The sequence below is a fragment of the Leptothoe sp. LEGE 181152 genome, from assembly GCF_032906605.1.
GTDB classification, from domain to species: domain Bacteria; phylum Cyanobacteriota; class Cyanobacteriia; order Phormidesmidales; family Phormidesmidaceae; genus Leptothoe; species Leptothoe turfae.
The window spans coordinates 173,015-230,685 of record NZ_JASATU010000003.1 but is presented as its reverse complement, the minus strand read 5'-3'; the positions used below and the strand labels follow the sequence as shown (position 1 = coordinate 230,685).

Sequence of the window (57,671 nt, the reverse complement as noted above, 5' to 3'; positions counted from 1 at the left end):
ACGGATTTCAATCGGATCGCCCAGGGGTGTCCCCGTCCCATGGGCCTCTAAATAACTAACCTGATGCGCCTCAACACCGCTATTCGTAAGAGCCTGCCGCAGTAGTTTCTCCTGGGCAAGACGGTTGGGAACAGTAAGACCACTACTGGCACCATCGTGGTTAACGGCGGAACCACGAATAATTCCTAAAATCGGATCGCCTGCTGCTTGAGCCTGGGACAGAGACTTGAGGACAACTATGCCACAGCCTTCCCCTCGACCATAACCATCCGCAGTGGCATCAAAGGTTTTGCAACGACCATCGGGGGAGAGGGCTTTGATGCGAGACAGAGCAGTGGTAGTAAAGGGGGCCAGAATCAGCTGCACTCCGCCAGCCAAAGCTAGGTCACATTCTCCCTGGCGCAGGCTTTGACAGGCAAGATGAATGGCTACGAGAGAAGACGAACAGGCCGTATCCACTGCTAATGTTGGGCCTTGCAACCCCAGCACATAGGACAAGCGACCAGCAGCACAACTAAAGCTATTGCCTATGCCATCATAGGCCGTGATCTGGTCTAAATCTTGCATACCCAGCTGACTGTAGTCATTCTGGCCAATGCCGATAAAGACGCCCGTCTGACTATCTTGCAGCTGGTCAGAGGCTTGTCCCGCCCGCTCCAGGGCTTCCCAGCTTACTTCCAATAACAAGCGGTGTTGAGGATCCAGATGCTTGGCCTCGCGGGGAGAAATGCCAAAAAATTCAGGTTCAAACTGATCCACCTGGGACAACAAACTAGCACTACGGATATACATTTTGCCAGCTGCATCAGGATCAGAATCGTAGAGTGAATCAATGTTCCAGCGTTCAGTTGGAATCTCTGCAACCGTATCCACACCTTGACTCAAGAGACTCCAGAATTTCTCAGGGCTATCAGCACCACCAGGGAAGCGACATCCCATGCCCACAATGGCAATGGCATCTTCGTCAGTCTGTTTAGGAGATTCCGATGTCCCCGGAGACGGCTCTATAGCCTGTGATGCTGACGCAGAGAACTGCAAAACCTCCTGCAGCAAATGATCCGTTAGCTTATTGATAGTTGAATATTCTAATGCTAGGGTAGTAGACAGGGGCTGATTCAACTGTTGGCGCAGACGATTGATCAATTCCACCACCATAAGAGAATCCATGCCCAGTTCGGTAAATCCCCGATCATGGGAAATAGAAGCGATCTCTTCGTAGCCTAAGACTTGTGCAATGTGCCTCTGTAAGTAGTTTTGGAGAATTTCTCTGCGTTCTTGTTCTAAAGCTGCGTCCAAATGTGTCAGTAAAGAAGATTTAACAGGTTTAGAAGAATCTGCAGAAGGATCTGGATATTGGGTGAGCCAGTCGGCTAGTAGGGAACCAGGCTTGGTGCGATCGCAGCGCCAACGCTGCGTCAACTGGGGCCAATCCACCAACATCACCGCTGTTTGACCCCTGGCATCTGCATCGCTTAGAAGATCTGCTAAAGCCTGTAAACCCTGCTCAGGGCTTAGGGTATCAATCCCGGCGGTATGGGTGGAAGTAGCCACCATACCGCTTTGTTTCCATCCGCTCCAGTTAATACTCAACCCTGGTAAGCCCATACCACGGCGATGATGCACCAGAGCATCCATAAAGGCATTGGCCGCAGCATAATTACCCTGCCCCGGTGAACCGAGCAGTGCAGCCACCGACGAGAAGCAAACAAAGTAATCTAGATCTATCGCCTGGGTCAGTTGATGCAGATTCCAAGCGCCTTGAACCTTAGGGGCCATCACTGCCGTGAAGCGCTCCCAGGTGAGCTGCTGCAACACCCCGTCATCTAAAACACCAGCGCCATGGATAATGCCTCGCAGGGGCGACAAACTGGCAACAATCTGTTCCAGGATGTGAGCGACAAATGCCTCACTGGCAACATCCCCCAACAACATTAGAACGTTAACACCGGCTGCCTCTAGAGCATCAATCTGTCGCTGTTTTTCAGAGGAAGGAGGCCGACGACTGACTAACACTAAGGATGTAGCCCCAGCTGCCACTAGCCACTGAGCGACCTGCAATCCCAAAGCGCCCAATCCACCTGTAATCAGATAGGTGGCATCTTCTCGTATCACTAAGGGGCGAGACTCTGACCGGGACTGTCGCACTAGACGAGCCCCGTACGCTTGTCTCTGTCGCAGGGCGATATGATCTTCCCTATCTTCCTGCCAGATCTGTTTTAGGAGACTTTCTATTGTTGCTGAATCCCTGAATTCATTAGGCTCTAAGTCAATCAGCCCGCCCCATAGGTGGGGGTGTTCAAAGGCAATCACCCGACCCAAGCCCCACAGGGAAGATTGCCCCACAGCTAGGGTCTCTACTCTCTTATCTGATGAGGCTGGAGTCATTACAGGCTGACTGCCCTCCGTCACCAGCCACAGTTTGGGAACTGCATTTGTTGTCGCCAGAGCCTGCACCAAATTCAGCACCGTACCACAGGTATCTCTTTGGGCCTGCATCACATTAGATGACGTGAGTTCTGCTGTGGCTGGAACATCTAAACTCCAGCAATGTACCACTCGATCAATTGGCTGCTCAGCATCTGAGAGAATGGTTTGATAAAGCTGTTCAAACACCTGGGCATCTGTCGGATTCAGCTGATACTGACCGTCACCCATGGATTGAGTCGTCTCACCCTGATAAACCAACGTGTAACCATGCCCCTGTTTCTGAAGTTTCTGACCCAGCGCTTCTCCAACACCCAAACGATCGGCGAAAATTAACCAGTGACCAGGTTCAAGGGCAATCTGGGACGGAGCCTGAGGAAGCTGTTGCCACTGTACCTGGTAAAAATCAGGCTGAAACGATTCTTTTGATGCATTAGATAAGGTGGCATTTGCGGGAATTGCATCTACCCAATAGCGCTGTCTTTGGAATGGATAGGTGGGCAACGTTACCTTCTGCTGACTGTGCTCACCTGTCTGATGCAAGCCCTGCCAATCCACTGAAACCCCATGGACATAAAGATGACCCAGACTATGCAAAATCTGTTGCCAATCGTTCTGCTGAGGATGGAGCGACGGAAGCCAAATATTGTCTTCCATCAATGTCTCTGCAGGGAGACAATGTTGTCCCATCCCCAACAAAATGGGATTGGGTCCTACCTCCAAAAAGACAGAATATTTCTGGGCGAACAAACAGTCCATTCCCTGGGCAAACCGCACTGGTTGACGCACATGATCAATCCAGTACTGGGGAGTGGCGATGGTGTCATCCACCCACTGACCAGTTACGGTGGAAACCATGGTTATTTCGGGCAGGTGATAGGTGATTTGGTTTGCGATCTCACCAAATTCTTCTACCATTGGCTCCATCAACGGGGAATGAAACGCATGGGACACCGTTAACCGCTTTGTCTTAAAGCCCTCAGTGTCTAGATCTTGTTGAATCGCCTGAATCGCGCTATCCGGCCCAGAAATCACCACACTTTTTGGTCCATTGATGGCAGCAAACGTTACCTGTCCGCCATAGGGTGCCAATCGAGGCTCTATCTCTGCCTCTGATGCCAGAATGGACACCATGGCCCCACCCCCAGGCAACTGCTGCATTAACCGGCCCCGGTGGGCCACTAGCTTCAATCCATCTTCCAGGCTAAACACACCTGCAATACAGGCAGCAGCATACTCCCCAATGCTATGCCCCAGGACCATGTTGGGCTGAATCCCCCAGGACTGCCAGAGCTTGGTGAGAGCATATTCGAGGACAAAGAGGGCAGGTTGGGTGTAGGCGGTTTGGTCAATCTGTAGGGACTGGCCTTGTGCCTGCCCTGCCTCCAAGATATCCGGGTAGAGAATGTCAAGGATATCCTGATCCAGATATGCCCGCAAAATCCCATTACAGCGATCCAGAATCTCCCGAAACAGCGGCTGAATCTCATAGAGCTGTCGCCCCATATTCACATATTGAGACCCTTGCCCTGTAAATAAGAAAGCAATTTTAGATCCCTTGCTGACAACATGATTTCGGTAATAACCAACAGGAATATCTGCCTGGGTATCTAATTGTCTGAGATGATTGGCAAGGTCATGGGACGTGGAGGCTGCGATCGCCACCCGATAATTAAAGTGCGATCGCCCCGTATTCGACGTAAAACAAATATCTGCTAATGTTAACGCTGGATATTTCTCTAAATGCTGCTGATACGCTCTAATCAAATCATCTAACGCCGCTTCACTCTTCGCTGACAACGTCAACAAATGCTCCGAACAGCTTGGTCGTACATTCTGACTTCCATCTTCCGTCTTCCATCTTCCGTCTTCCTCCAATATCACATGGGCATTCGTTCCCCCAATCCCAAAGGAACTTACCCCAGCTCGCCGCTTCTCTGTGCCCTTCCAGGGACTAAGTTCTGTGTTAACAACAAAGGGCGTTTGATCAAACTGAATGCGATGATTGGCTTGTTCAAAGTGTAGGCTAGGGGGCAATTGTTGATGCTGTAGCGATAGCACTACCTTCATCACACCTGCAATTCCTGCCGCAGCCTCCAGATGACCAATATTGGTTTTAACAGAACCAATATGGCAAAACTGGTTGTTCTCAGTATCTCGTCGAAAAGCTTTGGTTAACCCTGCAATTTCAATGGGATCCCCTAGAGACGTACCTGTACCATGGGCTTCAACATAAGAAATCTCCTCAGCAGACAGTCCAGCATTATTTAAAGCCTGAGCCACCAGATTCGCTTGGGCATTGGGGTCTGGAACGGTAATGCCATTGGTTAAGCCCCCATGATTTACAGCCGATCCTTTAATCACGGCACGAATGGGATCGCCAGCGGCAATGGCGGCATGGAGGGGTTTTAGTAATATCACCCCCACCCCTTCCCCCACAGCAATACCATCAGCTCGATGATCGAACGCCTTACAACGACCATCAGGAGAATGGAGTTTCATGCGACTGCCCGCCACATAATAATCCCCTTCTAATAGGGTATTCACACCAGCGGCAAAGGCCAAATGACATTCTCCACTGCGCAGACTCTGGCAGGCCTGGTGTATTGCCACCAGCGAAGAGGAGCAGGCAGTATCAATCACCAAGGAGGGTCCCTGAAGGTTGAGAAAGAACGAAAGACGATTGGCCAGCACCGCATTATGATTGCCCACCCCCGCTGCATGATCTTCAGCCGTTAAGGTGGGAACAATGCGGGAATAATAGCCATTGCTACTGCAACCAACAAAAACACCCACAGAATTGAGAGACAGGGTTTCGGCCTGGCATCCCGCATCTTCCAAAGCTTCCCAAGCGGTCTCTAGCAATACCCGTTGCTGGGGATCCATTAAACGCGCTTCTCGGGGAGCAATGTTAAAAAACTCAGCGTCAAAGTCTTCTAAATGAGACATAAACCCACCCCAACGGGAGTAGGTTTTATCCGGGGCAGGCACAGGGTCATAAAAATCCTGCCAGTTCCAGCGGCTAGGAGGGACTTCCGTAATTGCATCCTGACCAGATTGTAACAGATGCCAAAAAGACTCTAGATCATCAGCCTGGGGAAAATGACAAGCCATGCCGATAATGGCAATATCCTCCACGGCTCTATCTATAGAAGTTTTCTTGGAAAGATTACCTTGGTTGAAGGTCCCCCTAGCCCTCTTCAATGCTGGGGAGTTAGACTCAAAGCCCCCAAAATTCGGGGTTTGGGGGCCTGAATAGCTGGCAACTTCTTTGCCAGAAATATCAATGTATTCAGGAGGATTATCTTGATTCTGATCAGGCACTTGCCCCAAGCGAATACACTCCAGTTGTTCTCGGTACTCCTGGGCCAGATGTGTAACCAGCTGAGCTAAGGTGGGATACTCAAATAGCAGGGTGGGAGGTAATGAAAGCCGAAATTTAGCATCAATCTTTTCCAACAGCTCTACTGCTTTCAGGGAATCCAGCCCCAAACTCAGCAAGCTGCGATCAAGATTGATGGCATCAGGGGCCAGGGATAGAAACTGAGCAATTTCATCCCTGACTTGAGCTTGGAACCAGCCCAATACTTCTTGGGCATCGGCTGGGGAACGCCATGGGATCGTCGATTGTTTGTGAGAGTGTTGGCTGGAGACCACGGGCATCGCAACCGCTATATTTTGCAACTCCCCTGCTAAAAACTGAGTTCGACAGGCCCGACGCTGAATCTTTCCACTGGAGGTTTTGGGAATACGCCCCGGTTTCAGTAACACCACATCGTAGAGTTGTACCTCATGGTGCAGAGGAACCGAAGATCGAATAGCCTCAACCACATCTGCGCTGTTCAGATGACGCAGATGTGTGCGCTTAACTTCTTGCACCACCACCAGGCGTTCTTGCTGATCAACTTCGATAGAGAACGCTGCTCCGCTATTAGACCGTAGTGCAGGGTGACTTTCCTCCACTGTCCGTTCAATATCCTGGGGATAGTGGTTCCGTCCACGAATAATGATCACATCCTTCAGGCGACCGGTGATAAACAGATCGCCATTATGCAAAAAACCTAAATCTCCTGTCCGGAAGAAGATGGTTTCTGTGTTGTCAGCAAGATGGGCATGAAATGCAAATTCTGAGGACTCGGAGCGACGCCAATATCCCTGGGCAACGCTACCCCCTGTGACCCAGATTTCGCCTACCTGATTATCGACACACTGCTTACAAGTTTCAGAATTGACAATCGCAACAGTTGTATCTAGCCAGGTTTGACCACATCCCACCAACTGTTTAGCATTAGGGTGAATGGGCTCTACATGAATGACCTGGTTATTGCCTAGAGCAACAGCATCGACAATACAGTGGCCAGGTTCAGAGGTTACCTCACCCCCCGAAACCATCAAGGTGGTTTCGGCCATGCCATAACATGGATAAAACGCTTTAGCCTGAAAACCAACTGAGCTAAATTTAGAGGTAAATCGTTCTAATGTTGAAAATCTCAGGGGTTCAGCACCATTGTAGGCACTTTGCCAACAACTTAAATCTAGACCATCCCGTTGTTCTGCTGTGATTCTTTGGGAACATAAATCGTAGGCAAAGTTGGGACCACCGCTGTGGGTGGCTCGATATTTGGAAATCGCCTGCAGCCAGCGCTGGGGACGTTGTAGAAAGGCTGCAGGGGGCATAATATACCCTGGAAACCCCGTGTAGAGTGGTTGTAAAATCCCGTCAATCAGACCCATATCATGGAAACTAGGCAACCAGGTAACAGAAACATCGTCTGGTGTCAGTTCAAAGGATCGTTTGATAGTCTCGCAATTATGCATCAGGTTGCCATGGGAAACCATGACGCCTTTGGGAATGCCTGTGGACCCGGAGGTGTATTGTAAAAATGCGAGGTCGGATGGATCGATTGGAATCCTCCAATTCTCATCCTGCTCAGTCTCTGCCACAAGACTATCCGTAGCCAACCAATGGAGCTGATTTAGTTCAGATGCATCTTGACACTGCCCCTGCAGACGCGGCAACAATTCAGCCGTCGTCAACGCGACCGTTGCCTGGGCATCCTTAGCAATCGCCTGTAATCTCCCCAGTTTCCGCTGATTGCGTCGGGGGGGATACGCGGGTACAGCAATCACCCCGGCATCGAGACAGCCTAAGAACCCAACAATATACGCTAGCCCTTGGGGATAGAGGAGCAGCGCTCGATCACCTACCGCACAAACCGATTGCAGCCCCAGCGCAACGACCCTAACCTGTTGCGCCAATTCTTGGTAGGTCAGGCGTCCTGACTCAATCTCTCCATCCTGCAAAAACACGTAGGCTAATTTAGTTGGTTGACTCACCGCCCTGTGGTGGAGTAACTCAACTAAATTTGAGGATTTTGACGTAACAGATTCCCTGAGTTGCATAGATTTTCAACTACAGCCCTCCATTACGGATACCAAAGATGTTTTGTGGATCTGTGGCCTCCTTTACTCCTCTCATTAACTTCATACCGGCAGGAGACAACACATCTTTCATGAAATCTTGACGAATTTTACCAATGCCATGGTGGTGAGAAATGGAACCACCGTTGTCAAGAATCACCTGACGTAAGGAATGTTCAATCTGCCAACAAACGTCCTCGGGGTGTTCCACACCCTTAGTATAAATTCCAAAAATGAAATAAAGACAAACACCTGTGTGATAAACCTGAGTAACCCGATGGGCTAAATAGGGCTTACCGGGTAAATTAAAGGCCTGGTGCTGCTCATCTAGCTTGGTTTGGACGCGATCGCAAATCAGTTGAATCTTATCCCAGGCAACCGTAGTTTCAAAGGTTTCACCAATAATGTGATACGAGGATAGAAAATCTCTTACATAGGCAATGGCAAAGGTAAACATATATCCCTGTTCACCATACTTAGACCCCGTCGCCAATCCCTTCAATTGCTTTGCCGTAGCATAAATATTGCGTTCCTGGTGATCTACCTCCTGGGCCGAGCCCTCCATCACCACGGTGGCCACAACCATTTGGGTAGGGTTAAACTTAAGCACCTTAAATAAATACAGCTGCTTTAGCCAAGTCATCCAAGTTTCAACAACACCAGAGTTTTGAGGTTTTAAAGAAAAGCCTAGCCGAAACTGTTTATTATCCATAAGGCGTAAACTAGCTGGCACTAAGCCGCTATGGGCAATGCGCTTCATAAACTCCACCCCTAAGGTGAAATTTGGAAACATGAAAGAGGCATATTTTGTGACCTCAGGCAGTGGATGAATTTTGATAACAGCCTTGGTAATCAGACCTAGATTCCCCTCACTACCAAATGGTAACTGTTGCACTGGTACCCCCATGGAAGCACGGGAAACAGACTCCATCTGTTCCACCACACCTGCTGGGGTTACCAGGGTAACCTTCTCCACAATCTGTTCGATATTGCCATAGCGGTTTTTCTTCATCCCGCTAGCATTGGTGGCAATCCAACCACCTAAAGTGGAAAGTTCTAAGCTATCGGGAGCATGGCCACATATAAAGCCAGACGCCCTCAGCTGATTCTCCAAATCTTTGCCCGTGATACCCGCCTGCACACAGGCCTTTAAATTCGCCGGGTCAATCCATTCGATCCGGCTCATCCGCTTCATATCGACAGAAACAATCATCCGAGTTTCTGATGGAGGAAGCTGCAGGGCACAGGTCACATTGGTCCCCCCACCAAACGGCACCAAACAGACGTCATGCTCCACTGCCAGCTGTACCAGGGTTTGGGCATCTTCCTCTGACTCGCAGTAGAAGACCATATCAACAGTGCGCCTTAATTGGCCATACAGAACTTTGTAAACTTCTGTTGTTGTCGTTTGACCGTGGCTGTGGAGCAAGCGGTCATGGTCTTCAAAGGCATATTGACTTGAGGGAAATGAAGCCTCTATTGCTGCACAAAAAGCTTTGTTACGATGGACGGTCCCAACAACCTTTTTAGAGACTTCGGTTAACGGTGTTTTTTCATCGATAGTGATTCCCAGTTCAGCTTCTAGAAAGGGAATAAAACCAGGCATTTTAACCCCAGTGAGACCATAGCGCTCACCAGTCATCATCACCGATCGATCATCATTGACAACTAAGGTCGTATCTTTAAAGCCCCACTGATGGCCCCATAGCTGAGAATCGCCCTTGTACTCTAATGGACTTTGGTGATGATCTGCCATGATAATTTCTGATGCTTTTTATTACTGAGCGCTTTCAATGTCAGGCAATGAATATTGCGTTACTTTTTGGGATTGATCAGCCTTTTTATAATTGTTGCACCTGATCAACAAGGTAGAAGTATATTTGACGCTTTTTTTAAGTTTATTTTGACGAATGGAGGTTCCATTGAGCATTTCTACAGACAATTACTAAAGATTCTTATCGAATCATCAAATATCGTCCACGATTGAAGAAACGGTAGTAGGGTTCATTGGCGGCCTCTAACAGCTCGCGATCGCCTTGGCCATCACCATAGGCATAGATGTAATATTGCTGTAAATCCCCTAGCAACCGCTCTAAGCGTTTAACTTTCTCAGGGCCATAGCAATTTTCTCCTGATAATTTGCCTGTCACACTGCCATCCTGATGTTCTAATCGAGTAGCCAACAGATGATCAATGGGCAGTGTTTTCATCCAGGGTTGTAAATAAATCTCCAGGGTAGCGCTGACTAAAATGATCTGATGTCCCTGGCGTTGATGCCAATGTAACCGTTCTAACGCATCAGGATCGACCAGCTTAGGTAAGTAATGGTGAGCATAGTCAGCCGCTGCTGTTTTTAAACGTTCAATGGACCAACCTTTGTAAAATTCGGTCAAAAGTATTTCTTTGATAGTTTGATTAGAACAACGCTTCATTCCATAACTGAGTACTACTGAACTATGGCGCATCAGGCCAATCACCAGTCGTCTCCAGCCATGGGTCCAGCGCAAAAAGGGCACAAAACTATCTTGAGTTGTCAGAGTCCCATCAAAATCGAAAACAGCAATCTTAGGCTTATCCCCCATCATTGTCTCCCATGTTATAAAGTCATTTGGTGCTCCAGGTCTTCTATCGATTTTTTTACCTGATTGACAATAGCCTGGTAAAGCTGACGTTTTGTTAAGGTGCCAACCTTATCTCGATAAGAGATAAGGTCAATAGGAGGGCCAAAACAGACTTGAATGGGATATTGCTGAGGAAATAATTGCCCTTTGGGCAAAGCTTTATAAGAGCCCTGAATATAGACTGGGACAATAGGAACGCCTAATTTCAATGCCATCATCCCGAACCCCAACTTTAAATCCTGTAATTGGCCTGTTAAAGAGCGTCCTCCTTCTGGAAAGATTAAGAGAATTTTCCCATGGTAGATTGCCCGTTCACACTCTCGAAAACTTTGGAGTGAGCCGCTGCAGCGATCCACTGGAATCATATTCAAGACATGCCGACAGAACCAACCTTTCAAGGGATGATCAAAGAAATAATCCTTAGCGGCCAGGCTATGTACCTTATACATATGACAACCATGGGCCGCAATAATGGCAGGTCCATCAAGGTGACTAGCATGGTTTGCAACTAATAAATATGGAGAATCTTTCGGTAAGTGTTCTGCACCTTCACAGGTAAGTTTAAAGTAATTGAAATAAATTAAACAGCCCCAAATCCAAATTTGATCTTGGAGCATTCTTTTTAGAATGTGCATGCTTATAATTAAAAATTAAGCGGTTTTGTTTGTCCATTGTGTCCAATTATTCGTGAAGTGACCCAGTATTAAACAAAAGCCTTCCTCCCTAGGTTAAGCTGAGCAAAATACGAGATATGAGTCACTAATTATCTTGAACTACCTCACAAGCCCATGTGTTTTTCTGCTACTGCTAGTTTCACTGCTGCTACTCTTCTAATACCCGCTGGTTTATATGCCTGTAAGCTGGCCATAGATATAGATCTCAGGTATCTGCCTGGAGCCCTTATCCCTTGCATATTTGGTATTCAGCAAGGGTTTGAAGGCATTGAGTGGTTAGCCATCCACGGAAACCAAGCAGACACTGTTCATCTAGCCGCTCTTGGCTATCTCGTTTTTTCCCATGGATTCTGGCCAATTTGGTTCCCGTTGACAGTGTTTGCAATAGTGCAACGACCTTGGGCTAAAAAACTACTATTAGTTGTAACACTGTTGGGTGCTTTATTTGGTATGTCTCTGTATGTCCCTTTGCTGTTATCTCCTGATATGTTTTCAGTAACAGTCATTCAAGGCTCTATCCATTATCAGACCACACTAATCTATGATCAGTTTTTTCCTCGCAATGTGTCGCGGCTAATATACTTGCTCATTGTTGCAGGGCCATTTTGGTTCTGTGATCTTACCGAAATTAGAGGTTCAAGTGGGGTCATTGCTCTAGCACTATTAGTCACCTACTGGTTTTACAACTACGCATTCATATCGGTATGGTGCTTTTTTGCTGCAATTTTATCCATTAATATTATCTTTATGCTACGTTCCATCGCTTCCAAAAAATTGCTTAAAGAAAAGTATTAACTTAACTGTTTGAGATGTTTACTTTTCCACTCGATCCACAAACCTCTGAATTATCCTGTGGTTTTCTCAAAGGCACCTCCACTGTGACAGCTAAGTATTTGGCAAGTTTGTGAATTGAGGAGTGGCGGGATGCCAAAGTCTCAGAAAGCGAAATTCCTAGCGCGGTTTGAATATGGTTCTTGACCTCCATAGCTGTTAAGGAATCCATCCCCAGTTCAATAAAATCAAGGTGGGGATTGGGGATATTAGAAGGGGCTAACCGGAGAATATACGCTACAACTTCTTGGAGGTAGGTTTCTAGAACTTTAGATCGATCACCGATTTCAACTTGCATTAACTGTTGCCAAATCTTTGCTTGCAATAGTGTCAGAGGATCTTGACTAATGATAGGCCTAAAGGGAGTTTCCACCTGATCCACAGAGTCAGTATCAATCCAGTATCGTTCTCGCTGGAAAGGATAGGTTGGTAACCTTAATTTTTTACAGAGTTGGCCATTATGGAACTGAAACCAGTCAATGGAGACTCCTTGAGCATAAAGTTGAGCGAGATTTTCCTGTAGCTGTCGCCAATCTTGATACTGTGCCTTAGAGATTCCATGCCTACCACTGCGTAAACTCGACAACCAAAGATAGTCCTCCGATAAACATTGCTGGCCCAGTCGGGTTAATAACGGCTTGGCTCCCATTTCTAGAAAAATGGTACAGCCCTGCTTGCATAGCGCTTGCATTCCTGCCATAAACTGAACTGGCTGACAGAGATGATTGGCCCAATAAGCAGGCGTTGTGATCTCGTCGCCAGCAATTTTCCCACTAATACCAGAAATCATCGGAATACTGGGTGAAGCATAGTTGATCTCTGCTGTAACCGACTCTAATTCTTGTTGCAACGGTGCCATCACCTGAGAATATAGGGCATATTTTGTCGATGACAGCTGGGTCAAGAGCCCATTATCTTCCAATGTTTGGCAGACGGTCTGAAGTGCTTGCTTGTCACCAGCAATAACCCACTGGCTCGGCGCATTATGGGCCGCAATACTTACATTTGAGGCATGGGTTGAGATTGCAGCTTCAACCTGTTCCTGGTTTCCTATCACCACCGCCATTCCACCGTCAGACTCGACTGACTGCAATAGCATTTGTCGAGCCACCAACAGACGCAGCCCCTCTTCCAAACTAAATACCCCAGCTACACAGGCCGCAACGTATTCCCCTAGCCCATGCCCGATTAAAAAGTCTGGCTGCACTCCCCAGGAGACCCAAAGTTGAGCCAGGCTATATTCTAGAGCAAACACCGCCATATCAGACAGCGAAGCGAACTGATCTTGAGCAGATTGAGGATAAAGAATATCGATCAAGGATACACCTAAATCAGCTTGCAAAAATTCATGGCACCGACTCACTGTTTGTCGAAACAGCGGCTGGCTTTCATACAACTGCTGCCCCACCCCCAGGTAAGCAGACTGTTCCCCCGGAAACAGAAAGGCAACGCTAGGGGGAATATCATCATCCCCTAACGTTGCTCTGGCATATCCGTTTGTAGATTTTTCGGAAGGTATTTCAACGGAAGCATCATTCAGCTTCTCAGCTATGTCCTCCAGGGTATCCCCAACAACTGCCAAACGATGATGAAAATGACTCCGCCCAGTATTGGCTGTAAAACAAAGATCTGCCAAGTCTACATCTGGGTTCTGCTGAATATAGACCTGGTATCGTTGCCGTAACTGATCAAGTGCCCCATCACTTTTCGCCGATAAAGCCAGCAGATACGTGGAGTTATGCTGTCCGGCAACCTGTCTTCCGCCTTCCGCCTTCCGCCTTCCGCCTTCCTCTAACACCACATGGGCATTTGTCCCCCCAAATCCAAACCCACTTACTCCGGCTAGGGCTGGATAGTCACTTTCTGGCCAGGGAGACAGTGTTTGCTGCACGTTGAGGGGAATCCGCTCAAAGCGAATATAAGGATTCGGCTTTTGAAAGTGCAAACTTGCTGGGATTTTTTGATGTTTAAGGGCTAACGCCACCTTGATCAAACTAGCCATGCCAGCAGCAGCTTCCAAGTGACCCAAATTGGTCTTGACTGAACCAAGGGCACAGTCTTTCCCTGCTTCGCGATCCTGGGAAAGAACCTTGGCCAATGCTTTTGCTTCAATCACATCTCCCAACTGAGTGCCAATGCCATGGGTTTCCACATACTGTACCCTCCCTGGAGAGACCTTCGCATCCTGGTAAGCGGCTTGTAATACGGCCTCCTGGGCCGCAGGATTTGGAGCCATCAGACCGTTACTCTGGCCATCTTGATTGATGGCACTGCCTCGGATGACGGCATAAATGGAATCGTTATTTGCGATCGCACTCGACAAGGGCTTTAAAACCACCACCCCCACTCCCTCACCGCGCACATAGCCATCAGCTCGCGCATCAAAGGCCTTACAACGACCATCGGCAGCCATAACCTTAGATTGACTAAAGGCCAGGGTCATCTCCGGGCGCAAAATCAAATTAACCCCAGCAGCCAGAGCCAGATCACAGTCTCCATACTGCAAACTCCGACAGGCTTGATGGACTGCCACCAACGAGGAAGAACAGGCCGTATCTAAGGCTAAACTAGGGCCATGCCAATCGAGATAGTAGGAAAGACGATTGGCGGCAATAGAAAAGGCAATCCCTGTGTTGTAGTAGGCATCAACCTGGCGATACTGGCAGATTAAGTATGAGTAATCTCCACTACTGATCCCGACAAACACTCCCCCCTGGCTACCCATGGTCTGCTCAGGCGAGATTCCCGCATCTTCTAAGGCTTCCCAACTGACTTCAAGCAATAGCCGCTGTTGGGGGTCCATAGTAATGGCTTCGCGAGGAGAAATTTCAAAAAACTGGCAGTCAAAGTCTTCCACATGGTCTAAAAAACCGCCTAAACAGGAAACCTCTGTACTGGATGAGTCGGAATCTAGCGCATGGAGTGACGGCATATACCAGGCTCGCTTGGAGGGAATGGGTGAAATCGCATCCTCTCCATCACATAGCAACTTCCAGTAAGCATCAGCATCATTAACGCCTGGAAAACGACAACCAATACCAATAATTGCAATAGGTTCTTTCATAAAAGACTAGAAGAAAAGGCTCCCTCAATACCTAATGCTAATCTTGTTCCTCCAACAACTTATGTAAATGTTGAGCCAGACTACTGATAGTCTTATGCTCCCAAAATATTGTGGGATCCAATTCTAGATGAAGCCTGGCTTCCAAATTCGCTGTCACATTAACCGCCGTAACAGAATCTAAACCATAGCGAAGTATCTTGTGACGAGGATTAATTTTTTCTGGGTTAATCGCTAGCGCTTGAGCCAGGTTATTGATCAAATACTCTGCAATTCCTGCCTCACTCAAATCAGCCTTAGCGGTTTGTTCAGTAACTATCTGAGCTGCTTTGTCCTCTGCATCAGCCGAACGGCTATCTATCGTGGCAAACCATTGCCCCACAACATTCAGGCTTTCCTCCAGATATTGCCTGCGGCAAGCAGAACGCTTGAGTTTTCCACTTGCTGTCTTGGGAATACTGCCTGTCTTCAGGAACAAAATGCCATGGACTTCAAGTTCATGCTGCTCTACAAAAGTGTCAAGGATAGAATCCACCAGCATATTCGCATCAAAATCCTTTAAGTGGTGACGTTCTATCTCCTGGGCCAGGATCAATCGCTCTACCCCTTCAACATCAACCGAAAAAGCAATCCCACTGTGGGGACGCAAAACAGGTGATATCCGCTCCAGTGTCAATTCCAGATCCTCCGGATGATAGTTACGACCACGCAGGATAATTAAGTCCTTGAGTCGCCCCGTGACAAAAAGTTCACCCTCCGCAATAAACCCTAAATCACCAGTACGCATAAATGGCCCTTCACCGGTATCTGCAAGATATGTCTGAAACGTTTTACTAGTTTGCTGAAAACGTTGCCAATACCCCTGAGCCACACTAGCCCCGGAGAGCCAAATTTCACCTACAGTATTTTCTGGCTGAGTTCTAGATGAATCAGGATCAACAATAACAATATTTTGACTCTGGTCACTGTAGCCACAGCTCACTAGCCAGGACGCTTTCGGGTGATCGGGCTTAGCATCTACAGCCTGCCCCTGAACTAAAGCCTCGCGTTCAAACCACTTAGTTTTCAAAGGAGCCCCATCAAAGCGCCCCGAAGCCAGCAGGGTTCCTTCTGCTAACCCATAACAGGGAGAAAACGCATCTTGACGGAACCCAAAGGGTGAAAACTTAGCCGTGAAATGCTGTATGGTTTCAGCTCGAATGGGTTCAGCTGCACTAACGGCCATTGACCAATGGGACAGATCCAAATTTTCAGCCGCTAACTGTTCTGGTCGAATCTTCTGTGCGCAAAGCTTATAGGCAAAATCTGGGCCACCGCTGATGGTGGCCTTATAGTGCGAAATCGCCTTCAACCAGCGAATTGGCTTTTGTAAAAAGCTGACTGGCGGCATCAGCACTGCCGAACAGCCTGTATAAAGGGGCTGGAGTAGGCCGCCAATTAAACCCATATCATGGTATGGGGGTAACCAGCTCACAACACAAGTATCAGAGGTAAAGTGAAAACACCTTTGAATCAGCTCTGAATTATGGATGAGATTCCCATGGGAAATCATTACCCCCTTGGGCTTACTCGTAGACCCAGAGGTATATTGTAAAAATGCAAGGCTATCAGGAGTTAAATCAGGATCCTGCCAGTTTAAGTTGTCTGCATTTTGCAGAGCGTCAGTAGCAATGCATGTTAGTGGCGATGAATATACCTCCTGTTCTAACTGTTTGCGGCTATTGCTCAGCAACGCTGTTGTTGTGAGTGCAAATTTAGCCTCAGCATCAGCAGCAATCGATTGGAATGAAGACGACCGCTGATTGGATTTAGGGGGATAGACTGGAACTGCAACAATACCTGCATAAAGACAACCTAAAAAACTCGCAATCAAGTCCAATCCAGGCGGATAAATTAAGAGGGCACGCTCTCCAACAGCTGAGATTTTATGCAGGTGAGTAGCAATGCCTCTGGCTCGTTGCTCCAATTCTTGATAGGACCAGGAAGTGGCTACTTCGCACTCGCCATCAACAAGAAAGGTATAGGCAATCTGATGAGATTGATGATGGGCTCTCCAAGTCAACAAATCCAAAAGAGTACACTGATCATCTAACGTAGGCGTTTTGGGAACTGACGTGCGTGGTCTAACAGACAGGCTCATGATTCTCCTAAATCGGCTTAATTTCTTTAAATGGGGCCTTGCAAGTCTGTTGCTCTAGCTTAGCAGCAGCCACTAGTCTTAACTTTGACTGGAACTGATTCCTGAGTAGGTTGATAATCTGACAAACCCGAGACCAGAGAATTAACAATTTTTTGGTCAAAACCAATTCTCTCTAAGGCTTCAATATAACGACGAACAATTTCTTTCGCTGCCAGACCACTTTCAAATCCCATATCTCCAGCATTAAATGTGCCACAAACCACACCCAGCTCTCCACACAAGGAGGTACATCCTTCACGAACAACAGTTAAGATTTCAGGCATGACTCTGTGATGAGCCCAAATCAATGCATCGTGAGCTTCATCTGAATCTTGTTGAAGTAATTGCTTCAATCGAGATATACCAATTTCAAAATGTTCTAGCTCATCGTTGAGAATACTTTCTGATACTCTAGCAGTCTCTCCGTCAACCGTCGTTGTTTTACCAATTCCAGCTAGCCCCAGATACGTAGTGATAGCTAAAATCTCAATCATAACGTCTTGAATGATGTAGCATACAGCTAGATTTTTTTTCGCTAGCGCTGCGTCAAAGTGCTTTCGAATGGTAAACCATTCTGGTTCTACAATTTTTTCAACCACTGGTAAATTCAAACGTTTTGCCAGTTTCACTAAGTTCCTGACATGCTTAGATTCAGCATAAGCTTGATGAACAGCCTCCATCTTCTCATCTGTATCGTCCAGTAGAGCAACCAAACGACAATAGTTCTCAGTGGCCGTAATCTCCCCAGCGATTAAAGTTGATATTAGAAATGCCAATAAATCTTGATATTGTTTATTGTATTCCTTCAAAGTAGAAGATTTAACCGACTTCGTCTGAACTTCAGCAACCATAATTCTTTCCTCCTAGTTTTATCTAACTTGTCAGCAACAATATTCGTAATTTAAGCAGAGCTAATCGTAAATAACATCTAATCGTTCATAAAATGTGACCCTTAGTAAAGGTGTGAAAATGTGAAAAGATTAACTTGCATTGAAAATTAGTGTTTGAATGAATTTCAATCAGATAATGGCAAATAACATTTTTGCTCAGGACAATAGAGATTTAGCTTTCCCATTTGCCAGAATAAATGCCAGCTAAATTCTGATTCTCGCATATACTCTCCCCAATTTCTCTTGAGACTTGTATGAGCCATTCTCAAATGATAGTGAGGAATTGCAGTGGAAATATGGTGAGGGATGTGAATGTTGATGTCATGACAAAGAAACTCAACCCAACGGGGATATCGACAATGTACTGTTCCATATAGCTGAGCTTCTGCATTATTCCATTCTTCTCCTACTCGCCATGGAATATCTACCGCACTATGATGCACACGAGTGAATGTGGAAAGCCAGAAGTGGAAAACTAACCAAGGTAACAACCAAAACTTGCCCATAGCCCAAATCCCACCCAAATAGTAGAGCCAAGCCAAGGCAACTACAGCAAAGAGATAAACGAGCACTGAGGAGAGTCGCACTTTCGAACACTCTTCCGTAGACAAGGTAGAGCGCTTGAGATTCAACTCATACCACCAGTTTTGAATTGAGGCTAACCACCAGAACCATTCCCGCCAAAATTGGTAAGTCAATCGCCCTTTAAGGGACATTGACTTCCAAACCTCAGGTCGGAGAGGATACCAAGCTATATCAGCTCGTCGATGGATAACATCTTGAAGTTGTCGCCAGCGCTCCCCCCCCAATTTATTAGTAAAACGATGGTGGGTATTGTGTTGAATGCGCCAGTTATGAAAGGGATAGAGCAGAGGTAGCATTAACAAGTGTCCTAAACACTCATTCACCCATTTTCTTTTAGCAAAAGAGTAGTGGCCACACTCATGTCCTAAAATAAAGAAACCCGTCAAAGCAGTCCCGGTAAATATCCATAATGGAGGACAGAGGTACCAGGGGGCAAAAAATAATCCCACAGTGCCTAAGGCAACAGCCAATACACTAACAAAAACAGAAGTCCAGGCTTTGAGTGGTTGCTGGAGAAAACAGTCTTGAGGCAAACTTTTAAGTAACTCTTTAGTCGTAAAAGCTCGTTGTTGGACAGGGAGGGAAAAAGCTGAGTTTGGCACCGTCATTTCAATTTACCTCTCTTATACCTTCTGAGGCATCTTCTTTTGGCTTAACATTGCCTTTGTTGGCATCTTAACATCCCACGCCAGCCCTAGTTTCTCTAGCACACGGATGAAATATCCACCCAAATCAACTTGCCACCATTCCAAACCAAAAATTGCTGAACTTGGAAAGGCATGGTGATTATTGTGCCAGGTTTCCCCTCCAGTGGGGATTGCTAACCAAAATATATTGTGACTATGGTCATCTGTCTCAAAGGATCGTTGACCATAAACGTGGGAGAGGGAATTTACACTACCCGTTAAGTGTTGGGTAATAAATATTCGAAAAACTCCCCCCCAGAGAAATCCTTGTACAGCACCCTGCCAGGTTAAATTCAACACCCCTCCTAAAATAGCGGGAAGCAATAGTCCCAGGGACACCCAAACATGGTAATAACGACTTAGTTTAGCCAGTGTTTGGTCCTTCATCAGTTCAGGTGCATAATAGGCTGGATTAGCATATTCATAATCCATAAGCCATTGCACTTGGGCATGCCATAAGCCCTTTACCCGGTTAATCAGCCCCTTTCCATGGTGGTTGGGTGAATGAGGGTCTTCCGGTGCATCACTGCACTCATGGTGACGGCGATGCATCACCACCCAAGACACAACAGGACCTTGAGCCACCATCGAGCCAATAATAATAAAGAGAACCTGTATCACTCGATTCGTCTTGAAGGAGCGATGGGTAAAGTAACGATGAAATCCAACCGTGATCCCCATACTAGTTACACCACACATCAATAGCGTAATGCCTAACTCTATGGGACCAAACGTTAACCAACTGAGAGAGATAAACGCTAAGATAGTCCCTACAAATGGACCGATTGTGTACAACAAAAAATGATTTCGCTGAATCCGGTTTATGTAGGCACTCGATATTGTCTTGCGTTTTTGATAAGGTCTGACCTTAGCTTGAGGTGAGACTTGAGGATGGAATGAATCCATTCGTATTTCGCCTGCTTCTAATGAGATGAAATGAGATCTATATCTAAATTACTGTGTGATTAATACCACATGATTAGGATTATAAGATTGAAATACTCTTAGAAATACTGAGAAACAAAAATTTTCTCAAATATTAATTGCCAATTCCAAAGTTTTTTAAGCGGAAGAGTCAGATACAGACCCCTCTTATTATTGGCATAGCTACATAAGCCATAGATATCATTAGGCAACGCAACAGAAGCTAAAAGCTAGTCACCTTAGCGATTCTGTTCCTTTCCTTATATTCGGATTTTTGTTATCTAACAACCTGATACGGGAATCTAAGGCCCAGTTACATTGCACTCGATAACCATGATTGGTGTGACGTTTTAGCAAATCATTAATCAGCCTAGCTTCACACCACAAAATCTGGCACTCCAAACTTTGCCTACAATTTTCTTTAAAATATAGTCAATGCCTTGCTTAGAAACATTTTTGGCAGTCAACGTTTGCTCAAAATCTAGCACAGCTCCTATCATATTTCGATCATAAACCATTCGATCGTCCACTCGAACGTCTCCAAATCCAGCCTGTTCCAGCCCCTTGATATAGTCATTCTCAGTAATTGCTCCGGCCACACAAGCAAAATACATGTCGAGATCTGCTCGCATCCACTGAGGCAGCTGTTCAACAATCATGTCAGAGACTGAAAATTGCCCACCCGGTTTCAGCACCCGCACCATTTCCTGGAATACCTTATTTTTTTCAGGAGACAGATTGATGACACAATTAGACACAATCCAATCCACTGAATTATTTTTTAAGGGTAGGTCCTCGATATATCCCTGTAAAACCTGGATATTTTTATAAGGGCTGTTGTCAATGTTGGTTTGAGCTAGACGCAGCATTGCATCAGTCATATCAACCCCAATCACCTGCCCCTCGTGACCAACTTTTTCCGCTAACAACAGTAAGTCCAACCCAGCTCCTGAACCTAAATCCAGCACTGTCTGTCCAGGCTTTATAGCGCTAAAAGCCACTGGGTTGCCGCAACCAAAAGAACTTCCGGCAGCTTCTTGATGACTTTCTGTTGATTGCTCATCCCTATATCCAGACACTTTTGTCAGCGCTTCATGATTGACAGAAAATGATAGCTGTTCTGATGACGCGTCAGAATCTGACGTATCAGAATTAGCAGTCTCCTTATTTAGGGCTTGCGTATACGCTTCCGCAACTTTCTGACGAATATCATCTACCATTGTTGTCTACTTGTAGGATAGTCACTATTGCACTGGACAAATTCTATATGTTCGGTGTGACATTGCACCGAGCCAGCTATAGCAGATTCTGACGAGATAAACCCATTTTAGCAACGCACAGGAATTGGGAGTAGGGCGTATTGAATGGAATGCATTCAAACTGAGCTGTCAGATTTTCTGGATTTGAGTTTTTTCTGGATTTCGGTGCGTAGGGCTATGGCTTGGACATGGTTGCGTTCTAAGTTTAGAGCATGGTTAATGTACTTGAGGGCTGTTTTGGTTTGGTGCAATTGATCGTAACACTGAGCTAATTTGAGAAAGATGTCTAGGTCCGGGCCAATCTGCTCCAAAGCCTGTTGGAAATACTCTAGAGCTTTATCGTAATAGTTTATCTCATAGAGGAGACTGCCAAGATAATTGGCCAAATTACGAGACTCGCCGATGGGATAATGGGTAGCCTTTATCTGTCGGGCAGCGTCATAAAATTCAGCACGGAGATCGTCCGCAATAGAATCTAGTTTTGGTTGGAGGGTTGGGTAACTATCGAGGAAAATTTTGCTATCCCAACCACTTAAGCGAAGATAGGACAGCCATTGTTTTAAAGTAAAGTCATCAAAGTGATGTTCGACAGCTTTTTTGAGGGTAAAGAAGTCGTCGGGACCATGGTTGGCGATGGCTTCGTCATAGGCTAGGCGGGTGCTATCGTAGCTGTTGGGGGGATGACCAAAAAGAAACCCAAGAATATTGAGACTATTGTGACGCTGGGGCGTTTGTAAAACCTGACCTCCTTGATTGCTGACGTACTGGCCTATGGCATGGTAGTTGACGGTGAGGGAAAAACAGTTACCGTGGGGGACGAGGCTAGGGCGACTGCAGTTTTGTAGCTCGTCTTCTCGACTATGGCCTTTATCGCCCGAGAGAAAAAGTAGGCGATCGTTAGATAATCGGCGCAGGTTACGAAGACAGTGGAGGGCGATAATGGGAAACAAGATTGAGGTGTTATCGAGAGTGTTTTGGTAATTGTCTAGGATAGTATTGAAGGCTAGGTCTTTATAATAGTTGGTGGGGGTAATGGGCTGGTCATCGTAGACAATATCGAGATGCTCAAGCACGTGAGGGACTACAGGATTATTGATATTCAGAGCATCTGAGGGTGAGGCAACAGTAACTAAGGTCTCGTGGAGTTGGCCCTGTTTTATAGAAAAGAGATCTTGAGGAATGCTATCGAAGACATAGTTAGCAAAGACGATCAGGGGAGTTTCTAGCGTACCAGTGGTAATCACCTCACCACTGTATTCCAGGGTAAGCTGCTGATCCTGTGTGAGATCAAAATGGGCAATGTCGAGAATACCCTGGTCAAAGTAGGATTGAAGCAATGGATGCTTGCGCCAGAAGTCTAGGTTGCGATCGCTAAAGTCAGTTAGTACATATTTGATGGGAATAGTCTTTAGCGGCGATCGCCTAAAGAAGTCAAAGAATTTTTTTAGAAAATGATAGGCAAAGCGACCCGAGCCTGCTCCGAGCTCAATGATGTAAACAGGCTGGGCAGGTATCCCAGACGTTTTGTTGTTACTCAGGTTTGAACCGTACCAATCTTGTAGGAAACCATAAACGACTTTTCCATAGGCATTGGCAATGAAGGGATTACTGGTAATGTAATGGGGGACAGTGCCTTTATTCCACGCGTTAACTCCCTGTTGTTCAAAGAACTGACGCTGGATTTTCCAAAGACTTGATTGGGAAAGGCGATGGCTCTGGTTGGAAGGAATTGCAGGGTAAGGGTGGGGAGATCTTAAAATATCATCAGATGATGTCTCATCAGATGAGCCAATAGGATTAGGCTGATGGGGTGGATGGCGATCTTGCTTGCCATTAGCCATTAGCTGAATTGGCGAGATAGGAACAACTTTATCAAAAAGGATCCTCATACCGTTTAAGCGTGTGGGGCCCTGGACATTACTGGTAGATGCAGCAATGTCCAGGGTATAGTCATTGGATAGGTCAGGTCTAAAAGACATAATAATAGCTGATTAGAAAAGCACCCATTAAGCTCGACTTACAACAAGTACTTCTACAGGAATCATATTCGCGACTTCCGTATCGACATTTGCATCCTTAAGATTATGCTTTCCTCCCCAGGTCCAAACGGTATCTGCATCAGGCATAAATACCCAGTGCATTAGCAAGTTGTCATCCAGAAATCTTTGGATTTTGTCACGATCAAAAATCTTCTGATTGCGCTGATTAGGATCTTCTTTTTGAAAAGAATCTTTGTCATAGATGCCAACTATACGTGGCCATGCAGGCTGATTCCAAGAGATTTTCTGATCTTGGAAACCACTTAATTTACCTAATGTAGGGTTTTGAGAAAGCGCACGTAGAGTAAAGCTATTGTGCTCATTATTTATTTTTTGTTCCACCAGATCTATGACTTTCTTTACAGATTCGCTCATCAATTGCTGTAAAGGAAGTTTGTCTTTCTTGCGTTTATAAAGTATATCCAAATCACTGTAAGGTGTGACTCTGATTCCTAGCCTTTCACACAGTACAGAGAGGGCTCTAGGCGTTAATGCTAGATCTCCTTTCTTGTATCCTGAATCTGATACTTCTTGAGGTTGCAGGCTATGGAGTTTTTTATTCTTCTGGTCTATTTTAATGCCTTCAAACAAATTGTTAAAGTCTTTTACTTTTTCCCATAGTTGCGATTTATGTTGTCGAAGATGATCCTTAAAGAAAATCATCAAACCGACAATCAGCGTGTAGTCAGTTGGATACCCAGGCACTGTCTCTTTTGAATCATCATCGTAATAATGGGCCATTCGTTTTTCTATTCGATTTTGTACAATGCCCTTACCTCCTCGATCTTTATTTAAGTTGGCTTTGACTGACATCCCTTTATAATCAGTGCCATGGTAAATTGCGTCGAGTAACTCGATCAATATCTGCTCCTTACCTTGTGTTCCATTCTGCCGATTAGCAAAATAAAGCATGCCCATCAAGGCAGAGGCCATGCCACAGTTCCCCTCTTGATTCTGATTCAGTAGCCATGGCTTATCTCTAAGATTTTCTAACCTTTCATAGCTATTTAATTTTATTTCTACACTAAGGCCTAGCTTAAGAGCATCCTGCCAATCATTTACATTTTGAGCAATGCTGTAGTTAGACAAGGAGCCTGACCAGCCTGCGTAATCATCCCCTTGTTGTTGCTGTAATTTTTGTTGTTGAAGTGCTGTTTGAAGTTCTAGTAGGCGGTTCATAGTTGGTCCTCTAGAGGGCTATTGTTTATCAATTAAGATCTAGAAGTATGTCTTTGAGTCAATTATCTGTTTTGTCCAACCATCACATGACGTTAAATTATAATTTCACTAGCTGTTTAAAAAACTGAATAAGCTTATGTATTTCCTAGGCAGGTGAGCTACTACAATGACTGAAGCATCTGCTATGGAAAGAATAGGATGCGGCCATTTATATTTTCTCTATCTCTTTTGAGAACTTATATCTTCAAAAGTTATCTTGTACCACTCAAGCTAAACTCTAACACAGATTTTTTGGGGTTCTGTTACTAGCTCCCTTGTATTTATATGAAAATCTTATCTTTTAGCTTGATCTTGGATGCTGCATTGGCCTGATGGGTGCAGAAGAAACTTATGCCATGCTACATTTATGAAAACACAAGTCTTTCCGTCTCAGGATTACTTGAGATTGTTACAAGGTATCAAAAGATAGGCAATATTTCGAAGAAATTGAAATATCTCTTGATACCTTGAAGTAACGACTGCTAGTCAGTTCTCATCGGATCTTTTCACTGTTCCAGTATTTGGCTGCTGATATCGTGCAGTCACATTATTCTGTCAATTATTACTCGGAGTTATCCATGAAAACTAACCTATCACAGGTAACATCAGCACCAATCTCCAATACGGACTTGGTGATTCAACCTAAACTAACAATTGGTGCCATCAATGACAAGTATGAGCAAGAAGCGGATCAAATTGCTGCCCATGTGATTCAACAACTTAGCTCTTCTGACCCTGGGATAGCTGTGGTTCCTAGACCTACCCTGATCCCAGAGAGTGACAGAAACATTGGCTTATCTACCAATCTAGAATTTCAAACATTGGTTCATCAAGCCTGTGCAACGGATGGAGAGACTTTAGAAGGTTCATTGCGACAACAGCTAGAAACCATCATGGGAGCGAATTTTTGCAGGGTGCAACTACACCATGATTCACTATCTGATAGTTTGAATCGTGCCCTGGGATCAATCGCATTTACGGTTGGAAATCATATCTTTTTTAGGCAGGATGCTTACCAGCCAGAGACCCAAGCAGGGCAAGAATTACTTGTCCATGAGCTAACTCACGTTATTCAACAAGGTGGCGGAACCCATGACCAAGGTATCGGCTCGTCCTGGTATATACAACGGCATGTTACCTATGGCTTGGGAGCTGAGGCTGTTGGAGTAGAGATCACAGTTAACAAGAAATATACAGAAGCTAAACTAGTTGGCAAAAGTGGTGTGATCACCGATAAAGGCCCCAAATCAGATAAACGCTGGTTTGTCCGTCTCCATGGAGATGACAAAAACTACAGATTTAAATCAGAGGAATTGGATTATGCCAAGGTTGATGGTAAACAAGTAGACGGTTTAGATGAAGCTCAATTTCCGTCAAAAAGATATCCAGGTTCAGTTGATTGGTTTCGGGGGCGTCTGACCATCAACGATGAGGAGCTATATATGGAGCGTGAATATTCAGATGGCCGAACGCCTCGCAATATAGTGTGGATTTATAAGAATGATGATAAGGATGAATATCCCCATATTCTATGTGAGGATTGGGCAGGTTGGATGGGTAAGGCACACTACTCCAGTGCAGAAGTTGTCATGAACGATACGGGTACTAAGGTCGATCATGTGAATATACGGCGAGTGTGGTTTATATGGGACCAAAATGAAAAAAAATTTATGCCGTTTCAAGTATATGATGGCACTGGAGATGATAATAACGTCAACAGTGAAGACAGTACCTCTATCTTGCCAAATTTAGAGGCCGATAGTACAGATGTGAGGTTCCTGTACGACGGTGGATGGAGAAACCATAAGGTCGCTAGATCGGCAACACATCCAGCCATTCCAACTGCAGATGATTTAAATGCGGGATGGGGACATGTTTAAGAAAGAAACTATCAGTTGTCCATACTCCTAACCTTTTAATTTTGGAGACTTTGAGCATTGTCTCCTCCAGAATTAGAAAGCTAAGGGATTTTTGCCTGGTATAGCCCTTCCGAGAAAATACCTGGGATCTGTAAAGTTATAAGTTTCTAGAGACGATAAGACCACAGGAGTGAAGAGATATCATCTTCCTAACTCCTGTGGTCTCGCGATATGGAAATAAACTCAAGCTGAGGGACTATCAGGAGGGTGCTAACGGCCTGAAACCGTCAGCGCCTGGGGAACATGACATTCCCCAGGCGCTCGTGCAATTGATAGGCTACTTCGAAACTTAGCAATGCTCCAAAACTGTGGCGGAAAGAGGCAAATTGTTGGTGACAATGGAGCTAGAGTGTCTGCAATAAGGGTTTAATCAGGTCTGGTCACTGGGTTAATAGCGGCTCTTTGAAACGTGTTTTACGTCCGATGCCTTTACCGGCGACGATGGAGTAGCTGGGCTTTGGGAATTAAACTAATGGGAGACACAGGGACAGTTCTCTCAAAGAGAATGGTCATGCCATTGAGCAATACCGGAGTGTTGGAATCATCTTGTGAGTCTAGCCTGGGCTCACTGGCATATTCATCGTCTAAATTATCGGTATCTAGAGCATAACCGTAGGTATAGGGGTCGTAAGCCATGGTGAATGACCTGATAAAGGGGATAAAGAACTAAAATGGAGGTTGGCAATGGCCAGGATAGTGGTAGAAGCCGAGTCGTTACAGTTTAATTGTCGCTGTTATATTTTGTGTCGAGACCTTATCCCAGGGCAATAACTTCCATGGGGACAGAATTCAGGATATCGGCCTGTGTGGAGCCAATTTCGTAGGTTTTATTAAAATCTACGCCATAGCCCCAGGACCAGGCTTGGTTTTGACTGGGCATGTAGAGCCAGTGTCGCAATAGGTTGTAGGGAATACACTGCTTAAATTGTTCTTTATTGAATTTTCCCTGGGTTTTATTAGTTTCAGTCTCTTGCTTGGTGTAAAAATCGGACTCTTCATAAACGCCGACAATGCAGGGCCATGGGAGGTTTGACCAACTAACTGGAGCACTAGAATCTGCTTTGTCAGCTCGGACGAACTTATCTATATTGTTTTTGTAGCAGTTGAACAAAGTTATGCCGTTGCCACCACGACTAGATTCCTGCATAAACTTTTGGTGCATCGTATTGTACACCTTTTCCTTAAGAGGTGTTTTTTGTCGATCAGTCGCACTAACGGTATTGTCGGTATAGTGTACTGCATCTATGGACAAATATTGGCACAATGCTAACATTCCCTCTAGGGTTAAACCAAAATCGCCCTTCTTTAGACCGTCCTTTGTTAAATCAAGGATACCCATGTCCTTTAAATGAAGCTTAGGCCATTCATTTTTAAGGATCTGATTAAATTTCTCTAGCTGTTGCCACAGATTAGTATTTCTCTTTTTGACATGATCTTTGTAGAACAGCATTAAGCCGACAAGCAGCACATAGTCACCAGCAAAGGAGGCCACTTCTCCAATAGATGGGTGATGAAGAAGACGTTTTTCAATCCGATTTTGGATAATTGCCTTACCATTTCGCTCCTGGTTGGTATATCGGCTGGTGGCAATTAGGCTTTTATACTTGCTTTCAGACTTGAAGTCTTGTGACTGCGCTGCTGATAGCTCAGTTGATGTATAAATGGCATCAATTAATTCAAGCAGTATTGCCTGTAGATCTGCGTCTACTGAGTTTAAACTGTTTTGGTCTATCGCCTTGAGGTGGAGCATGGCCATAATCACGGCGGCAAAGCCACAATTGCCTTCCTGATTTTGGTCCAATGCCCAGGGTGCCTTTGCTATCCGGGTAAGTCGTCTTTTGATGGATAGAGGTATATTGATGGTGATTTTATCCAGGTCTTCCCAGTTTTCGATGGTTTTGGCAAGGCTGTAGGTTGAGAATGCGCTGGGTGCGGGTGGCGGTAGAATCCTGGGTGGTTCTGGTCTAGGTGTGGGAGTAAGGGGTTTGAGTCCTGGTGTGGGTGGTCTTCGCTTTGCTGGTTTTCTGGTTAGGGCGTTTTGTAGTTTGAAGAGGCGATTCATGGGGTGAGATCCTTGTAATACTTAAGGGCTAAAAAGGAAGAGAGATAAGTATCATTTATTAATTGTTATTCTTTAAAGGTTTGAGTGTGGCGAACAAGATTGTTGATTGAGACTGGACAAGTGGCTTGGTTTTAGAGAGTGAATCACTTACATTAGAATATGGGTACGTTAGACAAGATCGTAACGCACCCTGGCTAGCTATAGCTTTCTCGCTATCCTTAACATTCTTTCAAATTTTCTTGCTAAATCACTTGCCAAGCGCAAATATTTCCATTGGCACAAGTTCTTTGATGTCGTCTATAGTGTCAGCGAACGAACTGTCAGTGACTGGTGATTTCATTACATCTACTTCCTCTCCCCATGTCCATGCGGTATTGGAATCTGGCATATAAATCCAATGCATCAACAAATTATATGGGACGGATTTTTCAAATTTTGTTTGATTAAAAGCCTGGTATCGTTTAGTAAAACTATCTGCCTTATCGTACACGCCAACAATGCAAGGCCACTTTATCTGTGACCACTTTATTGGAGATTTATGGTGTTCCATAGTAAATCTAGCAATGTTCTTAGTGGCCAGTGTATGGAGAGAGATGCCAAGGTTACCTTTTTGGCTCTCTTTCAAATACTGTTGTTTTACTATTTTGTTTTGTTCTGAAGATTTTAGCGTGCTTTTTTCCTCGTCAGTAAGATACTGATAGCTGTAATACGTATGTTTCATTTCTAGTCTGCGAAGTAACTCGCGCATGCCTCCAACGGTCAATGCATAATCACCCTTCTTTGGTCCTTCCTTCGTCATTTCATATATACCTAAGTCCTTTATCTTCGGATGCTTGAAGGACGTGTCCATTGCTTCATTGAATTTTTCGAGTTCTTGCTGGAGGCTACTCATCTCACGTTTGACGGTATCTTTGTAGAAGAGCATAAGGCCGACAATCAGAATATAGTCCGCTAAATATTTCTTCACTTCTTTGAGGGCAGGGTGGTGTTGCAGGCGTTTCTCGATGCGGTTCTGAATAATGGAAATGTTATTACGAGCAGAATCGGCCGATTTACTCTTTGCCGATAATTTTTTATATTTGCTGGAACTCACAAGCTGCTCGGAACTTACTTGAGCTGATGATGGGATTGGCTTGGATACATAGATAGCGTTAAGCAATTCGCGTAAATCATTCTGACGGATCTGTTCTTTTGACTTAAGAGACTTTTGTTCCCGCCCTGCATTATCAAGTAAAGCCATCAGAGCTGACGCAAATCCACAATTTCCTTCATCATTCTGGTTTAGAATGCTAGGATTTTTTATGATTTTCTCCAACCTTGGAGCATATGGCAATGATATAGCGATCTTTGCTTTAGCCATCACGTCTTTCCAACTCTGAAAATTACTGGCAAGACTATAATGCGTAACTGACGTGGGCAAGTTTGAATCCAGTGCTTGTTTCAATTGTTGCTTATGCCATCGAGGTAAATCAGTTGTAATAACCTTGAGTCCCTGCATTTCTCTTTGGAGTTGTATTAGTCGATTCATTGGTTGTCCTCTTAGTAGAATTTACGTATCGTGCCATTTTGAGCATGTGCATGTAGACGCATCAAGCAAACAGCAGTTCGATATTGCAAAAAAATCGGCAAGATATTAGTTTTTAAGACATGAGATGAGTTTCATCTGGGTAGCCTTTTTCCTCTGCATTTTCTATTATTTCATTTGATCTCCTATTTTCAGTTGGCTGAGACATCTCAGCCTGGCCCCTTGGTTGTTCTTGTTTATTTATTTCCGTTTGCTCTCTTACCTCACTTAATACTTGCATTTGATTTAGGTCCGCTGCTAACGCTGTCTCATCTAATGTCAATGACGCACTGTGATCCGGGGATGTTGGGCGGTTTCCAGATCGTGCCTTATGGGGCTGATTTGGTTTCTCTGTTGTCTGTTGTAACTCCTGATCAAACTCATCAAACCGCTGTTCTAGGGAAATGGTGCCTAAGTTAAACGAGGTTGCATGGCTCATATTATGTCCCATGCGGTCAAACACATCATGGGCTCGTGACCCAGTCATATCTTCTTTAACCTCAACCGGTTGACTACGCACCGGTATTACCGGCGTATCATCCATTTGATTGTGGGGCATATGGGACGACATTTGATCAAACACATCGTGGGGATCAGCCACCGCTTCTCGGATGTCATCGGGTAATGCTGGGGTTGTCTCTGTTGATGCAGCTGTCGATAACTGGTGAGCATCTTTGTTGGCCTTAACCCTGTCACTGCGACCTTGGTCATAGGTTTTCTTGCCACTGAGAATCGCCTGAAGGTCTGCAGCAAAGGCACGATCGCTCATCGCCTGGTCACTCTGAGCCTTTTCTGATGCCGTATCGAGATCGCTAAAGTCCAAATCCTCCGCCAACGTATCCTCGTCAAGATCAGCGACTGAAAATGACTGCCCAAATGACTGTCCAATAGTCCCTTGCTGATAACCTTGCTCGCCATCCTCTAAGTCAAAGGACTCGACTTCAAAGGCTGCAGTCCTTCTATTATCCTTCCACTTAAAGGTGGTGGCTGCATGGTCATCCTCGTCATAGTCGTCGTCTATGCCAAAGGTGCTAACACTGTAGGCACCCTCATCGTCCTTATCCTCACGCCACTCAAAGGTGGTGGCCACATGGTCATCCTCGTCATAACCGTCGTCCATGCTGAAGGCATTGGCTGCATGGTCATCCTCGCCATAATCTTCGTCCCCATAGGCAGCTGCATAGGCTGTGTTAGCTATGTAGGAATTACTCTCGCTGTTATAGGTCAGCTCAATGGGCTCATCCCAGTCAAAGGATTGTGCCTGAGTGTAAACCTGGTGCGACTGTTGTTTAGGTGGGCCATGGTATCGTTTTCTTCGATATTTTTTTGGTTTGTCAGAAGAGCTACAGAGGTTATGTTCTAACGTGAGGAGTCGATTTTTCATAGGAGGCAGAGGAAAGAAAAAAGTAACGAATTACAAGTAAAAAGTAGAGATTGACTATGAAGTCATGATGCTTTTGGAGAGGACTGAGTTGTGTTTTGTGCGCTTGGCGTAGACTGTTTATTGGACTGTTTTCGTCTATGGCGTTTGCGTTGTAGCTGTGCCATATGGTTTACCAATTGGGGCGGACAGGCTAGCTGATAGGTCAACAGCAATACGTTGTTACGTAGTCCTTCTATATCAAAGGTTGATGGGAGTGTACTATCACCACTGGTATCGTCAGTGTCAACTATTGGCACTACATCAATCGTAGCTGCCGAAGCTGGGATATCTTTGGTCGGAGTCTCTTTAGAGAATATAGCCTTCTCTGGTGACTGTATTTGACTATTAGAGAAGGCTTTGACGACTTGGCTCTCAAGCGACAGAACATTTGATTGTGTTTCCCGCTCGTAGTTAGGGTTAACCTTGGGATATGTCTCTAATTGCAAATCTCCGTCAGCGATTTGCAAATTATCTGTTAATCTTATCTGCTCCCGTGCAATAGGTGGCTGTGCAATCTCCACTTCTGTAACATCTTGTTGTATAACGCTGGTTGACTCAACTGATGAAGCATCAACCTCTGTCGTAAAAAACTCGTCAACGGCTCCATTGGTTGCAGGCGAATGGATTCTAGTGGCAACAGTTGCTGGCTCTGGAAGATCGGAAGAGAGACCAAGTCTGGTCTGGCGAATGGTTGTGGCCAGGGATTTATAGCTGGTTAGGGGGGCAGTTGGTTGTGGGTTAGAGGTTTGGGTAGAGCGAGATGCAGGAGGAGCAGATGGGGTAGGCTTTGACGGATGCTTAGCCCAAGGAGGTGCAGAAGAAGATTCTAGGAGGGAATTAAGGGTTTGTCGGCGTTGTTTTTTGGCAATGGTGTCTGGTGTGGGAGTGACCGAAAATGTTTCGACAATATTGGGATTAATGGGGGTGGGAACGGTGGGAAGATCGACATTAGGTGTACGAGTTTTTGGGAAGCTATGATATCGTTGGCCCAGCTGGGCAGCCAGCTGACGATAGGCTCCGGCAGACTGCTGAGTTGGCTGTGGTTGCGGGTTTTGTAGGGCTGGATTAGGGGCGACTGACGCTGGAGCATGTTGGGGCTGTTTTAATCGGGGAGTAGGAGGCTCACCTAGCCGTTGCATCAGTGCCTTATAGTCCATGGATGGGGGCGCTTCCTGTTTTTTCATGGATGCCTGCTGTGTTTCTTTTGCCCGTCGTCTTCGTCGCACTGGTTGCTGCAACGGTTGCTGGCGTACAGACCTGACCCGAGGCTGATGCCCTCGGATATGGTGCTCCAGGGCTAATAGACGATTGTGGCTAAGTGGCGTGTAAGCAGACATGGTGAGTTCAAAGGTGAAAATTCAAAGTTCAAAGTTTAAGTAACAAGATTCTCGTAAGGTGACTAATTTAATTCCCTTAAATCCCCTCTCGGGAGGGGCACCTGAAAGGCGAGGTGGGTTAACCACTAACGCTACTAACCGATCCCCCAATTCGCTCCCTATGGCGGCTTCGTCTAAGATTCCAAATTCATCGTAAATACGGCATAGGGATCCAACGCTACCTTAAGCTGATTGTCGTGGCCTGTTAGGTGAGTTTGATTAACCTTGATCTTGAGCTGTTTGTTATTTGCGGAAAGAATCTCCACTGGCTGATCGTTGATCACCGCTGCCGGAAACTGATCCAACGACTGGGCACTGGCTAAGTTGTTACCTTCCAAGGTTAAAACCGTATCGCCCTGGGCTTTAGAAAGGCTGGCCTTGGCCACACTGGGTGGATGCTCCTGACGGCGGGCCTGGTTAATAAGATTAGCCAGGCTGCTATAGCTCACTTTCTTTTTGGTCACCTTACCCAGGTCCACATTGCGATCTTCGACGGTGCGACGTAAATCTTCGGTGGATTGAATACCAAGTTTTTTTAGCTCCTTACGTTCGTGGTCAGGTATGTCCACCTCATCAATGGACGTTTCCCCATGTTGAATTGGCGGGCGAGTCACTTCTCGAATTTGGCTGTCGCTAATGGACCCGAGCTGGAAGGAGATTTTGGACGCACCCTTTTCCCCTGGCTTGGCCGTGGTAAAGCGTACGTTGTCGCCATCAAACTCTGGAAACAACTGGAGTTCTAGATTCATATCCTGCACCATGTAGGTCAATCGGCGGTTTAAACCTTTGACCGACAATGTGTCTTGGGCCTTGTCTAACTCAAGGATCAAGGAGTCAAGAAAGGATTCTAAATTCCAAGATTTGTTTCCTTTAGTCGCCATAGCGAGCCTCCACAATGCGCATCTGCATTTGATGGAACATTGGCAATACGGTGGTGGCCGTCCGCTGGGTGGGCGGGGCTCCCTTGAGGGTCACCTGACCCGCTTCATCCACTATTACCCGCAGTTCAACGGGCATATCCAGCTTGATTTCTTCCACCGTTAAGACCTGCCCTGTGTCCGGATCCACTCGCTGTTTTTCGTAGTCCGCCAGGGTAGGTATCAGGTCCGCTAGGGGGAGCAGCGGATCTAGCTCTTCAAACTGTTCACTGCTGGTGGCAGCTGTGACAATAGGGTCTGGAGAGGTAACTTCTAACTCGATTATCTCTGACGGTGTGACGTCACTCCTGCCAGGCAGCGGTGGGACTGGCTGGCTGGGATTAGGAGAATTTGTAGGAGGTTCTGTATGGTTATTCATCGCTAACGCCTATAAAGTGGGCTTTCGTGGGCATGGGGAAATATACTGGCGCTTCGCTTAGCTCTGTCACATGGCCGTTTTCATCAATGTCTGAGACTCGCTTGAGCAGGATACGCTGCAGTTTGAACTCTGGATATACCCATAGGGCCACCGTGCTACCTCTGCGGCCCCTAAATTTGACTGAACTGCGGGCCAGGGCATTAAACAAATCAATATTGTCGCGATTAAATAGGGCGTTTAACTGTTCATCGTTGAGGGGGGCATGGTGAGAGATTTGTCCCAGCAGCTCATTGAGCCGCTCGGGATTAAGCATCATGCCGGCCTTGAGTTTGCCTTCCTGGCGACTATGGCTGGTTTGCTCAATCCGGGTAAGGGTTTCCATGCGCGCCAGAGTGGTGCGATCGCGTTCCAATGAGTAGTAGTACTTGCAGTCCAGGGTCAGCTGACGTCGCTGCTTCGACAGTTGCCCCTGCCACACCTTATGCCAGTAAGACCGGTAGCGATCCACATCGTTAAGCGCCACCGTCTCCCCCTGACCTTCAATGCGGTCAAAGCAATAGTCCCGCACCAGGGTAATCATCTGGGTCATACTGGTGCCCATGCGCTTTTTCCCCATGGTCCGTTGGGAGCGACCGCCCCAGGCCAGCACCGCCATCACCAAATAATCCTCGTTGGGTTCGAGCATAGCCAACTGCTCTTGGGACAGCGTTGGCACGACAGTCAAAGGACCATGGGTGAGATCCTCCACCCGATATGTCTTCTCAATTAAAACTTCCAAGGTTTCCGGATTTTTTACCAGGATCTGGAGAATCCCCCTGGCAATCGGTCGCGGAGTATCTAACTTAAGAGGAAAGGCAATATCATGCCCCTGATGGTAGAGCACCCGAGTACGACCGTGGAGCATTAGGGGAGTGACCTGCATAAAGTCCAGCCGTACCCGAGCCACCCGTCGATAGTCAATTTCCTGAGGCGACCAGGTCAGAGCATTGACCATCGCCGAGCTATAGGCCCACTTCTCCATAGCCGTATCATCTACATTCTCTATCAGTTTCTCAATGTGCTGCTGATCTTGTTTTTTATCCTCCATACTGACCTTAGCCACCTGGGTAACACTGTCGGTAACCGCCCCCAACAGTTTGGTGGGGGATATATTTTGCAGCATCATCTGTACAGTTTCTGGGGTCAGCACCTGCTGTAGCAACGGCATCAGGGAGGTCATCAACCCGCTAAGATTGGCCGCCCCGCCAGCCGACCCTAACAAGGACGACGCCCCGCCAGCCGCTCCGGCAGCCGCCCCACCCTCTCCCAGCAAGGCTGCCAGGGCTGGCAGAAACAGTGTTTGGGAATAGCCGCTAGCAGATGCGGCGGTTGAAAAGCCGTTTGTACTGCCATGGGAGCGGCCAGCGGCCACCGCCATAACAGGCTGAGTCGCAGCCAGTTTAGCGCCAGTTGCCGATGCTCCCGCCACCATGCCACTTTGAGCAAGAAAATTCATCAACAGTTGCATCAAGGCCTGGTTATTCAAAGCCTGTTGGCCTTGTTCGCCCTTAGGGGACAGCAGAGCCGTGCCTGCATTCATCAGCAGTTGCTGATTCTGAGGATTTTGCAGAAAGGTACCCGCCTGTTTAAGGGCAGTCTGGGCCTGGGGATTGGTAACAACAGCCGTGGCCACTTTCTTGGCAGCCGGAATCAGCTTGCTAATAAAGGAGGAGAATCCTCCCATAGCCAGCGCCATATCCAGCGGGGGTGTTTCTTTATACGCAAAGGCAACCACCTCAACCGGCGGCTGGGCGATTGGTTGTGATGGCATAGGGACCTCCAAACTTAGGGAAACGGAAGAACGCGGGTTAGGGTGAACACCCCCTTGGGAAGAATGATGCTCACGGGGCAACCCGATAATGGGAAGCTCAACAATCTCAGAGAGGGCGAGGCCTTCTTGTTGAGCTGAACGAAAACTAAAGAGTTGAATATGACGATGGTTGCGACCAAACTGTTCTTTGGGAATAGCTAGGGTCTTACGACCTAAACTTTCCGGCGGCAACGGTCCCATCAAGGGTGACACAACGTTTGGACCCTCTAGCTGTTTGAGACCGTTAACCCGATAGATGTCCCCATCGCCGATGTGATAGCGGTAGTACCGATTGGTAATGCCAATATCAATATCAAAATGGGCATAATTATCATCAGTGTCTTGCCATCTTAAAATTGCCAGGGCCATGGTGTTTGCTCGATGTTGTCAAAAACCAAACGAGAGTCTGGACGCTAACCATTGATTATCCCCCTGGCAACTGTCCTGGCTGTTGCGGTTGAGCCCCTGCCTGGTTTTGTGGTACTTCGCCACCATACATGGAAGCAAAGTTGTCTAGCTTAAAGTAATCTGACTTAAATACTAGCTCCACCGATCCCGTGATCTGGGCTGCTAAATCTGTTGTCGCCGTACTCTTAGCAGAAGACACACTAATTTTGCTGCGCTTTCTAGCACGGGAACTGCGTCGACCAATAAAGCCAAAGAGTCCCCCTCCATGGGTACCACCGGTCTTCGTAGTCGTTGTTTGAGCCGCCTTGTCAGTCTTGTTAATCTTTTCAGTAGCCTTGACATCAAAAACAACGGCTGCTTTTACCGTACCTCGTTCGACCACCAGTCGAGAGATACCCATTAAAATAGTCTCTCGCAATAAGGCCCGTTGTTCCTTTGCCAATGCCAGTTTGGCATCCATGATTTTAGCTTTCACTTGGTTGTCACCAAGATCCAGCTGTTGCCCACTGGCATTCCCTAGAGTGGGTTCACCCTGTTCATCTTCCATAAAGCTGAACTGGTCACCCATATTATCCGCCAGGTAACCAAAGGCATCTTCGTCACTGACATTTTTGACAAAGTGGCTCAGGGATTTAGTTGCAGACTTCAGCAGTTGCTGATATTCCTGCATCTGGGTAACAGTGACGTTCAGGTTGGCGTCAAAAACCCCTGTCAGCAGATCTTCCACAAATTCAGGAAAATCCACATCACTAATAAAGTCAGAGGCCATATCACCTGTTTCCGAGCCAATTCGCTCATTCAGGTGACGCTTGTCATTGATTTGATCACTGGCCGCCAGTCCAGTTGATAGGCCTCTTTGTGCCGCTAACTGACCACCATTGCCCTCAGCTAAATCATTGTATTGATTCTGCACCATGTCTTTATACATGGCCATCTGTTCATCTCGATTCATGTTGCGGAATGTAGGTGATTCCTGCAACAACTCCCGTGCCCGCTGTCGAGCTCTATGCATTCGATCATCGTGTACTAATTGTGACATGGTACGTCAGCCTCTATATGCCCAACAAAACTATCAACAAAACCCAAATGTACAGACATTGCATGCAACATCTCTCTCCTCTGCCTAATCCCAATCATCAAAATCATCATCCATACCGTCCATGTCATCCATACCATCGCCGTCTCGTCCAAAAGAGCCATCATCTTCCTCCATGGAGGCTTGGGCAATAATCCAGGCTTCTGCCGACGAGAGAAAACTCTGGAATGAACTGTCTTGAACAGATCCTTCGTTAAAGTTTGAAACCCACTGAAAGACTTTGTTTCCTTCTACCGCAGAGGTGCGAATAGGGGCGCTGGAGACCATTATCCCCAAGTCTTCTTTTGCAACCTGTTCAATCACTGTCCAAATACTTTCACGTCGCCCACCATAGGATGTGAGTACATAGTCAGCCTTGATAATGTCTAATGCCTCTTGTAAATGGGCATAGTCTTCAGTGACCTGCAGGTGAGCCATACCGGTCATGGTTTCACTCAGGTTGTACTGTAGGTTCTTAGTAGCTTGATAAATCGGAGCCTTGGAGACCCAACTCTCGGCTGAGTAGCTGCCCTCTGCTTTGCGGATATACTCGGCTACTTCAGACATAAGCTGGTGCCATAGTCGAGGAAAGTCTTCATTGGCCACCATATTGGAGAGTAGCTGCCCTCCACCTCGATTTAATACACGACGATACAGCATAGCCCGCTCTTGGGGAGTGGAGCGCTCACTGCGCAGTTTATGGTAGCGGTAAAGGGCGGCAGCCGTTGTGCCATCGGGGACATCGAGAACGCCTCCAGCCCAGCGTAGTACCAGGGCATTGGCCACATCAAATACATGCATCCGTTCACCAATGCAGTAGATGTAGTCTAGGGCCCCTGCTGCTAAAATGTTGTCCGGACTAACGCCCTGCTCTTCGATACTCTCAAAGGTATCAACGGAAAAGTCCCAGGTGGTTTCTCCTCCTTTGATACGGGCCGTATCAATCGGATCCTCAGCAACGTTGGCGATTTTTAGCGCTTCATTATAGGCCAGGAAGAAGTATTCGTTGTAGACACCATTTGTAAAATCGCTTTCGGACGTAATTTGAACACCCAGTTTGACCAAATAATCGGTCATCCCCTGCTTAATTGCGGTGGTAAAAACAGAGCTGGGAAGAATTGTGCTCTCTCCGTTTGCCTCTTTCGTTTCTAGATTTTCAACAAACTGTTCTACATAATGGGGAATATCTCCCTCAGTATAGATGGTTGAGAGTAGCTCATTAACTGCAGGCTCAACCTTACCAACAGTAATGGGCAGCCCCTGTTCTAAGAGTAAATCCTCTAGCTGCTCCCAACGTTTGTCACCGGCTTGGACCTGAATATGCTTATCGTCCAGGACCAAGGCAATCATCCGGGCTAAAAAATATCGTTTGGGGATATCGCTCACATGGCGCAATACCGAATTATATATACCTTCAGTATCGTCTTTATCTATGCCATCACCGCTACTTATTGTATTATCATAATAAGTAATATCTCCAACATAAATAGATTTCCTGAGCAGCGTTGCGTAGATTATTGGCTCAGAGAGCAATAATCGTAAAACATTATCTAATCCAGACTTATTTAACCGTTCAGTTATGACGGAGATAGTACCTAGCATCCCTTCGGTGGCAAGATAGGTTTTAGCCTGATCGCTACTTGCCAGGTTATCGTCTTTATCTTGGTAATAGAGTCTAGTTTTTTCTAATGCAGTTGTAGCGTAGGAATCTAAAGTAACAGATGGTTCAGTAATTTGTAGTACTAGATCTACGGTATCAGTCATGATAATTCTCCCAAAAATCAATAGAATGAACAGATTGAAACGACGTCTTGAAGACTTTGGTCAGGGTATATCGGGTTGGTCTTTATTCTGTCTATTCCCGATATTTCCCGTTGGGTAAATGTTGAAAATAATCCATGAGAGCCTTTCTAATTTAGGTTGGCGGAGATAGACCGGAACTTTCAGTAATGTCATAGTTGGAGTGGTAGAGATAGAGATAGATTGAAACCCTTAATAGAGTCATATGGCAAAGGTTGTAAGGATTGAGTTATTAAGTTGAACTAGTAAACAGGCTCCAAACCAGATCCCAATTGTCGATATCGCTGACAACAGTTTCCTCTTCCCCTTCCTCTCCTATTATTTGAGCTATTATGTCGGCCAACGATGTTGTATTGAGAGATGAGGAGCTAATAGCTGCGTTCACAGCATCTCTAATATCGTCTTCAATCAAGTAACTGTTAATAGTGTCAGTGACCATTGTATCTAAGGAGGAACTGGTAATCGTTGCGCTCACAGCATCTCTAATATCGTCTTCGACCGAATAACTGTTGATAGTGTCAGTGACCGTTGTGTCTAAGCCCGCATTGGTAATCGTTGTGTTTACGGTATCTCTAATATCGTCTTCGACCGAATAACTGTTAATAGCGTTAGTGGCCGTTGTGTCTAAGCCCGCATTGGTAATCGCTGTGTTTACGGTATCTCTAATATCGTCTTCGACCGAATAACTGTTAATAGCGTTAGTGGCCGTTGTGTCTAAGCCCGCATTGGTAATCGCTGTGCTTACGGTATCTCTAATATCGTCTTCGATCGAATAACTGTTAATAGCGTTAGTGGCCGTTGTGTCTAAGCCCGCATTGGTAATCGTTGTGTTTACGGTATCTCTAATATCGTCTTCGATCGAATAACTGTTGATAGCGTTAGTGACTGTTGTGTCTAAGCCCGCATTGGTAATCGTTGTGTTTACGGTATCTCTAATATCGTCTTCGACCGAATAACTGTTAATAGCGTTAGTGGCCGTTGTGTCTAAGCCCGCATTGGTAATCGCTGTGCTTACGGTATCTCTAATATCGTCTTCGACCGAATAACTGTTGATAGTGTTAGTGACTGTTGTGGCTAAGCCCGCATTGGTAATCGTTGTGTTTACGGTATCTCTAATATCGTCTTCGATCGAATAACTGTTAATAGCGTTAGTGGCCGTTGTGGCTAAGCCCGCATTGGCAATAGCTGTGCTCACGGTATCTCTAATATCGTCTTCGACCGAATAATTGTTAATAGCGTTAGTGACTGTTGTGGCTAAGCCTGCATTGGCAATGGCCTCCTTCAGGTATGTACTCAGACCGTTATCAACTGAATAATTGTTAATAGCAGTATCAATAGTGATATCCAAAGACGCATTGGTAATAGTATTACTCAGGTAATTTCTAAGCTCGTCATCAACCGAATAAGTGGATACAAAATTATTAATCGTTGTATCCAAAGATGCGTTGACGATGGCATCATTCAGGTAAATACTCAGTCCGTCATCAACCGAATAATTGTTGACAGCGTTAACAATAGTTGTATCTAAGGAAATACTGTTAATAGCATCCATCAAGAAATCATTAAGCTTCTCATCAACCGGATAATTGTTGACAGCATCAGGAATAATTTTATCCAAGGAAGCACTGTTCATGGCCTCAGCCAGAAAATCATCAAGCTTCTCATCAACCGGATAATTGTTGACAGCTGTATGAACATTTGCAGCAAAGGAAGTACTGTCAAGGGCTGTGTTCACAAAGTCAGCAATAGTCGTATTAATAATATCAGTAATAGAATCGTCAATAGCCGTTTGAACTTGGCTCATAGTAGGAGCAGCATTGGCTGTTGTTTGAGCATTGCTCGCTCTTGTTTGAGCATTGCTCGCTATCGTTTGAGCATTGCTTGCTAACAACTGAGCAGTAAGGGCTAAATTCAGAACTATCTGGGCTGCATAGGCTGTAGTAATAATCGTATCTTTTAGGGACACAAATTCACTCTTAGCCAAATAGGAATAAAGTGAGAGTACTGTTTCTGGTAAGCTATCATCACTGAACCTATCTGGGGTCCAGCGAGAGAGATCTAATCTCTGATAGAAATCTAAGCTCTCAGTCGCCAAGTCAGGTACTACCTCAGAGAGCGAAATCTCGGACTCAGTAACAAATGTTTTAACAAAGTTCTCAATACTCCATGTTGTGCCAGCTAAAACTGAAGCCGAGATAGCATTATCCACCTCACTTGATGAGGTAAGTGGGAATAATTCATAAAGTCTAGAGAAGATATCAACAGCCATCAGCTAACTCCAGAAACCAAATATTCTTTAAACCAGTTTTCAGTCACTCACCTTTATGCAACCCTATCCTTAGCCAAAGAGAGTTATCGACCAATTGCAATGGCCCTAAGCCTCGTCTTAGTAATGGAATAATACTGAAAACGAGGCGTTACCATTGCAGCATTTACGCTATCGCTCTTATGCTGTCGCGAGAGCAAACTGGGACTTAATTACTGACCAATTATCAACTTCGCCACCTGTTATGGCCTCTGTTAGGTTATCCAGTGCTGTACCCATATCACTAATTTTAATTTGAAGGGTGTCTGTAAGCGCTGCAAGGGTGATTGTGGTTGCATTTTCTGTGTTAGCTGCCGTCAAAGCACTCTCAGCATCCACAAAGAGATCATAACAAGCACCTGTCGATGTAAGACTACTACCAAAACTAGCAGATCCTTTTACTGCCTCAATTGCCGTTGACAAAGTGGTCTGTAATTGTGGCTCGATTAGCGGGTCGTCTACCAACTCAGACCCAGCCTCTGATACACGGATAGCATTGTCATAGGCTAAATAGACATCTATCAAAGCTTGGCAGGCAGCTTGCAATAAATCATTATCTATTGAGTTCGTAATTGCGTTCCCCAGTGTCCCTGTGCTAATTAGATAGTTTCTTAATGCAAGCTGTGCTCTAAGTTCAGTAATTTGTGAGTCTGCCAACGGGAGAACTGACGTTGTTGACACTTCAACAAGCTCAAGGTTGGCGCTTAGGGTGAGGGAATTATGTAGAACAAATTCATCGAAAATCATCATTAATCTCTCAAAAAAATACAACTATTACAGCGGCCTGATCTCAGTAATGTCTAGTCAGGCTGCAAACTTGTAATCTAATAAACGTAGAGCATCCAGCAAATTCAGTTTGCCAAAACCTGCCTTGGGATGTTTAAACCGTTTATCGAGCTTGTCAGCAGTGTGTTTCAGCAGGTATTTAACCTGTTGGTCGGACAAATTAGCCTTATGGTGTTGTCGTGCATAGGATTTGAGTAGAGCGATCGCACCTGCAACAAAAGGTGAAGCATGGGATGTCCCCGTGGAGAAACCATAATCATTACCAATGTAAGTACTGTAAATATCAGTGCCAGGAGCAACAAAATCTACCTGTTTACCATAGGTAGAAAAGGGTGCAACGTTACCTGATTCATCCAGCGCCCCCACCGCAATCACATGGGGCAATGCACCTGGATAATAAAGTTGTTCTTTACCATCATTACCTGAGGCGGCAACAATGGAAACTCCTTTTCGGCGGGCGTAGTTTACAACGTCTTCATGGGGTAAACCACCACCGGTATGTTCTATCCCTAAACTCATATTAATCACATTTGCTCCATTGTCAATAGCCCATTTAATACCGGTATTAATGTTGTCCACTAAGCCTGCACCAACTTTTTTAGACCCTCTCTTTAGTGCTCCTAACACCCGTACTGGCAAAATCTTGCACTTGGGCACCACACCCAAAGGCATCTTTATCCCCTGACCAGAAACGATTCCAGCCACATGGGTACCATGGCCTACTTCATCGTCTGGGTCTTCGTCATAGCCTAAATAATCACCGAGAAACTTACCGGCACCATCAATAATATCAACAAAATCTGCGCCGGGAAGTAACACATTTTTTAATTCAGGGTGATCGAGATCAACCCCCGTATCGAGAACAGCAATGGTGATTTGAGAATCTCCCTGGCTGTAATCGTGGGCCTCTGGTAGGTAGATGGCTTGACGCGATCGCATACCCGTAGTGAGACTAAACCCCTTAGCAATTACCTGAGGTAGCTCAGCTGTCGCCACTCTCCCAGCCGTGACCGTTTCGACATTAGGAATAACAGCAATATCGTCAATTAACCCTGGTGGAATATTTTTATTCTGTTGCAAAATCAGACGATATGTCCGATCAAACTTACTTTCTCTCTCATCGTGATCCCAATGAGTTTCTCTGGCAGGCCTATACTCCCGCGTCATCTGAAACGAGCACCCATAGTTTTCAGTCACCCTATCCACTGTTGGCGTGAGATATATGGGTGCTGTTGCTTTACGCTGAGCAACATCCTCCCAGTAGGGAATCTGACCAGGGGCAATATCTTTAACTAGGGTCAATAGAATATGAGGTTTCATAGCGATTCCACCGTCAGCCTGAACAGCGTTTTTTCTTCCGAACAGTTATCCATCAGATATCAGCGTGTTTTGTTGCCAAAACGGAGCGTTAGGGTTAACTCGCCCCTACCACAGCCCATTTGACCGTAATCTCGTCAGAATGATTGTTAAATATCCAATCAATACCTCCGTTTTGGCCATTGTCACTCTTTGTGAAATTCTCCTCAATATTGCCATTGGAAACGAAAAGAATTGTTTCGCCTGGCTCCAACGACCAAGCATTCTGATCTTTAAGGGGGACTAGCTCGTCTGCTCCCAGTCCTGAGTCTTCATCGCCTATTTTGATTGTTTCTCCTCGCCCGACTAGTAAGCAGCCAGCCGGTGAACCGGGTAGAAGGTATGAATCAAATGCCTCTGTATACACAGAAGTATAGCCAACATAGTCAATGGATTTACCCTCTGCAAAAATTTTCCAGGTCCCTTCAGCTGAGAAATAAAATGTTAGGGTATGCTCAAAGTTATTCTTAAACAGGTATCCCGATGCGGCCTCAACCTTAAATCTACCGTTAGTAGGAGTCTCTCTATTAACTTCAAGGAACCACCAAACAGTAATACTATCTGTAGCAGATAGATCATACAAATCGCTACTTTGAGAATAATAATTACAAAGCAAGGAGACGCTTTCTTTTAGATCCAGGCTAATGGTAGTCTGCTCTCCCACCTCTTCATAGTGCTCTGCTTGCTTAATTAATAGGGCACCCACTGGAAATGTGGGCTTGAGAACATGTGAGGGAACTAGAATTGATTCGGCTGGATCAACTGTCTGGCCAAGGGAAGTGAGCGACAATGGATTTTCTAGCTCACCTGGCAATAGCTCATCTGGAACCTCGACTGACCATGTCCCTTTAACATCAGGGACAAAGGTTACTTTCACCTTAAAATCAGTGGGATTCGTAAACAGTTCACCTTCATTGGCATTGGCAACAACTGATAACTGACCATAGTTCAAAAACGAAGACAGCAAAATTGGTGTTGTATTAGTAACAGCTGGCTCTTCTACAATTGTCGATGTTGTTTCCCCATTTGCAGAATTCACTGAACTGGCCAGTCCAAACCCTTGGCTAATCGCTGTCCAATTTGCTGTTGAGCGTGATTTCTTAACCATATTCTCTAAAACAGATACTATTTACTTCGATCACGTTCAGCCACCCATTCAGAGCAGACATTCTTCTCTGAATTCACTTGATATAGGTTTACAGGGTGCAGAAACTCTAATTTTCTGGATGGCTATAACAGCTCACCAAAAAACTTTTTATCAAAAACCATACAAGCAGGGAATAACGCCTAAAATCAGGCATCGTGACAGCATCACGACAGACAATCAAACGTCTTCTTGGACCATATCTTCTATCTTCAAACAAAGAGTAGCAAGATTTTAGCCTCAAGAAAAGCATGCTACCAAAAAGCTAAAACCCATACTATAGGCTCTCTTATTTTATTAGCTACAACACGCAAAGAAACATCTGTCAAACAGATCTAGTGCTACTTAGCTCAAAAAACAAAAGGCTTCTGGGTACATCACCAACTTAAACCAGTAGACCTATCATAGACAAGGGAAGAAAATACCGCCAGACATTTCGAGACATTTCAATTTTTCTTAGCAAATGAAACAATGCTTTACCAAACAATCCATGCAACAATAATTACCTATACTACAAGATCATAATCTCGGTGTAGCGTTGCACCGAGATTACAGGCAATATTTAAAGTAGTCTCGGTATAGCATTGCACTAGCTCCAATGGGTCTTTCGAACACAACAGAGCTGTCGCAAATGATCGTTTCCTCCACCCACATTATTCATATCTTTGACCGAGAAGGGGATATTGCTGAAGTGCTTTACAACGTTAATAATTTGCGCCATACCGGTGTCGTAGTGTGGGCCGACACAATTATTTTTTGAAGACGATCCCAATCGATTATGGGGCAAGCTGGAAGCTCAGCCAATAGTGACGTATCATGCGGTTAATTCGTGGGTAACCATAACGCATCAAATCACAATAACCTTGGCCATTTTATGAAGTAAAGCTTGCCATTATCCAAGATGAATTCTGAAACATCTATTCCAGATCCCAATGGGCATTCTTCCCTGGAAACAGAGATCATACGCTTACGTAAATTAGTTGAAGACTTAACGCTAAAAAATAGCGAATTAGAAACTATCGTTGAAATTATTACAGATCACTCAACAACCCTGGAAAATAATCTCAAAGAACAGAATCAAACCATGGTAGATTACATTGAACAAGTCAATACAATTACGGCGGCAGCTATTACAGTTCAAAACAATACCTTTAATCCTAATAGTCTAAAATCTATCTCTGCCCGAACCGATGAGCTAGGCAACTTAGCTCAAGTTTTTTCAGAAACGGTACAATCCGTTAAACATCATGAGCAGCAGCTAATTGATGCCAATAAACACCTTTCCGATCTTTTAGAGGCCTACAGTCGATTTGTCCCTGAAGAATACCTGATTTTTCTTAAGCAAGATAGTATTATCAATATTCAACTGGGGGATCACGTTAGTAAAGAGATGGCCGTTATGTTTTCTGATATCCGCTCATTTACAACCCTGTCGGAACACATGACCCCCCAGGAAAACTTTAACTTCATTAATGCTTACCTACGACGGGTTAGCCCAGAAATTCGTAATCACAATGGCTTCATCGTTAAATATCTAGGGGATGGCATGATGGCAGTTTTTCCCGAAAGCGTTGATGATGCACTGCAGGCGGGCATTGCCAAAGCTAAGCGAGTGACAGAATATAATCAGCACCGTTTGTCTGCGGGGTACCAACCATTGGAAGTGGGTATTGGTATTCATGTGGGGCATATGATGGTAGGCATGGTTGGTGAAGCTAATCGTATGCAGGGCGATGCCTTCTCAGACAATGTCAACTTGACTGCTCGGCTAGAAGGGTTAACCAAATACTATGGCGCATCGCTCCTCATTTCAGAGGAAGTTTTGGGGCAGTTAAGTCAGCCTGAACAGTACACTTTTCGATTGTTAGATCGCGTTATCGTCAAGGGGCGTCAAGAACCCATTACCATTTATGAAGTCTTAGAAGCTGACCTTGAAACCTCTCATTTTCTAAAAAAGAAGACTCTTGCCCTGTATCAACAGGCAAGAAAATTCTATCAAGAGGGCAACTGGGTTCAGGCACAGAGGTATTTTGAACAGGTTCTAAAGATCAACCCAATAGATAAAACAGTACAATTTTACTTAGAACGGATTCAACAATTAAGCCAACGGAGCCTTCCTAATGGTTGGCAAGGCATTTGGAGCTTTACTCAAAAATAACGGTTAATAAATTGAATTACATTTACTCATTTATAACTTTCTACTCTCATTGTCAGGGTTCAAGCTGCAGGTTCCATTATGCTCCCCAATACTTTCTCTGAAACTGTTGCCTTAACAAAACAGTTTGTATTAGCAGAATTTGATAAAACAATTCAAAATCAACAGCTTTACTATCACAATCGCTGGCATATCAAGACTGTCCAACGACGAGCCAATCAAATCTTTTCTATCGTTGCCCCCCATTGGCAAAAGTCTAATCAGGACACCCAGAAAAACCCTGATCTAAGTCGCATACACAGCCTACTTGATTTGTGTGTAGCAACCCACGATATGGTACAAATCTTCTTGCCTCAAAGTCATCCCCATATTACTCGTCGGCGAGCCAGTGGAGAGAGTGAAAAGGCAACATGTGACAAGTTGTTGACCTATATTTGCCAGCTTAATCAGAACCTGGCATTAGCTGGGAAATTTCAAGCGCAGTTTTCTGAGAAAGATATTGAGTTACTCCAATTGGCAATTCTAGGCACAATTTGCACCTATAGTCCTTTAGAAGAATCTATTTATCAACCTGCTTTATATGATTCCGAAAATCCACCCCATATTATCACTCGTATCCTTGCTCTAGCCGATATTTCATCCCTGGGGATGGATGGTGTTACAGTTTATAATCGGGAAGGGAGTCTAATCTTTTTAGAAGAGAATCCAGATATTATTCCCTACATTCAAGAACAGAAAATAGAACTGTTATCAGCAGAACATCCCGAACTTGCTGAAAGTTTTAGACAGCGCTTACTCAAGCGAGCCCGCTGGCAACTTAGCTTTGCCCGTTCCCGATTGAGCAGAACGATTCAAGAATTAATGTTTTTTTCTGATGACGTCATTGACGCCTTGGTTAGAGACGCGTTTCCCTATTTAAATGAAGAGACTCTCAGGATAGTTGAAAAAACTACACCCACAGCTGTATCAACATCTTTGCAACAATTGCTTAAGTTTTTTCAACTAGACCCAGATCTAATCAAAAATCAGCTACAAACTCCGTCAAGGCTTGAATCATAGCAACTTTATTCTGCTCCTCTACCAAATACATATGCCCTCCAGGGAACAACTTCAATTGGAATGTCTGATCGGTCTGCTCCTGCCATCGCATCAGATCTTGAGTGTTTACCCCTTTATCATTCTCCCCCCCTAACGCTAAAATGGGACAGGATAAAGGGCCTCTAGGATAATAACTATAGGTTCGATTCAGATATAAGTCTGCCCGATAAATTCGCAATAACAGTTCCATCATCTTAGTATCTTGCAAAACCACCTCCGGTGTCCCCTCATCGGCCCGTAGCTCGGCAATTAATGTTGCATCATCCTGCTGGTCATCGCGCTGAGCTGCAAAAGTATGAGGTGGCTGACGTGCCGAAACAGCCAAAGCTACAGGAGCATATCCAAAACGATCCCGCAGTTGATGGGCTACTTCAAAACTCACTAAAGCTCCGAAGCTATGGCCAAACAAAACAAATGGCTGATCACAATGGGGGGTAAGCGCCTGTACCAAGGGTTCAACTAACTTCGGCCACTGGGTCAACAGCGGCTCACGAAACCGAGTTTCACGACCTGGCAATCGTAATGCCCAAAGATTTATCCATCCAGGCATGGCTGCTGGCCAATGGCGAAAAAACACACTACCAGATCCAGCAGGAGGGAAACAAAATACATTCAGTCGAGCCTGAGATCGCTGCTCACCTAAGGGTATCAGCCAGTCAGCGCTATTCTCTGGTATATGTGTCATTCCACCTAAACCCAACATTCAGTAGCTGTTTATTAGTACTACGACATAATAGCTACCAGCGATAACGGTATAGTTTAAACACTTCTGAACTTTTGACATCAATACGGCAGATCTACATGACTAACATAACCTACATCATAAATCGATAAAACACACCTAAAACCCCCGCAATTTATCTGAGTATACGGCTATCAATGAAATTCCCCCGCCACACAACAGAATATATAACGAGCCAATTATCGCAACCATTGCAAATGAGATACCCCAATCATAAAGTTGTCCCCCACACAACAGCCCTATATTGGTTGCCAAGTTTGCAACAGAAACCATCAGGGCATAGGTAAACCCCTCTGCTCCTTGGGGGCAGATTTGTACCACTAGCCCAAAAAGTCCTAGAGTTCTTAATGTGACCGTAAACCCGCGAACAAGGTAAACGCCATAGGCGCTGGAAACATCCTGCATAAAGGATAAGCTCAGCAGGGAAATTGCACCACTGATGATGACTAATCTTAAAAGGGGTAGTTTTGGAAAGCGTTGCGTTAGAATTCCAAAGGCAATTGCCCCCAACCCTAATCCCAAACACTCCACCGCTTTAAGATTACCGATTAGCGTGTTGCTAAAGTCCAAGATCTGCCGCTGGTAAACATAGTCCACTGGAGTTGGGCTAATGTCCAGCAACAGGATCAAGCCAAGCATCAATTTTAGGTTGGGTTGCTTGGCTGCCTGCCAAAATTGTTGCCAACTTCGGCCTAGAGTAAACGTTTTATTGGGTTGTTCAGGAAAGAAACTTAGAACAGCGATAAAGCCAATTCCTGGGAAAATTGTGCTCAGTAGGAACACAGTTGAAAGAGGGGTGTGCTCGGCTAACCACCCACCTAGACCGTACATTGCGATCGCAGTAAATCCTAATCCCGCCCACTGAGAAGCTTGCAGGATATTGGCGTTGCCTTGTTTCTGACCTTCTACCACCATTAATTTATCTGCTACTACATCAGAAAATGCCACACCAGTGGAAATCACCAGGCCCAAGGCAACTAAACTTATAGCTGAGGGTTCAGACCAACTTGTGATCATCACAAAGCTCACAATGATGCCGCCATAACAAATGAGTAAATAACTTTTGAAGGTATGACCAAACAGGGGCACCCCATCGACTAAAAGACCCCAAAGAGGTTTGATAAACCAAGGTAGAACGACTACTAGCTGAAAACTAGCCAGCTGAGTGGCAGAAAATCCTAGCGTATCGGTCAGATAAGTTACAAGGGGTAGAAAGGCTAGTCCTGGATTACTACAAGCCGCTTGAATGCCATAGAGCAATACCATGAAACCAATGAGCTGAATCATGCTCCCCCCTTTAGAATGTAGAGGTGTCCCATGCATGGAACACCTCTACACCTTATAGGCTCCTAGGCTCCTTATGTATTGTTTTGAATCAATCCCTTGGTTGATCTAAAACTTATCTAAACAAATCGGCTGGATCAGCATCCTTGAGTTTTACCAGGGCAATAATGCTAGCTAAAGAACAGGTAATCACAGTCAAGATAAAAATAGTGCATATTCTTGCCACACTCATATCCATAGGCAGGCGAGTTTGGTTTTGAATAAATCCGAATAAATATAGACAAATAATAACGCCAGGAATAAATCCCAGGACTGCCATCATCACACTTTCCTGAAGAACCGTATTCATTAAATACCGATTGGTATATCCAATGGCCTTGAAAGTAGCGTATACCGAAATATATTCAGAGATTTGGGTAAATAAAATCTGGTAGATAATCACCCCACCAAATAAAGAACTCATCATTGCCACAGTATTAAAAATAAAGCCAATAGGAGACCCTGTATGCCAATATTGCTTCTCACTCGCCATGGCTTCTTCTTTAGTCAAAACTGTTAAACCGTTAGGTAAGATTTCAGCAATTTTTTGTTTGACTTCCTGGGGATCACTTCCTGTTTCTAAGATAACAAGACCAATGTTGACTTGAGAGATAGGATGATTAAATAGGTGCGAAAAGTTCAGATCACTGGTCACCATGATGCCATTGGCAGATAAAATGCCGCCACCCAGAGAAAAGAGACCGGCAATCTTAATTTTCTTATCTGCCGCTTCTGTGATGAAAGATCCCTGATCTTCGAGGTTCTGAATAATTGGCCCATATCCAGACTGGGAAAGCTGATCATACAGGTAGGTATTGGCCTGGGTAATGACATTCAATTGCTGATTGATTTCAGACAAATTAAACGCAGACTGATTAGGATCAAAGGCGAATATAAGAATTACTTTTTTAGCTAGTGTCTGGGGATTTCTGAGGCCAGCAGACTTGAAATAAAGTGGACGACTTGACGCTACTCCCTGGATAGCGGAAATCTGAGACAAGACCCTTTTGGAAAAATTCTCTGCTCTGAGTGCCCAAAAGTTTTCTGCTTGATCAGATTGAATAAATAGATCCGCCTGCAATGCTTTATGAATTGTCACTGCATCTTCAAAAATACCATCCCTTAGTGCCGTAGCCACAAACATCAGGACAACAGAAAGAGTGACACTAAGCAGACTGATAAACAGGCGAGACTTTTTGTGGGTTAATTGTAGCCATGCCTCTGAGTCGAAAATATTCATCATGGATTGAGCGACTCAATTACTGATAAAGAGTGAACAACAATATAGTCACTATGGGGTTTGGATGGTAACGTCAGCCTCCATATGAATAAATTGTTCTACTTTTTGGCTATCAGATGGGTCCAAGCGAATCTTCACTTCAAAAACCCTGGCGTCAATTCCTAAGGCGGGATCATTATTAAAGATTCCTTTCTGGTCAATTTGAGGTGAAATTTGTTCCACTGTTCCTTGTAGGGCTTCCATCAGGGCACTAATTTTAACCGTTGCGGTTTGTCCAGGTTTGAGCCTGGAAATATCGGTCTCGTAAACCTCCGCCAGAACGTACATGGCTTGAGTTTGCCCTAACTCCAGGATGCCATCGTCAAATTTCACTCGCTCACCGGCCTGGGTATGGATTTTCAAGACACGTCCAGCGACTGGCGCTCGGACCCTAGCAAGCTCCACAGTGGCTTCTGCTTCTGCCACGGCGGCTGTCGCTTCCTCCAGCTCGGCTTGGGCTATGGTCACATCAACGGGGCGCACCTCGGTCAATTTGTCTAAGGTGGCGCTTTCACGGCGAATTTGTTGGGCGCGGGTGGATTGGATATTTTCTAGCTGGGCCTCGACTTCATCGAGTCGGGCTTGGGCAATTTCGAATGCTTCTTGTTTATCTTCCAGGTCAGCAATACTGATAGCTCCTTCATTGTAGAGGGTTTGAAATCGTTGATAGGAGCTTTCTGCATTTACTAACTCAGCTTGCATACGAGTAATCAGCGCCTGTTGCTCAATTACTTCGGTACGTACTTGAGCTTCTAGATTGGCAATCTGAGCCTCTTGAGCGGCTAGATCCCCCAATTTCGCGTCTCCCGCTAATATTCCCTCTAGCTGAGCCTGAGCCACAGCCATTCTCTTTTCGGCCCGAGTTAGACTGGCCTGTTGCGCATAGAAAGGGTCAAGAAGAGCTAGCACTTGCCCTTGAATGACAGTTTCCCCTTCTTGAACCTGGAGCTCAATTACTCGAACATCAGCTAACTGGCCTGCACCAGAAATGTTAATAACACCATCCTTAGGAACAATTCGTCCTAATGCGGCAATGGTGGGAGATGGAGTGTCAGGGGTTTCAATGGTCTCCAACTCCGTTTCCTGTGCCTGAGAGGTTCGAGATATTACCTGATTATAAATAGGCCAGGCAAGTACCGTGAAAACGATTAGCACAATGGCCCATTTATATTTTCGCAATATCACCAGTGAATTAAGCTGCATGATGTCAGTTGGTCTATATCTACACGCGTCGGAAGCTACAAAATCTACGCTAGCAACTGACGGGGCTTTTAGTCCGTTATTACCGTACTTTCTTTAACGTTAATAATCTTGCATAATGGCAGAAATATATTTTTATGTCAGTTTTGAAATGATATTAATTTGACTGACGCTTAGCATCAATGGGCAATGCGACACTACGACTTTGACTGGATCAGAACGGTTGTTATTCTTAATCTCATTCCTCTACACGTGGTCTGGTTGATGTTGTTTATCCCAGGGTTTTCACAAGTAGAGACAGCAAGTATGACAGCCTTGCTCTTGAAACTTTACATTGCCTTAGTGTCATCGTGGCATATGCCTCTTCTATTTTTGATTGCAGGCTATAGCGCAGCGGTCTCTTTAAGCAAACGATCAATTCGTGATTTTTACAGAGAACGGATTCAGCGACTTTTAATTCCCCTCGTTATATTTATGGTAACGTTGGGACCGATACAACGGTATCTTTGGCCTAACCATCTAGTCCCTCGTAATCTCACTGATTTTTTCATACATTACTTGCCCTTGCACATGGGGACAATTTTGCTGGGGCCTTGTGGTTCACGGTTGGGGCCTCGGTGGGAACATCTGTGGTTTCTTGCCTATCTCTTGGTGATGAGTTTCACTGTTCTAGTCGTCTTAATTCGATTGTCTAGGGCAACTATCATGGCGATGGCAAACTTGCTGTATCGCCATATTATTTGGCTACCGATGCTCGGTTTTGGTGGTGCCATGGCAACTTTAGGATATGTGTGGCCCTTGTTTGACTGCCAAACTCTGTTTCAGGACTGGGGACATTTTGTCTATAACCTATGGGCGTTTGTGATTGGCTATCTGATGTATGCAGACTCCCGTCTGGGCAAGGCTATCCAAGCCAAATCTGGTTTGTTTTATAGCCTATTCCTGGTCAGTTTACTGGCACGCTTATTGCTGTTGAGCCAATACCAGGAAAACTTTTATGGAGATACGTCTGATCTGGGGCTATACCTGCTGCGTTCTGCTATAACGGGGGTTCATACCTGGAGCGCGATCGCATCAATCCTGATTCTTACCCGCCGTCATCTGGCCACCATAACCAATCCCTTCCTGAAATACATGGGTCAGGCTTCATTACCGATTTATATCGTGCACCATCCTCTGATCGTGATTTTGGGGCTCTATATTCCTAAACTAGGACTCAGCATCTTTCCCGAATTCTTAGTGTTGACCATTTTGACTACCCTATTCACCTTCCTAACCTATGAGTTGCTAATTAAACCCTGGTCCTTAGTTCGCATGGGCTTTGGCATGAAACCATAGGGAGAACAAAATTTTCCTAAAGCCGCTGCGGTAAACTCACACCAAAAATCCAGTTACCTGGTGCTTGAACATCATCGCTATAGAGAAACTGAGCAAAGATGGTTTCAAATTCTTCCTGGCAAAGATGGCCATCCTGGTTGAGATCTAGAGTATGAAATGCTTCTTCCAATGCTTCTGTCCGAATGCCATAGGCCTGGTAGAACGTGCGCAACTCATCTATAGCCACCCGGCCATCTTGGTTAGTGTCAATGACCTGAAGAAAGAGATCGGCAAAGTCATAATCCACCTCTTTCTCCAACCAATGTAGCCATTCAGCCCGATCAATACATTGATTGCCATCACGATCGGCCAGCTGTTGCAACATTTCACCAAACCCCACTAAGGAAGCCTGCAAAACCTCATATTCCGATGTTCCTGGGGACCAACCACGAAGTTTGGCCAAGGCCTGCCCCGCTTGTCGAAAATCTTTGAGTTCAATGGTGCCACTGTTATCAAGATCCAACAGTTCAAACAAATGTATTAACTTCTGTTGACGACGACGACGCATGATCGCCGAGAAACGGGAATGGGTAACTTGCTGCCAACAAAGAATGACCGCAACGGCAATTAAGGCTGAACCAGTCCAGTAGGGCCAATTTTCTCCCAAGCTTCCAAACAAAAAACCGGCCCAAACGGATCCTAAAAAGGTAGCTAAGCCAATCACAGACTGCATCAAGCCCAGGGTCTTACCCTGTTGTTTCGCCCCAGCTAACTGACTGAGTAAACTGGCCAGTACTGGATTGCCTAATGCTTGGGCAAAAATTGTCAATAACAGCGCTGCCAGTAACTGAGGAACATTGTTTGCAAAGGGAATCAGCACAAGCCCCAGGGCGGCCATCGCAGAACTCCATAGGAGTAACTTAATCTCTCCCACCCAACGGGTGAGTCGACCGAGCAAACTCAGTTGAATGATGGCAATGGTTAAACAATAGAAAATCAGCAAATAACCAAATTCCTGGGCTCCCCAACCAAAACGCCATTCACACCACAGGGCAAAAATAGCTTGAATGCCAATGCCACCGAAAAAGGTGATAAAGGTTAACGTGATCAGCATGCCAACCAATGGACGTTGGAGAACTTGCTTAAGCTCAGGGAGCAATTGAGCCAGGGGATGCCGGTGCTGAACTGCTGGCTTGAATCTTATGGGCTTCACTTCGGGCAACGCGCCAAAGGCCGCACAAAATGTTACCCCGGAAGCAATGGTGGCGGCTAAAGCCGGTAAACGAAAATTTGGACTGGTTGAGTCACCACCGATCAAAAGTCCGGCAATCACAGGGCCAATCACAAAACCAATCCCAGCTGCAGCGCCTAGAAATCCTAATTTCTTAGTGCGCTCTTCAGATGTGGTCAGGTCTGAAACATAGGCTTGAGCAATCACCATGCTGGCACTGCTCAAGCCCCCTAGAATACGGGCCATAAACAACATCCATAAAGTGTTAGCAAAGCTAAGCCACAAAAAGGATAAAGTTGTCCCCGCAATGTTGAAAAGAAACGCCGGACGACGGCCGATGCGATCGCTCAAACTGCCCCATAAGGTGGGTGCAAAGGTCAACATCATAGGAAATAACCCCAGCAAAATGCTGATTGCCAATGGAGACGCATCCAGGGATTGGGCATAGAAAGGCAACAGGGGAAGCACGATGCCAAAGCCCAGAAAGTCCATTAAGATACTGGCCAGTAGGACTACCAAAATCTTAGTTTCGTTTCCCTTTTGAATCGTTTGAACCATTGATATGCCCATGGGTTGTCTCTAATGTTTTCCTAGCAAGGATTTATCAAATGAAAAGGTTTTATTATACTGTGCATACGACTCTCTCTCGACTGAGATTAACTGAGCTGGTAAATCGATATTTCGATTTATTTATAGGGGGAGACAGTCGTCCTGTTTTCTTTAATATTGATCAAACCTGCCCCGAATTAAGAATTGTAGATAATGCGCTTAATGAGATTTATGCAGAGCTTTTAGATTTGTTGCCAGATCAGAGCCAAATACCTAAATATCATGAGGTTGATCAATATCAAACCACCATCTCCCAAGGGAGTGATCCTCAAAAAAGTTGGCGGACCTTTATTTTATTCTCCTTAGGAGAAAAGCCACTGAAAAATCGACAACGATGTCCTAAAACCGTGGAAGTAATCCATCAAGTGCCGGGGCTAGTACAGGCTATGTTCTCCATTTTGGATCCAGGGAAAAGTATTCCCGCCCACGAAGGCCCTTCCCGAGGATATTTACGTTATCATCTGCCTTTAATCGTTCCCGATATAAATCCGCCAACAATTTACATCAAAGATCAGCCCCACACCTGGCAAAAGGGCAACAGTATTCTCTTCGATGATACCCATGTACATCAGGTTCATAACAATGCCTCCGAAAGCCGAATTGTTCTGATTTTGGACATTCTGCGTCCCATGCCTTGGCCTGCTCATATTGTTAACCTAGGGGTACTTGTATTTGCTAGATATACGTATGCCAAACGTCTTAAATTTTAGGCACGGATTACAGGGAAGATTCACGATTCAGACCTCATAATTAATTTGCAAGAAATTGAGCTGTGACATGGGGGTTAAAGCGAAATATAGGACTTCAGGTAATGGGTGATTGGAGTTATCTGATCGGCTTCTCTCAAGAGACTAAAGTGATCTCCAGAAATAGTAAATTGTTTGAAGTCCCCTTGGATAATTTGCTCCCAACGGATCTGTTCCCAGCTCAGACTAGCTGAATTTCGGACTCGCTCCGAGATTTTATCTGAAGCCTGTGTCACAGATTCGCCAGCACTGATGAGTAATGCTGATCCACCATAGGACTGGGGACGATATTGGTGTAGGGCCAGCACATTAGCCTGAAATACTTGCCAGAGATGCTCTAAACGGTGAAACGTCACACCGGGAGGCAGAAGCTGGTGCTGCTGGCTGAACTCAAATGCCTGGGCAAGGGACATGGGAGAAGTTTGAAGGATTTGTAATGGGGAGGGTAAGGGTTGCCCCATCTGTCCAGCCAAGTCTTTGAGTAGCTCCATCAACAACCACCCCTGATTGAATTCTGGGTGATTCATTGGGTCATTTTCCCCACCAGTGACTATATTTGGACAGTAGAGGTAACTATCAATCAAACCTAATAACGCTACCGTTTCCCCTTGCTGGCTAAGCTGCTGCGCCATTTCATAAGCAACAACGCCCCCCATGGACCAACCCACCAGATGATAGGGGCCCTGGGGCTGAACCGTTCTAATTTCTTGGCAGTACGTTGCTGCCATGGCCTCAATGGTGGTCAACGGTTGCTGTTGCCCCATCAGCCCCAGGGATTGGAGGCCGTACAGGGGAT

The 57,671-nt window shown here is 45.4% G+C and carries 39 protein-coding genes (2 of these 39 running past the window's edge); 7 read left to right on the top strand and 32 right to left on the bottom strand.

All coding sequences use genetic code 11. The annotated features are described in order from the left end of the window. The 4 genes from QGP82_RS01810 to QGP82_RS01795 form a co-directional block, all read right to left on the bottom strand. Positions 1-7,761, bottom strand: the 5' portion of a protein-coding gene (locus tag QGP82_RS01810) for an SDR family NAD(P)-dependent oxidoreductase (RefSeq protein WP_499056821.1). The gene continues 12,300 nt to the left of window position 1, outside the view; the window shows 7,761 of its 20,061 coding nt (coding positions 1-7,761); the start codon lies at positions 7,759-7,761; the stop codon falls past the left edge of the window. Positions 7,762-7,837: 76 nt separating this feature from the next. Then, positions 7,838-9,601 carry an FAD-binding oxidoreductase gene (locus QGP82_RS01805; RefSeq protein ID WP_499056820.1) on the bottom strand — a complete coding sequence of 588 codons (1,764 nt, stop codon included), beginning with the start codon at positions 9,599-9,601 and terminating at the stop codon, positions 7,838-7,840. Between the two features lie 199 nt (positions 9,602-9,800). Then, positions 9,801-10,427, bottom strand: a complete 627-nt coding sequence (locus tag QGP82_RS01800) for an HAD family hydrolase (protein WP_499056818.1) — start codon at positions 10,425-10,427, stop codon at positions 9,801-9,803. Between the two features lie 14 nt (positions 10,428-10,441). Beyond that, entirely contained in the window at positions 10,442-11,083 is a 642-nt protein-coding gene (locus QGP82_RS01795) for a lysophospholipid acyltransferase family protein (protein ID WP_499056816.1), read from the bottom strand. Positions 11,084-11,254: 171 nt separating this feature from the next. Between QGP82_RS01795 and QGP82_RS01790 the strand changes: the two genes are divergently transcribed. Then, complete coding sequence (locus QGP82_RS01790; RefSeq protein WP_499056814.1) at positions 11,255-11,935, top strand: DUF6629 family protein; 681 nt, start codon at positions 11,255-11,257, stop codon at positions 11,933-11,935. Between the two features lies 1 nt (position 11,936). Here QGP82_RS01790 and QGP82_RS01785 read toward each other — a convergent pair whose 3' ends face one another. From QGP82_RS01785 to QGP82_RS01750, 8 genes are all read right to left on the bottom strand, one after another. Further along, positions 11,937-15,035, bottom strand: coding sequence for a type I polyketide synthase (locus tag QGP82_RS01785; RefSeq protein ID WP_499056812.1), 3,099 nt, complete (start codon positions 15,033-15,035; stop codon positions 11,937-11,939). Between the two features lie 37 nt (positions 15,036-15,072). After that, entirely contained in the window at positions 15,073-17,172 is a 2,100-nt protein-coding gene (locus tag QGP82_RS01780) for an AMP-binding protein (protein WP_163665588.1), read from the bottom strand. 59 nt (positions 17,173-17,231) lie between these two features. Next, the gene (locus tag QGP82_RS01775; protein ID WP_499056811.1) at positions 17,232-18,062 is read right to left on the bottom strand and encodes a long-chain fatty aldehyde decarbonylase; all 831 of its coding nucleotides are present in this window, start codon (positions 18,060-18,062) and stop codon (positions 17,232-17,234) included. 164 nt (positions 18,063-18,226) lie between these two features. Continuing rightward, the gene (locus QGP82_RS01770; RefSeq protein ID WP_499056809.1) at positions 18,227-19,294 is read right to left on the bottom strand and encodes a fatty acid desaturase; all 1,068 of its coding nucleotides are present in this window, start codon (positions 19,292-19,294) and stop codon (positions 18,227-18,229) included. A 15-nt stretch (positions 19,295-19,309) separates the two neighbouring features. Continuing rightward, positions 19,310-20,278, bottom strand: coding sequence for an acyl-CoA desaturase (locus QGP82_RS01765; protein WP_499056808.1), 969 nt, complete (start codon positions 20,276-20,278; stop codon positions 19,310-19,312). A 383-nt stretch (positions 20,279-20,661) separates the two neighbouring features. Next, complete coding sequence (gene arsM / locus QGP82_RS01760; protein WP_499056806.1) at positions 20,662-21,516, bottom strand: arsenite methyltransferase; 855 nt, start codon at positions 21,514-21,516, stop codon at positions 20,662-20,664. 155 nt (positions 21,517-21,671) lie between these two features. After that, positions 21,672-23,534 carry a tetratricopeptide repeat protein gene (locus QGP82_RS01755; protein ID WP_499056804.1) on the bottom strand — a complete coding sequence of 621 codons (1,863 nt, stop codon included), beginning with the start codon at positions 23,532-23,534 and terminating at the stop codon, positions 21,672-21,674. Positions 23,535-23,561: 27 nt separating this feature from the next. Next, positions 23,562-24,773, bottom strand: coding sequence for a hypothetical protein (locus QGP82_RS01750; protein ID WP_499056803.1), 1,212 nt, complete (start codon positions 24,771-24,773; stop codon positions 23,562-23,564). A 617-nt stretch (positions 24,774-25,390) separates the two neighbouring features. Between QGP82_RS01750 and QGP82_RS01745 the strand changes: the two genes are divergently transcribed. Continuing rightward, positions 25,391-26,692, top strand: a complete 1,302-nt coding sequence (locus QGP82_RS01745) for an eCIS core domain-containing protein (RefSeq protein ID WP_499056801.1) — start codon at positions 25,391-25,393, stop codon at positions 26,690-26,692. A 468-nt stretch (positions 26,693-27,160) separates the two neighbouring features. On the opposite strand, the gene QGP82_RS01740 is transcribed toward QGP82_RS01745, so the two are convergent. The 14 genes from QGP82_RS01740 to QGP82_RS01675 form a co-directional block, all read right to left on the bottom strand. Continuing rightward, the gene (locus QGP82_RS01740; protein WP_499056800.1) at positions 27,161-27,367 is read right to left on the bottom strand and encodes a hypothetical protein; all 207 of its coding nucleotides are present in this window, start codon (positions 27,365-27,367) and stop codon (positions 27,161-27,163) included. A gap of 118 nt (positions 27,368-27,485) precedes the next feature. Beyond that, complete coding sequence (locus QGP82_RS01735) at positions 27,486-28,793, bottom strand: hypothetical protein (RefSeq protein WP_499056799.1); 1,308 nt, start codon at positions 28,791-28,793, stop codon at positions 27,486-27,488. A 247-nt stretch (positions 28,794-29,040) separates the two neighbouring features. Next, positions 29,041-30,321: a hypothetical protein gene (locus QGP82_RS01730; RefSeq protein WP_499056797.1), complete on the bottom strand. Its 1,281-nt coding sequence runs from the start codon at positions 30,319-30,321 to the stop codon at positions 29,041-29,043. Positions 30,322-30,433: 112 nt separating this feature from the next. Continuing rightward, on the bottom strand, positions 30,434-31,741 hold the full coding sequence (locus tag QGP82_RS01725; protein WP_499056796.1) for a hypothetical protein: 1,308 nt from the start codon (positions 31,739-31,741) through the stop codon (positions 30,434-30,436). Between the two features lie 62 nt (positions 31,742-31,803). Next, positions 31,804-33,117 (bottom strand): hypothetical protein, encoded by a 1,314-nt coding sequence (locus tag QGP82_RS01720; protein WP_499056794.1) that lies wholly within the window; start codon positions 33,115-33,117, stop codon positions 31,804-31,806. A 173-nt stretch (positions 33,118-33,290) separates the two neighbouring features. Continuing rightward, the gene (locus QGP82_RS01715; RefSeq protein WP_163701065.1) at positions 33,291-34,037 is read right to left on the bottom strand and encodes a hypothetical protein; all 747 of its coding nucleotides are present in this window, start codon (positions 34,035-34,037) and stop codon (positions 33,291-33,293) included. Then, the gene (locus QGP82_RS01710) at positions 34,027-34,452 is read right to left on the bottom strand and encodes a hypothetical protein (RefSeq protein WP_163665615.1); all 426 of its coding nucleotides are present in this window, start codon (positions 34,450-34,452) and stop codon (positions 34,027-34,029) included. The genes QGP82_RS01715 and QGP82_RS01710 overlap by 11 nt, the downstream gene beginning before the upstream one ends. Next, positions 34,445-36,670, bottom strand: coding sequence for a hypothetical protein (locus tag QGP82_RS01705; protein WP_499056792.1), 2,226 nt, complete (start codon positions 36,668-36,670; stop codon positions 34,445-34,447). The genes QGP82_RS01710 and QGP82_RS01705 overlap by 8 nt, the downstream gene beginning before the upstream one ends. Before the next feature lie 55 nt (positions 36,671-36,725). Next, positions 36,726-37,748: a hypothetical protein gene (locus QGP82_RS01700; protein ID WP_499056790.1), complete on the bottom strand. Its 1,023-nt coding sequence runs from the start codon at positions 37,746-37,748 to the stop codon at positions 36,726-36,728. An 84-nt stretch (positions 37,749-37,832) separates the two neighbouring features. Beyond that, positions 37,833-39,548 carry a hypothetical protein gene (locus QGP82_RS01695; RefSeq protein WP_499056789.1) on the bottom strand — a complete coding sequence of 572 codons (1,716 nt, stop codon included), beginning with the start codon at positions 39,546-39,548 and terminating at the stop codon, positions 37,833-37,835. A gap of 268 nt (positions 39,549-39,816) precedes the next feature. Further along, a complete protein-coding gene (locus QGP82_RS01690) occupies positions 39,817-41,853 on the bottom strand; it encodes a beta strand repeat-containing protein (protein ID WP_499056787.1) in 2,037 nt (678 codons plus the stop codon). A 177-nt stretch (positions 41,854-42,030) separates the two neighbouring features. Then, positions 42,031-42,636 (bottom strand): hypothetical protein, encoded by a 606-nt coding sequence (locus tag QGP82_RS01685; protein WP_499056786.1) that lies wholly within the window; start codon positions 42,634-42,636, stop codon positions 42,031-42,033. Positions 42,637-42,693: 57 nt separating this feature from the next. Further along, positions 42,694-43,995 (bottom strand): S8 family peptidase, encoded by a 1,302-nt coding sequence (locus tag QGP82_RS01680; RefSeq protein ID WP_163665626.1) that lies wholly within the window; start codon positions 43,993-43,995, stop codon positions 42,694-42,696. A gap of 94 nt (positions 43,996-44,089) precedes the next feature. Then, the gene (locus tag QGP82_RS01675) at positions 44,090-45,139 is read right to left on the bottom strand and encodes a hypothetical protein (RefSeq protein WP_499056784.1); all 1,050 of its coding nucleotides are present in this window, start codon (positions 45,137-45,139) and stop codon (positions 44,090-44,092) included. Between the two features lie 634 nt (positions 45,140-45,773). Between QGP82_RS01675 and QGP82_RS01670 the strand changes: the two genes are divergently transcribed. From QGP82_RS01670 to QGP82_RS01660, 3 genes are all read left to right on the top strand, one after another. After that, on the top strand, positions 45,774-45,935 hold the full coding sequence (locus QGP82_RS01670; protein WP_163665630.1) for a hypothetical protein: 162 nt from the start codon (positions 45,774-45,776) through the stop codon (positions 45,933-45,935). A gap of 141 nt (positions 45,936-46,076) precedes the next feature. Further along, positions 46,077-47,333, top strand: a complete 1,257-nt coding sequence (locus QGP82_RS01665; RefSeq protein ID WP_163665632.1) for an adenylate/guanylate cyclase domain-containing protein — start codon at positions 46,077-46,079, stop codon at positions 47,331-47,333. Positions 47,334-47,411: 78 nt separating this feature from the next. Next, the gene (locus QGP82_RS01660; protein ID WP_163665634.1) at positions 47,412-48,389 is read left to right on the top strand and encodes a hypothetical protein; all 978 of its coding nucleotides are present in this window, start codon (positions 47,412-47,414) and stop codon (positions 48,387-48,389) included. Here the strand turns inward: QGP82_RS01660 and QGP82_RS01655 are convergent. The 4 genes from QGP82_RS01655 to QGP82_RS01640 all read right to left on the bottom strand — a co-directional run bounded on the left by QGP82_RS01655 (position 48,349) and on the right by QGP82_RS01640 (position 52,975). Then, the gene (locus tag QGP82_RS01655; RefSeq protein ID WP_163665635.1) at positions 48,349-49,113 is read right to left on the bottom strand and encodes a thioesterase II family protein; all 765 of its coding nucleotides are present in this window, start codon (positions 49,111-49,113) and stop codon (positions 48,349-48,351) included. The genes QGP82_RS01660 and QGP82_RS01655 overlap by 41 nt on opposite strands. A gap of 156 nt (positions 49,114-49,269) precedes the next feature. Further along, the gene (locus tag QGP82_RS01650) at positions 49,270-50,457 is read right to left on the bottom strand and encodes an MFS transporter (protein ID WP_499056782.1); all 1,188 of its coding nucleotides are present in this window, start codon (positions 50,455-50,457) and stop codon (positions 49,270-49,272) included. A gap of 112 nt (positions 50,458-50,569) precedes the next feature. Continuing rightward, positions 50,570-51,736 (bottom strand): ABC transporter permease DevC, encoded by a 1,167-nt coding sequence (gene devC, locus QGP82_RS01645; RefSeq protein ID WP_163665639.1) that lies wholly within the window; start codon positions 51,734-51,736, stop codon positions 50,570-50,572. Positions 51,737-51,784: 48 nt separating this feature from the next. Continuing rightward, positions 51,785-52,975 (bottom strand): HlyD family efflux transporter periplasmic adaptor subunit, encoded by a 1,191-nt coding sequence (locus QGP82_RS01640; RefSeq protein ID WP_163665641.1) that lies wholly within the window; start codon positions 52,973-52,975, stop codon positions 51,785-51,787. Between the two features lie 186 nt (positions 52,976-53,161). Between QGP82_RS01640 and QGP82_RS01635 the strand changes: the two genes are divergently transcribed. Then, positions 53,162-54,310: an acyltransferase family protein gene (locus QGP82_RS01635; protein ID WP_163702651.1), complete on the top strand. Its 1,149-nt coding sequence runs from the start codon at positions 53,162-53,164 to the stop codon at positions 54,308-54,310. 16 nt (positions 54,311-54,326) lie between these two features. Here QGP82_RS01635 and QGP82_RS01630 read toward each other — a convergent pair whose 3' ends face one another. Then, positions 54,327-56,090, bottom strand: coding sequence for an MFS transporter (locus QGP82_RS01630; RefSeq protein ID WP_499056781.1), 1,764 nt, complete (start codon positions 56,088-56,090; stop codon positions 54,327-54,329). A gap of 38 nt (positions 56,091-56,128) precedes the next feature. Here QGP82_RS01630 and QGP82_RS01625 point away from each other — a divergent pair, with 38 nt between their 5' ends. Next, positions 56,129-56,839, top strand: coding sequence for an aspartyl/asparaginyl beta-hydroxylase domain-containing protein (locus tag QGP82_RS01625; RefSeq protein WP_163701796.1), 711 nt, complete (start codon positions 56,129-56,131; stop codon positions 56,837-56,839). A 74-nt stretch (positions 56,840-56,913) separates the two neighbouring features. Here QGP82_RS01625 and QGP82_RS01620 read toward each other — a convergent pair whose 3' ends face one another. Beyond that, positions 56,914-57,671, bottom strand: partial view of an amino acid adenylation domain-containing protein gene (locus tag QGP82_RS01620; protein WP_499056779.1) — the end only. The gene runs 6,844 nt beyond the window's last position; the window shows 758 of its 7,602 coding nt (coding positions 6,845-7,602); its start codon lies off the right edge, out of view — the gene reads right to left on this strand; its stop codon occupies positions 56,914-56,916.

What these genes read in the sequence shown, in the direction of transcription:
- QGP82_RS01705 (WP_499056792.1), bottom strand. Translation starts at nt 36,670, where the DNA reads ATGGCCCTGGCAATTTTAAGATGGCAAGACACTGATGATAATTATGCC.
- QGP82_RS01805 (WP_499056820.1), bottom strand. Translation starts at nt 9,601, where the DNA reads ATGGCAGATCATCACCAAAGTCCATTAGAGTACAAGGGCGATTCTCAG.
- arsM (WP_499056806.1), bottom strand. Translation starts at nt 21,516, where the DNA reads ATGGTAGATGATATTCGTCAGAAAGTTGCGGAAGCGTATACGCAAGCC.
- QGP82_RS01795 (WP_499056816.1), bottom strand. Translation starts at nt 11,083, where the DNA reads ATGCTCCAAGATCAAATTTGGATTTGGGGCTGTTTAATTTATTTCAAT.
- QGP82_RS01685 (WP_499056786.1), bottom strand. Translation starts at nt 42,636, where the DNA reads ATGATTTTCGATGAATTTGTTCTACATAATTCCCTCACCCTAAGCGCC.
- QGP82_RS01740 (WP_499056800.1), bottom strand. Translation starts at nt 27,367, where the DNA reads ATGGCTTACGACCCCTATACCTACGGTTATGCTCTAGATACCGATAAT.
- QGP82_RS01765 (WP_499056808.1), bottom strand. Translation starts at nt 20,278, where the DNA reads ATGGATTCATTCCATCCTCAAGTCTCACCTCAAGCTAAGGTCAGACCT.
- QGP82_RS01690 (WP_499056787.1), bottom strand. Translation starts at nt 41,853, where the DNA reads ATGGCTGTTGATATCTTCTCTAGACTTTATGAATTATTCCCACTTACC.
- QGP82_RS01630 (WP_499056781.1), bottom strand. Translation starts at nt 56,090, where the DNA reads ATGGGCATATCAATGGTTCAAACGATTCAAAAGGGAAACGAAACTAAG.
- QGP82_RS01720 (WP_499056794.1), bottom strand. Translation starts at nt 33,117, where the DNA reads ATGTCTGCTTACACGCCACTTAGCCACAATCGTCTATTAGCCCTGGAG.
- QGP82_RS01700 (WP_499056790.1), bottom strand. Translation starts at nt 37,748, where the DNA reads ATGTCACAATTAGTACACGATGATCGAATGCATAGAGCTCGACAGCGG.
- QGP82_RS01725 (WP_499056796.1), bottom strand. Translation starts at nt 31,741, where the DNA reads ATGAAAAATCGACTCCTCACGTTAGAACATAACCTCTGTAGCTCTTCT.
- QGP82_RS01640 (WP_163665641.1), bottom strand. Translation starts at nt 52,975, where the DNA reads ATGCAGCTTAATTCACTGGTGATATTGCGAAAATATAAATGGGCCATT.
- QGP82_RS01675 (WP_499056784.1), bottom strand. Translation starts at nt 45,139, where the DNA reads ATGGTTAAGAAATCACGCTCAACAGCAAATTGGACAGCGATTAGCCAA.
- QGP82_RS01715 (WP_163701065.1), bottom strand. Translation starts at nt 34,037, where the DNA reads ATGGCGACTAAAGGAAACAAATCTTGGAATTTAGAATCCTTTCTTGAC.
- QGP82_RS01775 (WP_499056811.1), bottom strand. Translation starts at nt 18,062, where the DNA reads ATGGTTGCTGAAGTTCAGACGAAGTCGGTTAAATCTTCTACTTTGAAG.
- QGP82_RS01785 (WP_499056812.1), bottom strand. Translation starts at nt 15,035, where the DNA reads ATGAAAGAACCTATTGCAATTATTGGTATTGGTTGTCGTTTTCCAGGC.
- QGP82_RS01750 (WP_499056803.1), bottom strand. Translation starts at nt 24,773, where the DNA reads ATGAACCGCCTACTAGAACTTCAAACAGCACTTCAACAACAAAAATTA.
- devC (WP_163665639.1), bottom strand. Translation starts at nt 51,736, where the DNA reads ATGATGAATATTTTCGACTCAGAGGCATGGCTACAATTAACCCACAAA.
- QGP82_RS01780 (WP_163665588.1), bottom strand. Translation starts at nt 17,172, where the DNA reads ATGAGCCTGTCTGTTAGACCACGCACGTCAGTTCCCAAAACGCCTACG.
- QGP82_RS01790 (WP_499056814.1), top strand. Translation starts at nt 11,255, where the DNA reads ATGTGTTTTTCTGCTACTGCTAGTTTCACTGCTGCTACTCTTCTAATA.
- QGP82_RS01755 (WP_499056804.1), bottom strand. Translation starts at nt 23,534, where the DNA reads ATGTCTTTTAGACCTGACCTATCCAATGACTATACCCTGGACATTGCT.
- QGP82_RS01735 (WP_499056799.1), bottom strand. Translation starts at nt 28,793, where the DNA reads ATGAATCGCCTCTTCAAACTACAAAACGCCCTAACCAGAAAACCAGCA.
- QGP82_RS01730 (WP_499056797.1), bottom strand. Translation starts at nt 30,321, where the DNA reads ATGAATCGACTAATACAACTCCAAAGAGAAATGCAGGGACTCAAGGTT.
- QGP82_RS01665 (WP_163665632.1), top strand. Translation starts at nt 46,077, where the DNA reads ATGAATTCTGAAACATCTATTCCAGATCCCAATGGGCATTCTTCCCTG.
- QGP82_RS01770 (WP_499056809.1), bottom strand. Translation starts at nt 19,294, where the DNA reads ATGACGGTGCCAAACTCAGCTTTTTCCCTCCCTGTCCAACAACGAGCT.
- QGP82_RS01680 (WP_163665626.1), bottom strand. Translation starts at nt 43,995, where the DNA reads ATGAAACCTCATATTCTATTGACCCTAGTTAAAGATATTGCCCCTGGT.
- QGP82_RS01635 (WP_163702651.1), top strand. Translation starts at nt 53,162, where the DNA reads ATGCGACACTACGACTTTGACTGGATCAGAACGGTTGTTATTCTTAAT.
- QGP82_RS01695 (WP_499056789.1), bottom strand. Translation starts at nt 39,548, where the DNA reads ATGACTGATACCGTAGATCTAGTACTACAAATTACTGAACCATCTGTT.
- QGP82_RS01710 (WP_163665615.1), bottom strand. Translation starts at nt 34,452, where the DNA reads ATGAATAACCATACAGAACCTCCTACAAATTCTCCTAATCCCAGCCAG.
- QGP82_RS01660 (WP_163665634.1), top strand. Translation starts at nt 47,412, where the DNA reads ATGCTCCCCAATACTTTCTCTGAAACTGTTGCCTTAACAAAACAGTTT.
- QGP82_RS01670 (WP_163665630.1), top strand. Translation starts at nt 45,774, where the DNA reads ATGGGTCTTTCGAACACAACAGAGCTGTCGCAAATGATCGTTTCCTCC.
- QGP82_RS01650 (WP_499056782.1), bottom strand. Translation starts at nt 50,457, where the DNA reads ATGATTCAGCTCATTGGTTTCATGGTATTGCTCTATGGCATTCAAGCG.
- QGP82_RS01800 (WP_499056818.1), bottom strand. Translation starts at nt 10,427, where the DNA reads ATGGGGGATAAGCCTAAGATTGCTGTTTTCGATTTTGATGGGACTCTG.
- QGP82_RS01745 (WP_499056801.1), top strand. Translation starts at nt 25,391, where the DNA reads ATGAAAACTAACCTATCACAGGTAACATCAGCACCAATCTCCAATACG.
- QGP82_RS01625 (WP_163701796.1), top strand. Translation starts at nt 56,129, where the DNA reads ATGAAAAGGTTTTATTATACTGTGCATACGACTCTCTCTCGACTGAGA.
- QGP82_RS01655 (WP_163665635.1), bottom strand. Translation starts at nt 49,113, where the DNA reads ATGACACATATACCAGAGAATAGCGCTGACTGGCTGATACCCTTAGGT.